Consider the following 55,523-nt stretch of genomic DNA (forward strand, 5'->3'; position numbering starts at 1 on the left):
GCCTCGGGCCTGCTGGCCTTCGGCTACCTCTACGCCATCAGCATCAAGAACGTGCCGCTGGCCATCTGCATGTCGCTCTTGATGTGGGGCGTGGTCTACCAGGGCTACAACGCGGTGTTCCCTTCGTTCTACCCCGAGCTGTTCCCCACCCGCACCCGGGTGTCGGCCATGGCCATCTCGCAGAACGTGGGCACCGCCATCACCGCCATGCTGCCGGCGCTCTTCACCTTCGTCGCGCCCCCGGGCTCGGCGAACATCTGGATCAAGGTCGGTGCCATCGCCTTCGGCATCACCGTCATCGCCGCCTTGGCCGCCCTGAGCGCCCGAGAGACCTTCCGCGTGCCCATGAACGAACTCGGCAAGCCCGACGCGCGTCCGCTGAACAAGGCCGACTACGATCGGCTGCGCGAAGAGGCCCTGGCCGCGCGCCCGGCACGCAGCGGCCATGCCGCGGCCTGATTTCCTTCCCCCGTTGACTTCTTCTTCCCTCGCCCATGATTTCCGGCAAGACCACGCTCATCGCCCACCTCGGCTACCCCACCGAGACGTTCAAGGCGCCGATGATCTACAACCCCTGGTTCGAGCAGCAGGGCATCGACGCCGTGGTCGTGCCCATGGGCGTGAAGGGCGAGGACTATGCGGCCTCGCTGCCGCAGATCATGCGCTTCACGAACATCCGCGGCGCACTCGTGACCATGCCGCACAAGATCAGCACGCTGGGCCTGGTTCATGAGGCCACGCCCACGGCCCGGATCGCCGGCGCCTGCAACGCGATCCTCAAGCGCGCCGACGGCACGCTGCTGGGCGACATGTTCGACGGCGCGGGCTTCGTGCGCGGCGTGCAGCGCAAGGGCCGCAGCCTTGCCGGCGCGCGCGTGCTGGTGTCGGGCTCGGGCGGCGTGGGCTCGGCCATCGCCGCGTCCATGGCCGCTGCGGGCGCGGCGGAGCTGATGCTCTTCGACGCGAACCCGGCCGCGGCCGACGCGCTGGCCGGCCGGCTGCGTGAGCATTACCCGCAGCTCGAGGTGCGCACCGGCTCCCGGGACCCGGCGGGCTGGGACGTGATCGTCAACGCCACGCCGCTGGGCATGAAGGAGGGCGACCCGCTGCCCTTCGACATCGACCGCATCGCGCCCACGACCTTCGTCGGCGAGGTGGTGATGAAGGCCGAGCACACGCCGCTGCTGAAGGCGGCGCTGGCGCGCGGCTGCCCCGTGCAGGTGGGCACCGACATGCTGTTCGAGCAGATCCCCGCCTACCTGGAGTTCTTCGGCTTCGGCACCACCACGGCCGAGGCCCTGCGTGCCGTCGCCCGACTGCAATACTGAGGACCGTTCGCACCCCGTTGCGCGGGCCAAAGCCGCCGGCCTCGATTTCGCCAACCCCAAGAGAAGAAGGAGACAAGCCATGAGAAGACTGTTCATCGCCGCGATGGTGGCCGCCACCGCGCTGGGCGCCACCGGCCTGGCCGCCGCCCAGGTCAAGGAGCGCACGATCAAGTTCGCGTTCCAGAACCAGACCGGCCATCCGCAGGCGCAGGGCGCGCAGAAATTCGCCGAACTGGTGGCCCAGAAATCGGGCCACAAGCTGAACGTGAAGCTCTTCCCCGGCGGCACGCTGGGCGGCGACCTGCAGACCGTATCGGCGCTGCAGGGCGGCACGGTGGAGATGACGGTGCTCAACGCCGGCATCCTGGCCGCGCAGGTCAAGGAGTTCGCAGTCTACGACTTCCCCTTCCTCTTCGGCAATGCGAAGGAGGCCGACGCCGTGACCGACGGCGCCTTCGGCAAGAAGCTGCTGGCCAAGCTCGAAGACAAGCAGATGCATGGCCTGGGCTACTGGGACCTGGGCTTTCGCAACCTCACCAACAGCCGCCGCCCCGTCGCCAAGGCCGAGGACATCGCGGGCCTGAAGGTGCGCGTGATCCAGTCGCCCATCTACATCGACCTGTTCGCCGCGCTGGGCGCCAACGCCACGCCGCTGCCCTTCCCCGAGCTGTACCCGGCGCTGGAGCAGCGCGTGGTGGACGGCCAGGAGAACCCGAACACGGTGATCCTGTCCTCGCGCTTCGCCGAAGTGCAGAAGCACCTGACCGAGACGCGCCACATCTACAACCCGCAGGCGCTGATCATCAGCAAGAAGTTCTGGGACCAGCTCTCGGCCGACGAGAAGAAGATCGTGAGCGAGGCCGCGGCCGAGGCCACCGCCTTCCAGCGCGGCGTGTCGCGCGGCGCCGCCGACTCGGCGCTGGCCGAGCTGAAGAAGGCCGGCATCACCGTCACCGAACTGCCGCCGGCCGAGTTGGCCAAGCTGCGCGAGAAGGTCAAGCCCGTGATCGACAAGTACACGGCCAGCGTGGGCGAAGCCACGGTCAAGGAACTGATGGCCGAGATCGCGAAGGCGCGCCAGTAGTGCGCACAATGAAGGGGGCGGCGCCTGGCGTGCCGCGCTTCGAGGCCCCGTGATCCACCGGTTCCTTCTTTCGTTCCCGCCGCAGCTGCGCGCGTTGCCGCGCGGGCGTCCTGCCTGGCCTCGTCTGCGGCGCCTGTCCCTGCCGGCTCGCGCGCCATGAGTGGCACGCCGCTTGCGAAGAATGGCGCCGTGCACAAGCCGCTGCCCTTCGCGCTGCTGTTGCCGCTGCTGCTGGCCGCGCAGCCGGTGGCCACCGACAGCTACCTGCCCGCCCTCCCGGCCATTGCCCGCGCGCTGGGCTCGGCCAGCGCCAGCCTCACCGTCTTCGTGCTGGCCTTCGGCATCGCGCAGCTGCTGTGCGGGCCACTGGCCGATCGCTGGGGGCGCCGGCCGCTGCTGCTGATGGGGCTGGCCTGCTACGTGCTGGCCGGGCTGGGCAGCGCGGTGTCCTTCCATGTGCCCATGCTCGTGGCCTGCCGCGCCCTGCAGGGGGCGGCCATGGCCGCCGTGCTGGTGTGCGCGCGCGCGGCCGTGCGCGACCTGTATGCGCCGCAGGACGGCCTGCACGTGATGGCGCGCGGGCTCACGGGCCTGGGCATCGTCGCGCTGATGGCGCCGCTGCTGGGCGCCTGGGTGGTGCAGCTGGCCGGCTGGCGCTGGGTGATGGTGGCCATGGCCGCCTATGCAGCCGTGCTGTGGGCGCTGTGCTGGCGCGGCTTCGCCGAGACCTTGCCGCGCGACGGTGCGCGCGCGGGCCCGGCCGGCAGCGTGCGCAAGGTCTTCGCCAGCCGCAGCTTCCGCCTCTGGGCCTCGGTGGCGGCCAGCACCTATGCCGGCATCTTCTGCTTCCTGCTGCTCTCGCCCATGGTCTACATCGAGTACCTGGGCCTGTCGCCCACGCTGTACGGCTGGATTCCGGCCGGTGGTTCGCTGGTCTACATCGGCAGCACGATCGCGTGCCGGCGGTTGCTGCGCCGCTGGGGGCCGCTGCGCACGGTGCGCATCGGGGCGTCGCTCAGCCTGGCCGGCCCCTGCATCCAGGCCCTGGGGTGCCTGCTGGCCCCGCGGGCGGCGTGGCCGCTGCTGCTGGGCCACGCGGTCTACGTGCTGGGCCATGGCATCCACCAGCCCTGCGGCCAGGCCGGTGCGGTGGCCGACCTGCCGCAGCAGGCCGGCCGCGCCGTGTCCTGGTCGGGCTTCGGCATGATGGCGGCCGCTTTCTGCGTGGGCCAGGTGGCGGCCCAGTTCGTCGATCCGCAGCTCAGCGCCGGGGCTTGGCCCATGGTGCTGCCCATGCTGGGTGCGGGCGCCCTGCTGATGGTGCTTGCGTGGTGGGGCCTGCCGCGGCTGTACCGCGCGCGCTGACCCGGCGCATCCGGCGCAGCAGGCGTGCGAGTTCGCCTGGCGCCGGGTCCGCGTCCGCTCAGGCCGCGAAGTTTTCCGTGTCCACCTCGCCCGTGGCCTGCGGCGCGTAGCGCGGGCCGACCACGTTGTGCTGGCCGATCAGCGTCTCCAGCCGCGCCATCTGCGCGGGCGTCAAGGCCACGTCGGCCGCGCCCAGGTCTTCGTGCAGGTGGTCCAGCTGCGTGGTGCCGGGGATGGGCACGATGTGCGGTGCCTTGTGCAGCAGCCAGGCCAGCGCCAGTTGCGCGGGCGTGCAGCCCACCTCGCCAGCCAGCGCCACGAAGGGCGGCAGCAGCTGGAGGTTGGCGGCGTAGTTGTCGGGCGCGAAGCGCGGCATCGGTCGGCGGATGTCCTTGGCGTCGAGCGCGCCCACGTCCTGCAGCGTGCCGGTCAGGAAGGCGCGCGCCAGCGGGCTGAAGGCGACGAAGGCGGCACCGATCTCGCGGCAGGCATCGAGCACGGCGATCTCGGGGTTGCGCGTCCACAGCGAGTATTCGGTCTGCACGGCCGCGATGGGATGCACCGCATGCGCCTGGCGGAGCGTGGCGGCCGAGACTTCCGACAGGCCGATGGCCTGCACCTTGCCTGCGCGCACCAGGTCGGCCATGGCGCCCACGCTGTCCTCGATCGGCACCTGCTTGTCCCAGCGGTGCAGGTAGTACAGGTCGATCACTTCGGTCTTCAGGCGGCGCAGGCTGTCCTCGCAGCTCTTGCGCAGCGAATCGGGGCGGCCGTCGATCACGCGGCGCAGCACGCCGTCTTCACCGCGCACGCCGCCCAGCCCGCCCTTGCTGGCCAGGGTGAAGCGGCTGCGGTGCGGGGCCAGCACGCGGCCGACCAGTTCCTCATTCGCGCCGAAGCCGTACAGCGCGGCCGTGTCGAAGAGCGTCACGCCGGCGTCGAGTGCGGCCAGCAGCACGCGCTCGGCCTGTTCGGCGGAGGGCGGCACGCCGTAGGCGTGGCTCAGGTTCATGCAGCCCAGGCCGATGGCCGAGACTTCAAAGTGGGCGATGCGTCGTGTTTGCATGGGCCAAGCTTAGTCGGGGTTCAAAGGACGCGAGAGGCGCTCGGATTCTTTGCCCGGCCAGATGCCGCCAGGCCGGCGTGCCATAGCCCGCCACGAGGTCGTGACCGAGGGCTTGCCAGGCCGGGTCCCGCGCGTCCAGGCCCAGCGCTTCGATGAAAGGCGCCTGCACGATGAAGCACTGGCGCCGGTAGGGCAGCACAAAGCCCTGGCGTTGCGGCGCAAACACCGCCCGGGCTTCGTCATGGCGCGCGAACCAGAGGTGCAGCAGCAGGCCGGTCTTCGGCGCATGCCAGAAGTTGCCCATGTCGTCGGTGGGCGCGGCCAAGCCGCCGAGCACCTGGCGCGCCTGGTCCCAGTGTGCGAAGCCGACCTCGCGCGCGGCGGCGTGCAGGTGGTCACGCAGCGTCAAGGCGCCGGCCGTGCCTTCGCGGCGCGCGCGGTTCAGGCGCACGCGCGCGCGCACCTTGAGTTCGTCGAGCGGATCCGGGGCCGTCATCGCGATCGCGCTCCCGCGTTGACGCGGGTCGCTCCTTGCGCCAGGGCTTGCCACTGCGCGCGCAGGGCCTCCCATGCCGTGCGATCCAGGCCGGCCGCGGCGCAGACCTGGCGGCAGACCGCGCCAACGGTCTGTGCCGCTTCGGCGTGCAGGCGGCGCCCGACGGGCCGCAGTTGCACCGTGCCGCTGTCGCGCGCGAGCAGGCCGGTCTTGTGCAGCGGCATGAGTTGGCGCACCAGCGCCGAGGGGCCCACGTGCAGGGCCGCAGCCAACTGCGCCGTGGGCAGGCCGCCGGGCGGCGCATCGACCAGCACGCCGAGCAGCCGGAAGTCGTTCAGGGCCAAGCCGTGCCACCTGCCCAGTCGTTCATCGAGCAGCGCTTGCAGGCCGGCATGGGCGTGGGCCAGGCCCAGTCCCAGATGCAGGGCTTCTGCCTCCTCGGTGCCGCTCATGCTGCACCGCCCTGAGGCCCCGGTGTCGCCGCGTCCGTGGGCTGCAGCTCGGCCTGCCACAGTGCCAGCAGCGTGGCCAGTTCCGCGTCGTAGTCGAAGGCCGGATCGTCGCGCTCCTTCACGCGGTCGATCACCTCCAGCCGGAAGGCGTCGGCGCCGTGCGTGTTCCAGGCCTGTTGCAGGGCGCGGTCGCGGTGCGCGCCGCGCACGAGTTCGAAGCGCAGGCGGTTGAGCGAGCCTTCGGCATTGCGGCTGCTGCCCAGGCGCAGCAAGCCGGCCGCGTCGCAGCGCACGGCATACACGCCCATGGGCGGAAAGGCCTGCTTGTATTGGCGCGTGAGTTCGCGGCGCGCGTGCGGAGAAAGGGAAAAGTACATGGCAGCACTCCAGGGGTTCGTCACCGAGCCGGTCCCGCGCGTGGCCCGGACGAAGACCGCAGTCTGTCCATGGAAGAAGTCATGACGAGGGTGAGCGCCTCTTGTGCGGGAAGGGCGCCCCTCCGCGCCCGTCGCAAATATTACCCGGGTTAATTATGGAATGCAATGGCTATGAAAAAAGCCGCCGGCTCGTGGCGAGCGGGCGGCCTGTTCAGGGGCGGGCGGGGCCTCAGCCGTTGAGCTGCTGCTCCAGCTGGTGCAGCACCTGGTAGCAGGGCAGTACCTGGGCCACGCTGGCGTTGGGCTCGCGGCCTTCCTTGATGGCGGCGAAGAACTCGCGGTCCTGCAGCTCGATGCCGTTCATCGACACGTCGACCTTGGACACGTCGATCTTCTCCTCCTTGCCGTTGACCAGGTCGTCGTAGCGCGCGATGTAGGTCGCCGTATCGCCGATGTAGCGGAAGAAGGTGCCCAGCGGGCCGTCGTTGTTGAAGGACAGCGACAGCGTGCAGATCGCACCGTTGGCGGCCTTGAGCTGGATGCTCATGTCCATGGCGATGCCCAGCTCCTTGTGGATCGGGCCCTGGATCGCATTGGCCTTCACGATCGGGCTGCCGGCCTGGTAGGCGAACAGGTCCACGGTGTGGGCGGCGTGGTGCCACAGCAGGTGGTCGGTCCAGCTGCGCGGCTGGCCCAGCGCGTTCATGTTCGTGCGGCGGAAGAAGTAGGTCTGCACGTCCATCTGCTGGATGTTGAATTCGCCAGCCTGGATCTTCTTGTGCACGTACTGGTGGCTGGGGTTGAAGCGGCGGGTGTGGCCGCACATGGCGACCAGGCCGGTCTTCTTCTGCAGCGCCACGACTTCCTCGCCGTCCTTGAGCACGTCGCACAGCGGGATCTCGACCTGCACGTGCTTGCCGGCTTCCAGGCAGGCCTTGGCCTGCGCGGCGTGCATTTGCGTGGGCGTGCACAGGATGACCGCGTCCACTTCCTTGAGCGCGAGGCTTTCGCTCAGCTCGGTGGTGACATGGCCGATGCCGTACTTTTCGGCCACTTCCCGGGTCTTGGCCAGGTCGCGGCTGATCAGCGAGACGACTTCGACGCCGTCGATGTTCCGGATGCCGTCCAGGTGCTTGATGCCGAAGGCGCCGGCGCCGGCCAGGGCTACTTTGATGGTCATGGGTGGGTCCTTTCGCGTTCAGGGTTTCTGTGGGATGCGGGCGCTGCGCTCAGCGGGGCTCCTCGAGGATCAGGTGCCCCACGGCCGTGTTGGAGGCGGGCACGTGGAAGAAGCGGTGCGCCACCTTCGGCGCCGGGCCGGCGCCGTTCACGTCGGCCATTGCGCCGCGCGCGATCAGCCACATCACCAGCTCGATGCCTTCGCTGCCCGCTTCGCGCACGTATTCGATGTGCGGCACCTTCGCCAGCTCGGCCGGCTCGGCGATCAGGCGGTCGAGGAACCGGTTGTCCCAGTCGGCGTTGATCAGCCCGGCGCGCGGGCCCTGCAACTGGTGGCTCATGCCGCCCGTGCCCCAGATGTGCACGTTCAGGTCCTCGTCGAAGCTCTCCACGGCCTTGCGGATCGCGCGGCCCAGGTTGAAGCAGCGCTGGCCGCTGGGCACCGGGTACTGCACCACGTTCACCGCGAACGGGATCACGGGGCAGGGCCAGGCGCCTTCCTTCGGGTCCTTCTCGCCGCACATCAGCGACAGCGGCACCGTCAGGCCGTGGTCCACGTCCATCTTGTTGACGATGGTGAGATCGAAGTCCTGCTGGATCACGCTCTGCGCGATGTGGCTGGCCAGTTCGGGGTGGCCCACCACCTTGGGCACGGGGCGCGGGCCCCAGCCTTCGTCGGCCGGCTGGTACTCGGCGGCGGTGCCGATGGCGAAGGTCGGGATCATGTCCAGGCTGAAGGCCGTGGCATGGTCGTTGAACACCAGGAAGATGACGTCGGGCTTGTTGTCCTTCATCCACTGCTTGGAGAAGTCGTAGCCCGCGAACAGCGGCTTCCAGTAGTCTTCCTGGGTCTTGCCCAGGTCCATGGCCGCGCCGATGGCGGGAACGTGCGAGGTGTAGACGGAGGCGGTGATGCGAGCCATGTCAGTGGTCCTTGTGTGAGCGGTGCGCCGCGCCCTGCGGCTGGTTCTGGGCCTGTGCGTTGCCGTGCTCGCCCACGTAGCGGTTGCCTTCGACCGAGCGGCCGCCGTTGATCATCATGTCGCGGTACTCCTGCTCGGTCATGCCGGTCATGGAGCCGGCCATCTGCTGGAAGCTGCGCCCGTCGGTGGCGCCGAGCTTGGCCAGGAAGTAGATGTTGCCGCCCGTGCGCATGCACCAGTTGAGGTCGCGCGCCAGCACGGCCTGCTTCTGCTCCTCGGTCATGGGCCATTCGTCGAGGTAGGCACGTTCGTCGGCCTTGAAGCGCTCGCGGTTCTCGGCCTTCATGAGGCTCATGCAGAACTGGTTGAGCCAGTAGCCTTTGCGGCTCTGCTCGGCGTCGAAGATGATCGTGCCGGGCACGTCGAGGTAGGGTTTTTCAAGGGCCATGGCGGACCTCTCTGGAAGGGTGAAGGGGGAGGAGCGGGTCAGAGTCGGGGAATCTTCGCGGCCGCGATCACCTCGCTCCAGCGCCGGATGTCGCCGGCCAGGCGCTCGCGCAACTGCTGCGGGCTGCTGCCCTGCGCCGTGAGGTTCAGCGCCTGCAGCTGCTGCCTGACCTCCGGCAGCGCGACGGCCTGCTGCACCTCGCGGCTCAGGCGCTCGACGATGGCCGGCGGCGTCTTCGCGGGCACGGCCAGGCCGTTCCAGGAACTGACGTCGAAATCCTTCAGCGAACCGCCGCTTTCGCGCACGGTGGGCACCTGCGGCAGCTCGGGCGCACGCGCGGGGCCCATCACGGCCAGCGCACGCAGGGCGTTGCCCTGGATGTTGCTCATCAGCGGGCCGAGGATGTCGACCATCGCGTCGATCTCGCCGCCGCGCACCGCGGTGATGACGGGCGGCGTGCCGTTGAAGGGCACGGTCTGCGCATCGATGCCGGCGCGCAGCTTGAACAGCTCGGCCGCCAGGTGTTGCGTGGTGCCGATCTGCGGCGTGCCGATGTTGAGCTTGCCCGGATTGGCACGCGCCCAGGCCAGCAGCTCGGCCAGGGTCTTGAAGCGGCTGGTGGCCGACACGGCGATGGCCAGGTCGAAATGCGCAAGCATCGAGACCGGCGCGAAGTCGGCCAGCGCATCGAAGGGCTGGCGCGCGAACAGCGCCGCGCTCACGGCCGTGCCGCTGGAGATGAGCAGCAGCGTGTGGCCATCGGCCTCGGCGCGCGCCACCTGCTCGCCGGCCACCACGCCACCCGCGCTGGGCTTGTTCTCGATCACCACCGGCTGGCCCAGCGCGCCCGCGAGCTTCTGGCCCACCGCGCGCGCCGTCAGGTCGGCGCCGCCGCCGGCCGCGTTGGGCACGACGATGCGCAGCGGGCGCGAGGGGAAGGCCGGCTGGGCCTGCGCCAGGCGCGCGGCGCCGCCGGCCGCGGCGAGCGAGGCCAGGTTCAGCAGGAAGCGGCGCTTGGTGGGCATGTCGGATCTCCTTGAAAGTGGGCAGGAAAGGCCGGTGCGCGGGCTCAGCGCTGCTCCTCGGGCCAGTACAGGCGCATCGGGTTGTCGACCAGCAGCTTGCGCTGCAGTTCCGCGGTCGGCGCGATGTGCGGGATGAAGTCCACCAGCAGGCCGTCGTCGGGCATGTGGTCCTTCAGGTTGGGATGCGGCCAGTCGGTGCCCCACAGCACGCGGTCGGGGAACTGCTCGACGATGCGGCGCGCGAACGGCACCACGTCCTGGTAGGCGTTCTGCTCGCCGTTCAGGGCCTTGGGCCCGGCCACCGACAGGCGCTCGGGGCAGCTGACCTTGCTCCACACGTTGGTGTGCTCGCGCATGAACTTCTCGAACAGCGCGAACTCGGGCCCGTCCACGGGCTTGCTGACATCGGGCCGGCCCATGTGGTCCACCACCACCGTGGTCGGCAGCGCCGTGAAGAAGTCCCACAGCTCGGGCAGGTCCACCGCCTCGAAGTAGATGACCACGTGCCAGCCCAGCTGGGCGATGCGGCCCGCGATCTCCATCAGCTCGTCCTTGGGCGTGAAGTCCACCAGGCGCTTGACGAAGTTGAAGCGCACGCCGCGCACGCCCGCGGCGTGGAGCTGCTGCAGCTCCTCGTCGGTCACGCTGCGCTTGACGGTGGCCACGCCGCGCGCCTTGCCGCCCGAGGACAGGCAGGCATCGACCATGGCGCGGTTGTCGGCGCCATGGCAGGTGGCCTGCACGATGACGTTGCGCGCGAAGCCCAGGTGATCGCGCAGCGCGAACAGCTGCGCCTTGCTCGCGTCGCAGGGCGTGTACTTGCGCTCGGGCGCGAAGGGGAACTCGTCGCCCGGGCCGAACACATGGCAATGCGCGTCCACGGCGCCCGCGGGCAGCTGGAACCTGGGTTTGGAAGGGCCGGCGTACCAATCCAGCCAGCCGGGGGTCTTGGTGAAAGTGCTCATGGGTTCAGTCGTGCGAAAGGGGGAAGCGAAAAACCAGGTGGCGAGCGCAGCGAGGCCCTCAGGGCACCCGAGGAACTGGCGCTGCCAGGCCTCTGGGTGCGCCCCCTTCGGGAACCGGAAGGGGGAGCCGCGAAGCGGCTCGGGGGTTGCCTCTCAATCCAATGCGATGTTGGCCTTGCGGATCACGTCGCCGAAGCGCTGGCTCTCGCTCTTCACGAAGGCGTTGAACTCAGCGTGCGTGGCGGGGAAGGGCTCGTAGCCGAAGACCTTGTACTTCTCCAGCATTTCGTTGGAGGCCAGCGCGGCCTGCACGTCGGTGCGGATCTTGTTCTTCACGGCCTCGGGCAGGCCCGGCGGCACGGCCAGCGCGTTCCAGCCGATCACCTCGAAGTTGGCCGGGCCGCCCGATTCCGCCACCGTGGGCACTTCGGGAAAGTGCGGCGACCGCTTGGGCGCGGCCACGGCCAGCAGGCGCAGGCGGTTGGCGCGGTACATCGGCCCGGCGGTGCCGGCGCTGCCCAGCGCGAACTGCAGCTCGCCCGTGGACACCGAGGTGTAGAGCTGCGTGGTCTCCTTGAAGATCACGTGTTCCATCTGCGTGCCGGTCACGCTTTCGAACAGTTCCGAGCCCAGGTGCACCGGGTTGCCCACCGACCACGAGCCGTAGTTCAGCTTGCCGGGATTGGCCTTGGCGTCGGCAATGATGTCACCCACGCTCTTGTACTTGCTGTTCGTGCCCACCGTGAAGAAGAAGTAGGTGCGAAACAGCGGCAGCAGCGTGTCGAAGTCCTTCACCGGGTCGTAGGGCAGCTTCTTGAACAGGGCCGGATAGGCGGCCAGATGCACGTTGTCCAGGATCAGGATGTCGGTGCCATCCTTGGCGCCGCGCTTCCAGGCGTCGATGGCGATGAAGCCGTTGCCGCCGGGGCGGTTGTCCACCGTCACGGGCTGGCCCCAGGCGCGGCTCAGGTGGTCGGCGATCACGCGGGCCGTGCCGTCGGGTGCGCCGCCCACCGGGAAGGGCGTGATGATGCGCACGGGCTTGCCGGGGAAATTCGCGGCCTGTGCCTGTGCCGCCAGGGGCAGCGACAGGGCCAGCGTGGCGCCGGTCAGCGCCATCAGGGCGCGGCGGGTGGTCTTCTGTTGCATGTCAATGTCTCCTCGTTGCGTCGGTGGATGGGAATCGGAACACGGCACTCAATCGATACTCAGTCGATGTACTTGAGCCCGGCCGCGGCCAGCGGCTCGCGCATCTTGTACATGTCCAGGCCCAGCACGCCGCTGGCGAGCTTGGCGCGCTTCTCGCCTTCGAAGGACTCGCGCTTGCGCGCGGCTTCCAGCGTGGCGGCGGCGCGCGCGGCGGGCACGCAGACCACGCCGTCGTCGTCGGCCACGATCACGTCGCCGGGCGTGACCAGCATGCCCGCGCACACGACCGGGATGTTCACCGAACCCAGCGTGGCCTTGATGGTGCCCTTGCTGGAAATCGCCTTGCTCCACACGGGGAAGTTCATCTCCTGCAGCGTCTTCACGTCGCGCACGCCGGCATCGATGACCAGCGCGCGCGCGCCGCGGGCCTGGAAGCTGGTGGCCAGCAGGTCGCCGAAGTAGCCGTCGGTGCATTCGGCCGTCACGGCCGCCACCACGATGTCGCCGGGCTGGATCTGCTCCGCAGCCACGTGCATCATCCAGTTGTCGCCGGGCTGCAGCAGCACGGTCACGGCGGTGCCGCTCACCTGCTGGCCGGGGTAGATGGGGCGCATGTAAGGCTTGAGCAGGCCCACGCGGCCCATGGCCTCATGCACCGTGGCCGAGCCGAGCGCGGCCAGGCCGTCGGCGGCTTCGCGGTCTGCGCGCTGGATGTTTCTGTAGACAACGCCGAGTTCGTACATCTGTTCTCTCCGGGTGATGAGACTTACAGGCCCTTGGCCTTCAGGCGCGCGTCCAGGCGCGGGAACACGCGGCGCACGTTGCCTTCGTAGATCTGGTGCTTGTCCTCGGCACTCAGGATCTTCGACGCCTCGATGTAGCGCTTGGTGTCGTCGTAGTAGTGGCCGGTGGTGGGATCGATGCCGCGCACCGCGCCGATCATCTCGGACGCGAACAGCACGTTCCTGACCGGGATCACGGTGTTGAGCAGGTCGATGCCGGGCTGGTGGTACACGCAGGTGTCGAAGAACACGTTGTTCAGCAGGTGCGTGTCGAGCAGCGGCTTCTTCATCTCCTGCGCCAGGCCGCGGAAGCGCCCCCAGTGGTAGGGCACCGCGCCACCGCCGTGCGGGATCAGGAACTTCAAGGTCGGGAAGTCCTTGAACAGATCGCCCTGGATCAGCTGCATGAAGGCCGTGGTGTCGGCGTTCAGGTAGTGCGCGCCCGTGGTGTGGAAGCAGGCGTTGCAGCTCGTGCTCACGTGGATCATGGCCGGCAGGTCGTACTCGGCCATCTTTTCGTAGATGGGGTACCAGTGCTTGTCGGTCAGCGGCGGGCTGGTCCAGTGGCCGCCCGAGGGGTCCGGGTTCAGGTTGATGCCCACGGCGCCGTATTCCTTGACGCACTTCTCCAGCTCGGGGATGCAGGTGGCCGGATCGACACCCGGCGACTGCGGCAGCATGGCCACGGGCACGAAGTGGTCGGGGAACAGCGTGGAGACGCGGTAGCACAGCTCGTTGCAGATCGCGGCCCAGGTGCTGGAGACCTCGAAGTCGCCGATGTGGTGGGCCATGAAGCTGGCGCGCGGGCTGAACAGCGTGATGTCGCTGCCGCGCTCCTTCATCAGGCGCAGCTGGTTGCTCTCGATGGACTCGCGCAGCTCGTCGTCGCTGATCTTCAGGTCGGCGGCCTTCGGCATGACGGCCGGGTCCTGGATGCCGGCGATCTGCTGGTTGCGCCAGTTCTCCAGGGCTTTCGGAGCGGTGGTGTAGTGACCGTGGCAGTCGATGATGAGACTCATGGGGGGCTCCTCGGATGGGGTGGGCGATGGGGGCGATGGACGGGCAGGGGCCGGCGTCAGGCCGGTGCCATGCCCTGGCGGCGCTTGGCTTCGGCCGCTTCGGGCGAAGCCATGAAGGCCAGAAGGCGGCGCACCGCCTCGGCGTTCGGCGAGCCGGCGACCACGCCGGCTGAAAAGACGGTGTCGATCTGCACCGGCGCGGGCAGCGGGCCGACGATGTCGATGCCTTCAACGTGGATCAGTTCGCTGAGCTGCTGGAAGCCCAGCGCGACCTGGCCCTGGGCGATCAGCGCGCCCACGGGCACGCCGGGCGGCGCCTGCACGGTGCGCGCCTTCACGGCCTCGGCAATGCCCCAGCGCTCGAACAGCTTTTGCAGCGCCACGCCGCTCGGGCCGGTGGAGTAGCCGAGGGTCGGCGCGGCCAGCACGGCGGCGCGCAGCGCGTTTTCGGTGCCGATGTCGGGCGGTGCGGCGCCCCGGGGCACGGCCACGGCCGTGCTGGACAGCACCAGGTCCACCTTGCTGCCGGCGGCCACGCGGCCGGCAGCCAGCAGCTTGTCGATGGCGTCCGAGGCCAGGAAGACCACGTCGAAGGCTTCCTCGCCGGTCTGCACGCGCCTGGCGGCGTCGACGCCCCCGACGGATTCGATGTGCAGCGGCTCGCCGCCGCGGGCCTGCCAGTCCGCGGCCAGTTCGGCCAGCACCTGGCGCGTGGCCATGGACGAGATGCCTTGAAGGGGGGGGGTCATGCGCGCTGTCTCCGGAGCCGCCGCGGCCGGTGCCGGGGCGCTGTGTGTGCCCGCGCATTCTGCGCAGCGCACAGGGGCGCGCAAAGCGGGTCCGCCGGCTAGCAGTTAGAACAAAATGGCATAGCAGGTGATATGGTTGCGGCTCAATGCAATAGCTCGGCCGGGCCGGATGGACCTCAAGCAGCTGGAATACTTCGTGCGCGTGGCCGAACTGGGCAGCTTCACGCGCGCCTCGCAGGCGCTGGACGTGGCGCAGCCCGCGCTGTCGCGCCAGGTGCGCCTGCTCGAGGTGGAGCTGCGCCAGAACCTGCTGGTGCGCAACGGCCGCGGCGTGACGCTGACCGACGCCGGCGCGCTGCTGCTGCAGCATGGCCGCGGCATCCTGCACCAGGTGGCGCGCGCGCAGGAGGAACTGGCCGGCGCGCGCGACGGCCTGGCCGGCCGCGTGGCGCTGGGGCTGCCGCCCAGCGTGGCGCGCGCCCTGGCAGTGCCGCTGATGCGCGCCTTCCGCCAGCGCATGCCGCAGGCGCAGCTGTCGATCACCGAAGGCCTGTCGCTGGCCATGCAGGAGGCGCTGGGCGCCGGCCGGCTGGACATCGCGGTGCTCTACAACGCGCGCCCCGTGGCGGGGCTGGACATCGAGCCGCTGATGGAAGAGGAACTGGTGCTGGTGCAGGCGCGCCCGCCGGGGCTGGCCGAAGACCCGCCGCTGCCGCTGCCGCTGGCCGGGCTGGCCGGGCTGCCACTGATCATCCCGAGCCGGCCCAACGCCATCCGCATGCAGGTGGAGTCGGAATTGGCCGCGCTGGGCCTGCGCCCGCAGGTGGCGCTGGAAATCGATGGCGTGCCCGCCATCCTGGAGCTGGTGGCCGAAGGCCTGGGCAGCGCCGTGCTCACGCGCCACGCGGTGAGCAGCGCCGCGCGGCCCTCGGCCTTTTCCGTTCGCGCCATCGGCGAGCCCGGCCTGCGCGTGCGCGCCTGGGTGGCCACCAGCGCCCTGCGGCCGGCCACGCGCACCCAGCAGGCGGCGCTGGCCCTGCTGCGCGCCACGGTGGCGGGGCCGGGGCGCGCGCAGCATTGAGCGGGCCCGCCCGGGTGCGCGGCGATCGACCGCGGTCCGGCCGCCCGATCCGCGCGCAGGGTGTGCCGACCCGTTTGGCGTTTCCGCGCAGCGCACAGCCGATCCGCGACGCAGCAGCGCGGTCCCGGTTTTCCGTAATGGCCCCGCAGGCGAGGCTGATTTACGATTGTTGCAAATCATGCATCACGCAGCGCGTGGGCCCGTCCATTCGGCACGAAGTCGTCCCGGCCATGACACAGATCCTGATCATTGATGACGACCCGGCCCTGCGACTGCGGCTGCAGCACATCGTCGAGCGCGTGTACGGCCCGGGCCTGTGCTGCGTGGCGGACTCGCTGGCCGCTGCGCGCGGGCTGCTGAGCCTGCAGGCCTTCGACCTGGCGCTCCTTGACGTGGGCCTGCCCGATGGCAACGGCGTGACCCTTCTGCCCTGGGTCCGCGAGCGGGTGCCGGCGCTGGAAGTCGTGATCGTTTCCAGCCTCGGGGACGATGCCACCGTGCTGCAGGCCATTCGCGCGGGCGCCGTCGGCTACCTCCTGAAGAACGGGGACGACATGGAGCTGGAGCTGTCCCTGCGCAGCCTTCAGCGCGGCGGCGCGCCCATCGATCCCGTGATTGCGCGGCGGATCCTGTTGCAGCTGAGCGCGGCCGCTTCGCCCGCGTCGGCCGAGGGGGACCCGCTGCCCGGCGCGGCATCTGCGGCGGCCCCCGAACTGACGGAGCGCGAGCTGGAGGTGCTGAAGCTGGTCGCCCAGGGTTACAGCAATCGGGAAATCTCCGAAAGCCTGGGCGTGACGATCAACACCATCGAGGCCCATGCGAAGAAGATCTTTCGCAAGCTGGAGGTGCGTTCCCGCAGCGCGGCCGTTCACAGCGCCACGCAGAAGGGATGGTTGGGTTAGCCGGGCCGGGGCGCACGGTGGCGCAGGTCCTGGCCGGCCTCGGGCGCGTCTGGCTGCTGGCGCTGTGCTGGCTGGCATGCGGGGGCGCGGATGCCGCCGCGGCAGGGGCGCAACCCGGCGCCGTGGTGTTCGAGCAGATGGAGGCGGCGAGGGCGGACTGGGATTCCGCCCGCCCTCCGCAGGACGGCTGGGTGCCGGTGGCGCTCCCGGATCTCTGGCACGAGCGCTGGCCGCGCTTCGAGGGGGTGGTGTGGTACCGGCTGCGCTGGCAGCAGGAGGCCGCTTCGGAGCCCCTTTCGCTGATGATCGATGCCGTGTCGATGGCCGGCGCCATCTACGTGAATGGCGCGCTGCTGGCGCGGGACCACCATCTGGTGGAGCCCTTGTCACGCTCCTGGAACCGTTCCCGCCACTGGCTGCTGCCCGCCGACCTGCTCAGGACCGGGACGAACGAGATCTGGCTGCGCGTCTCGGGCATGGCCGTCCACCACGCAGGGCTGGGGCCGGTTCGCCTGAGCCGGTCGCCCGCGGAGGCCGCAAGGTACGAGCGCGACGAAACCATGCGACGTGCGCTGCTCATCCTCGGCGTGGGCGTCGCCCTGGCGACGGCCGTGGTCTTCGGCGTCATCTGGCTGCTCAGGCCCAAGGAAAGGCTGTACGGCTGCTTTGCGCTGTTCTCGCTGCTGCGCCTGCCGGCGGCCTACAACTACATCGCCACCGAGGCCTGGCCGTATGCCAGTACGGCAGCGTTTCAGTTCGCCATCCTGGCCTCGCTGGTGGCCAGCGCCACCTGCTTTCTGATCTTCGCCCTGCTGTTCGGCGGCTATGCGGCCCGTCGCAGCAAATGCCTGGCCGTGGCGCTGTGCGTGCTCGTCATCGGGGCCATGGCCCTGCAGGCCCCCGGGCTGGGCGCGGTGGGCCGCATCGCGGTCGTCCTCGCCGGGGGCTTCTTTCTCTGGGGCTCGGGGGTGGTGATCTGGCATGCCGTCCGTACCCGGCGGGCGGCGGCCGTGGCTTTCGCGTTGTGCCTGCTGCTTCCCATGGCTGCCGCCGCGCGCGACGTCCTGGTGTTCAACCGTGTCCTGCAAAGCAACACCTACGTCTTTCCCGCCGCCTCCAGCCTCCTGTTGATCGGCATCGCCTGCGTGCTTGCGCTGCACCTGGTGCATGGCATGCGCGTGGTGGAGAACTTCAACGCCGAACTGCGCGAGCGCGTGGACGAAGCCAAGGCCCGGCTGGCGCAAGCGCTGCGCAGCCAGCACCGCGCCGAGCTGGAGCAGGCGCGGCTCAACGAGCGGCTCAGCCTGGTGCGCGACCTGCACGACGGCCTGGGCATGAGCCTGAGCAGCCACATCCATGCGCTGCAGGGCAGGCCGGGGGGCAGTGACCGCGCGGCGCTATGGACGCTCAGGGACATCAACAACGATCTTCGCCTGCTGATCGAGGGGGCGTCGCTGGACGACACGGACGTGCTCATGGAGCGTCTTGCGCCCCTGCGCCATCGAAGCACGCGCCTGCTCGATGCGGCGGGCATCCATTGCAGCTGGGAGCTGATGGGCCTTCAGGGGCTGCGCATGGGCGCGCGGCGCAGCCTGGATCTGCTGCGCCTGCTGCAGGAGGCCCTGACCAATGTGCTCAAGCACAGCACGGCCACGCGCGTGGTCGTGCGCGTGGAGGCGGCCGATGGAAAGATGAGCCTGTCCGTGACGGACAACGGCCGCGGGATGGGAACGGTCGGCGACGCCGTCCAGCCCGCAGAAACCGTGGGCATGGGCCTGGCCAGCATGCACGCGCGTGCGCAGCGTCTGGGCGGCGCACTGCGCATCCAGTCCGGCGCGCAGGGCACGGCCCTCACGCTTCAGATTCCTGTTTCAGGTTGAGCGCAGCCGCACCCGCCTCTTCCCTGCGAGGCGCGGAAAGCGCCCCCTTGCCAAGTGGGATCGCGCTGACGGAATTCCGTAATTGAAGGCGTGCCGGTCCGCACCTAAGCTTCCCGGCGAATTTGGATGGGAGCCCATCGGGGACGTGGACGGCGCCGCCGGCCCCCGCAGGCCATGGCGGCGCAAGGCGGGCGGACACCTCTGCCGTCCAGGGCGTCGGCGGCCCTTCGGCCTTGCCGCCGACGCACTCATGCCAGGTTCGCGCCTTGCGAGGACGGATGGCCCCGCTCGCATGCCTCTCCTCCATTTCGCCGCGACGTGAACGATGAACAGAATCTACCGAGTGATCTTCAACAGCACGCTGGGCCTTTGGCAGGCCGTGAGCGAAAGCGCGCGCGGACGCGGCAAGACCTCGTCCAGCCGCACGCGGGTCCATGGCGGCGCCGGCTGGCTGGCCGCGGCGGCCGTGGCTGCGCCCTTCTTCTCCGGTGCCTGGGCCCAGCAGCGCGTCGAGGTGGATGCCGTCGAGCAGGACGTCTGGGTCACGCCCGATCTGCAGAACGCCGGCGCGAAGGTCCAGGTCACGAACCCGGTGCCGCTGCCGTGGGGCTTCGCGGACCACGCGCTGCTGGTGGGCGACACGGGGCCGGGGCGCCTGCGGATCAGCGGCGGCGCCACCGTGGGCAGCGCCTTCGGCGCGATCGGGTACGCGGCAGGTGCCCAGGGCCATGTGAGCGTCTCGGGGGCGGGGTCGCGCTGGACCACCACCTCCCGCCTGATGGTGGGCTACCAGGGCCAGGGTGAGCTGCGCATCGAGGACGGGGCCCAGGTGGAGGCGGGCGCGGCGCATGTCGCCTATGAACAGGCCGGGGCCGGCGCGAGCGAAGGCAAGCTGACCGTGCGCGGACGGGACTCGCTGTTGCGCATCACGCAGGAAGACCTGGAAGTGGGCGTTCGCGGCAAGGGCGAGCTCCAGGTGCTGGACGGGGGGACGGTCGAGAACAGCGAGCGGTACACCATCGTGGGCGGAGGCTATGGCATCCAGGCCGAAGGCGCGTCCAAGGCGCATGGCGTGCTGACCGTGGACGGCGAAGGCTCCCTGTTGTCGGGCACCTCCATCCTCGTGGGCGCTGCGGGCAAGGGCGAGCTCATGATCTCTGGTGGCGGCGAAGTGCGCAGCACCCAGGGCGTGGCCGTGGGGACCGCCGGGGAGGGCATCCTCACGGTCGACGGCAACGGCTCGACGCTGAACGCCGCAGGGCAGAGCCTGCTCATCGGGAGTCTCTCCGAAGGAACCACGGCCCAGATGCGCGTGGCGCAAGGCGCGCGTGTGCTGAGCGGGCCGTCTTCCGTGAGCGCGCAGGCCGGTGGCACGGCGGCCGTGACGCTGACGGGCGCGGGCGCCTCGTGGAACACGCAGGGGCAGGTGCTTTCCGTGGCAGCGGCGGGCGGCCGCAGCGAGCTGCACATCGAAGCCGGGGCCCGGCTGGAGACGGGATTGAGCGCGGTCAGTGCCAACGGCGGTACGGCCGCGGTGTCTGTGTCGGGCAAGGGGTCCCAGTGGACCGTGGCATCCGGGGCGGATCCGGCCTATCTGTGGCTGCAGGCCGCGGGCGGGGGCGACACGTCGCTGACCATCCAGAACGGGGGCGAGGTGCACGCGCCGCTGGTGCTCATGAGCGGCGGGGACGCGGGGGATCGGGTGAGCCTGAACCTGCTGGGCTCGCCGCAGGCGGGACGGGGTGTTCTGCAGACCGATCTGCTTGCCAGGGGGCCGCAATCCGTCACGCTGAACCTCGACGGCGGCGTGCTGCGCGCGAGCGCGGATTCGGCCACGGTCCCGCCCAGCCAGCCCGGCGAGCCGGACCGCCGCTCCTTCCTGGCCGGCTTCGACGCCGTCACGCTGGGCGACCAGGGCGTGGTGTTCGACACCAACGGCCACGACATCGCAGTCGGCACGGCGTTCGGCTCGGCGGCCACGCAAAGCAACGGCCTGATCAAGGAAGGCGTCGGGACGCTGACGCTGACCAGCGCCAGCAGCTACACCGGCGGCACGGTCGTCGGCCGGGGCACGCTGGCGCTCAGCGGCAGTGGCGCGCTGTCGGCCACAGGCCGCATGAGCCTCGCGGGGCCGAGCGCTACGTTCGCCATCGACGCCGCAGACGCCGACCAGACCGTGGGAGCGTTGTCAGGGGGCATCGGCAGCCAGGTGGTGCTCGGCGCGCGCACGCTGACCTTCGGCGACGCGAGCAGCCAGATCTTCGCGGGCGTCATCAGCGGCACGGGCGGCATCGTCAAGCAGGGCACCGGCACGGCCACGCTGACGGGCGCCAACACTTATACGGGCCCCACCACGGTGGGCATGGGCACCCTGGCCGTCCACGGTTCGGTGGCCGGCGATGTCCAGGTCAACGGAGGCACGCTGGCCGGCGCGGGCCGCATCGGCGGCCATGTGGCGGTGGCGAGCGGCGGCACCCTGTCGCCGGGCAGCGGCCCGGCCACGCTGACCATCGACGGCGATCTCACCCTCGGCGCCGGTTCGGTGAGCAGGTTCGATCTGGGCCAGCCCGGGGTGGCGGGCGGCGACAGCAATGACTGGGTGCGCGTGGGGGGCCACCTCACGCTGGGCGGCGCCTTGCAGGCCACGGCGGCGTCGGCCGGCTGGTACCGCCTGTTCGATTACGGAACGGGCCAGGTCGCGGGCCAGTTCGATGCGGGCACGTCGAGCGTGCGCATCGGGGATGATCCCGCGGCCAGCTACCAGATCACGAGCACGCCAGCGGCGCAAGGCGTTCCGGGGCAGGTCAATCTCTCGGTGCAGGGCGCGGGCCAGACGATCCAGTTCTGGAACGGCGGCAACAGCGCCGATCCGCCGGCATGGGTGGGCGGCAGCGGCAGCTGGGAAACGGGCGCGGTCAACTGGCTCGACCGGCAGGCCGGCGGGCCCGATCCCGACCTGACCCATTCGGCAGGCTGGCGCAACTCGGTCGCGGTGTTCGGCGGCGCGCGCGGCGACGTGAACGTGCACGGGAAGCTGCCCTTCGACACGCTGCAGTTCGTGACCGACGGCTACACGATCGCCGCCGCACCCGGCGCAGGGGGCGCGCTGGTCATCGCGCCCGCGCCCGATTCCGCCGCGGCGCCGGCCGGCACGGTCAGCACCGGGCCGGGCGTGCAAGCCACGCTGTCGGTGCCGCTCATCGACAGCCCGGGCGCCAGCAACGGCTTGATCGCCACAGGCGGCGGCACGCTCACCCTTGCCGGCGCCAGCAGCTATTCGGGCGGAACCACGGCCCGGGGCGGGGGCACGCTGGTGGCCGCCGGCACCGGGGCGCTGGGCACGGGCCTGGTCACGGCCGATGACGCCACGCTGCGCGTGACAGGCGGCGTGGCGCTCGGCAACGCCGTGCGGCTGCACAACGGCGCCACGCTGGACAACGCGGGCACGCTGAGCAGAGCGGACAACGCCGTCGCCGGATGGAACGGCGCGACCCACGTCGTCAACCGGGACGGCGGGCAAATCCGTGCCAGCGGCGGCAACAGCAAGGCGGTCGACCTGATGGGCGCCGGCAGCAGCGTGAACAACCGCGGGGGCGCCACCCTGCAGGGCGACAACATCGGTGTCTTCCTGGATGCGGGCGGGGCCGTGGGCAACGACGGTCCGGGCAGTGTCATCCAGGGCGGTGTGGACGGCGGCAGCGTGGGCGTGGGCGTGGCGTCCTCCGTCGGCGGCGCGCTCGCCGTCGACAACACCCGCGGCGCGCGCATCACGGGGGCAGGCGGCGGCATCTTCGCCAGCGCAGGTGCCACGGTGACCAACGAAGGTGCCGGCAGCATCATCGAAGGGCTGGCCAGCCACGGCGTCTACCTCGGCGGCGCCGACTCCGGGGTCGACAACCGGGCCGGTGCCGCCATTCGCGGCGTGGTCTCCGGGGTGGCGGTGCTGAGGGGGGGCACCGTGAACAACGATGCGGCCCACATCGCGGCCACGGGTGCCGCAGGCAGCGGCGTGCTCTTCGACTTCGTGCCCGGCACGCTCCACAACCGCAACGGCGCATCCATCCAGGGCACGGCGCAGGGCGTGTGGCTGCAGGCCGGCGGCAGCGTGACCAACGAGGCGGGCGCCTCCATCGCGGCCACGGATGCGGGCGGCGCGAGCGTCCTGTCCGGCGGCGCCACCACCTTGCGCAATGCCGGCACGCTGAGCGGCCATGTGCAGCTGGCCGAGGGAGCGCAGCAGGCCGTCACGCTGCAAAGCGGCGGCCGCATCGAGGGCGACCTGGCCATGGGCAGCCACGCCGCCTCCACGCTCACGCTGGAGGCGGCTGCGAGCGCCCGCCAGCTGCAGTCCGACGCGGTGACCGGCCGCACGCGCCTCGCGGGCATGCTGGTCAAGCAGGGCGCCGGCACCTGGGTGCTGGACCGCGACCTGGAAGCGGCCAGCACGCGCATCGACGCGGGCACGCTGCAACTGGGCGCAGGCGGCACCGCAGGCCAGGCCGGTGCGGGTGCCGTGGACATCGCCCGGGACGCGCGCCTGGCCGTGGACCGCAGCGACGCGATCACGCTGGCCGGCGACCTCAGCGGAGGAGGCGCGGTGTGGCAACTGGGCAGCGGCGTGACCACGCTCACCGGCCACAACAGCCATGGCGGCGGCACCTTCGTCAAGCGGGGCACGCTGTCCGTGGGCAGCAGCACGGCCCTGGGCACGGGCACGCTGAACCTGGACGACGGCACGACGCTGGGCTTTGCCGCCGGCGACCTCGTGATCGCGAACCCCATCTTCATGATGGGCACGAACGATCCGACCTTCGACACCGCCACCTTCACCGCCACGCTCTCGGGCGGCATCATCGGCACCGCGGACCTGACCAAGACCGGCGCCGGCACGCTCGTCCTGGGCGCCGCGAACAACAGCTACACGGGCTCCACCGTGGTGGCCGAAGGCACGCTGCGCGCCGGCACCGCGGGCGCGTTCGCCCCCGCCAGCGCCGTCACCGTGGCCGCCGGCGCCACGCTGGATACGGGGGGTTTCCACCAGGCCGTGCGCAGCCTCACGAACGCGGGCACCGTCAACTTGCTGAGCACCGCGCCCGGCAGCACCCTGACGGTGAATGGCGACTACGTGGGCAACAACGGCCTGCTGCGCCTGGGCACGGCGCTGGGCACCAGCGCCAGCGTGACGGACAGGCTGGTGGTCAACGGCAGCGCCAGCGGCACGACCCGCGTGAGCGTGACCAACCTGGGCGGCCTGGGCGGCCGGACCAGCGGCGACGGCATCGAGATCGTCAGCACCACGGGCGGCATCGCCAGTGGCGCTTTCACGCTGGCCCATGCCGTGTCCGCGGGCGCCTACGACTACCGGCTGACCACGACCGCGGATGCCGCGTATCTGAGCAGCAGCACCTCCACGCCGCCGCCGCCACCGCCACCGCCGCCACCGCCACCGCCACCGCCACCGCCACCGCCACCGCCGCCACCACCTGCGCCGCCTGCGCCGCCGGCTCCGGCCCCGCAGCCCCCGCGCCTGCGCCGGAACCACCCGCGCCAGCCCCGCAGCCCCCGCACCGGCGCCGGAACCGCCCGCGCCTGCGCCGCAACCGCCGGCACCGGCCCCCAGCCGCCCGCGCCACAGCCGCCCGCCCCCGCGCCGGAGCCGCCACCGCCCGCGCCACCTGCACCGCCGGCCCCGCGCCCGCCCCGCTCCCGCGCTCTCGCTGCCGATGTACCGCGCCGAGGCCTCGCTGTACGCGGCGCTGCCCGGTCAGCTGCGCGAAAGCGACCTGGCGATGGTGGGCAACCTGCACCAGCGCATGGGCGACGACGCGGCCGGCGCCGGCGTCCCCGCGGCCTCGGCCGGCCACCGCCAGGCCTGGGGCCGCGTCGTGAGCGTCGACCGCGACATCCGCCAGGCCGGCACCGTCAGCCCGCACAGCAGCGGCCGCCTGAGCGGCTTCCAGGCCGGCACCGACCTGTGGGCGAACCCGCAATGGCGCGCCGGCGTCTACGTGGGCCAGCTGGAAGGCGATGTGCGCGTGTCGGGCTTTGCCCGCGGCATGCAGAACTACGCCAGCGGCGCCAACGACCTGCGCAGCCAGTACCTGGGCGCCTATGCCACCTGGGCCAGCGACGCGGGCCTGTACGTCGACGGCGTGCTGCAGGCCGGCCGCCACCGCTACAGCGTGCACCCCACGGCCGCCTTCGCCGGCTCGGGCAAGGGCGACAGCCTGCTGGCGTCCGTCGAGCTGGGCCGGGCCTTCGCCATCGCGCCGCGCTGGGTGGTCGAGCCGCAGCTGCAGCTGGTGCACCAGCGCATCCGCCTGGACGATGGCGCCATCGCCGGCGCCCAGGTCCGGCAGGACAGCCCCAGCGGCTGGACCATGCGCGCCGGCCTGCGGGTCCGGGGCGAGTTCCAGGCCGGCGCCGGCACGGTGCAGCCCTATGCGCGGCTGAACGTGTACCGGCGCAGCAGCGGCACGGACACCGCCCGCTTCATCGGCCCGGCCGCGTTCACGGACATCGCCACCGCGACGGGCGGCACCCGCAGCGAGCTGGCCCTGGGCGCCACCTGGCAGCCGAGCCCGCGCACCAGCGTGTACGGCGAGCTGGGCAAGCTCTGGGCTTCGGGCGGTGACGCGCGCATCCAGAGCGGCGTCAATGCCAGCGTGGGCGTGAAGCTGCGCTGGTGAGGCGGCCCCGGGGCCAGCACGCGGGGCCAGAACCCGGCAAACGGGCCTTGCTGCGCGCTAGGGTCTGCCGGCGGGCCAGCCCTCGCCATCGGGCGTGAGCAGGTGCCAGAGGGGGCCGGGCAGCTGCGAGAAGCTCTGCACGAAGCGGGCGGCCTCGCGGCCTTCGCCCTGCACGTCGCGGATCACGATGGCCGCGATGCGGTCCGGATGTTCGCGCGCCACCTGGGCATAGATCTCGGGATCGGCCTCGCCCGAATCGCCCACCAGCAGGAAGCGCCGTTGCGGAAAGTCGGCCAGCAACTGCGCGATCACGCCCAGCTTGTGCGCACGCGAGACGCCGCTGCCCGGGATCAGCGTGGTCCAGCGCGTGCTTTCGCGCAGGTGCAGGCTGCCGGCCGGGAAGGCCTCGTCACGCAGGAAATCCTCCAGCGCGGGCGCGAGCTGGAACGGGCTGGCCGAGAGGTAGTGGAAGCGCGTGCCCTCGGCCTGCGCCAGGCGGCGGAAATGCGCGGCCAGGCCGGGCGCGGCCTGGAAGGGCCGCACGAAGGTGTTGAGCAGCATCTCGCGCCGGTCATGCACCTGCGTGATCTTGACCGTGTCGTCGATGTCCGAGATCACCGACAGCCCCTGTTCGGGCACCAGCAGCGCATGGCCCAGGAAGCGTCGCGTGTCGCCTTCGCTCAGCCGGGCGTGGAAGGGCAGGGTGCGCACGTCGGGGGCCAGCGCGCCCGCATCCACCCCCACGCGCGCCTGGCTGCGGCCGGCGGCATCGGTGGCGGGCAGGGCATGCACCTCGCGCAGGGGCGCCTCGAAGGCCACGTCGATGACCTTGCCGCGCTCCGAATCGGTGAGGAAGAGCGCGCAGCGCGCGTCGAAGCGCGCACGGTCTTCGGCCGAAAGCGCGGCGCGGTCCAGCCCCAGGTAGCGCGCGAACAGCGCCTGCACGCCGCGGCGGCGCTCGCGTTCGTAGACCCAGGCGTGGATCTCGGCCTCGACCCGTTGCGCGTCCAGCCAGCGCGCGACGGCGGGCACGAACATCACCTGCTCGTCGCGCCGCAGTGCCCGTGCGCGGGCCCAGGCTGGCCAGGCCATCAGGCCGGGCGCCAGCAGCGCCGCCCGCTGCAGCAGCTGGCGGCGCGTGGCGGGCGCACGGTCCTCAGACCCCACGCTCGTAGGTGACGAAGGCGAAGGGCAGGCCGCTGGCCGCCACATGCGCCTCGCGCGCGGTCTCGCGCCAGGCCGGGCCCAGCGTGGGCGCGAAGGCATCGCCCTCGAAGTCCCTGGCGATCTCGGTCACGACGGCGCGCTGGGCCAGGGGCTCGGCTTCGGCATAGACCTGCGCGCCGCCGATGACCCAGAGCTCGGGCACGTCGCCCGCCAGCGCGAAGGCCTCGGCCAGGCTGCCCGCGCGTTGCGCACCTTCGGCCCGCCAATCGGCCTGCCGCGTGACCACGATGTTGGTGCGCCCTGGCAGCGGCCGGAAGCGCGGCGGCAGCGAATCCCAGCTCTTGCGGCCCATCACCACGGGCGCGCCCAGCGTCTGGCGCTTGAAATGCGCCAGGTCTTCGGGCAGGTGCCAGGGCAGCGCGTTGTTCACGCCGATCACGCCATTGGCGGCACGCGCGTAGATGAGGTTGATGCGGGGTGCCATGCCTGCCTGCCGCTCGTCACACCGCCACCGGCGCCTTGATGGCCGGATGCGGGTCGTAGCCCTCGAACTCGAAGTCCTCGTACTGGTAGTCGAAGATGGAATCGGGCCGGCGCTTGATCCTAAGCGTGGGGTAGGGCCGCGGTTCGCGCGACAGCTGCAGCGCCACCTGCTCGGCGTGGTTGCTGTAGATGTGGCAGTCGCCGCCGGTCCAGATGAAGTCGCCCACCTGCAGGTCGCACTGCTGCGCGATCATGTGCGTGAGCAGCGCGTAGCTGGCGATGTTGAAGGGCACGCCCAGGAAGATGTCGGCGCTGCGCTGGTAGAGCTGGCAGCTGAGCCGACCCTCGGCCACGTAGAACTGGAAGAAGGCGTGGCAGGGCATCAGCGCCATCTTGTCCAGCTCGGCCACGTTCCAGGCGCTCACGATGATGCGGCGCGAATCGGGGTTGGTCTTGAGCGTCTGGATCACCTGCGCGATCTGGTCGATGTGGCCGCCGTCGGGCGTGGGCCAGCTGCGCCACTGCACGCCGTACACCGGGCCCAGGTCGCCGTCCTCGCGCGCCCACTCGTCCCAGATGGTCACGCCGCGCTCGCGCAGCCAGTTGTTGTCGGACGAGCCCGCCAGGAACCACAGCAGCTCGTGGATCACGGACTTGACGTGCACCTTCTTGGTCGTGACCAGCGGAAAGCCCTCGTTCAGGTCGAAGCGCATCTGGTGGCCGAACACGCTCTTGGTGCCGGTGCCCGTGCGGTCGGCCTTGAACACGCCGTGCGTGTCCACGTGGCGCATGAAGTCCTCGTACTGATGGCGGATGGGAGCGGTGTCGGAGCGGGTCATGGCAGGGCCTGGAAATCTCCGGGGATTCTAGGAGGGGGCTTTGCCCGGTCGTCCGGCCTGCATGGCCACCGGGCAATCGGGCGATCGGGCGGGGCTCCCATGGTCCAATGCCGGCCCATGCCTTCTTTGTGCGCGCCGCCCGTGCCCCGCTTCGAATGCCGCAGCGCCTGCGCCGCCTGCTGCATCGCGCCCTCGATCAGCTCGCCGATTCCCGGCATGCCCCAGGGCAAGCCGGCGGGCGTGCCTTGCGTGCAGCTGGACGAGCAGCTGCGCTGCCGCCTCTTCGGCCGGCCGGAGCGCCCGGCGGTCTGCGGCGGGCTGCAGCCGTCGCCGGAAATGTGCGGCAGCGACCGGGCGCAGGCCCTGCAGCGGCTGGCCTGGCTGGAAGCGCAGACGGCGCCCGCGCCGTGATCATGGACACAAGTCCATGCGGCGCGACCGGCCTGCGAACTCATCCCGATTGCGCTCCAACGCGACCCCTGCGAGACCTTGAACACGTTCTCAAGGCGCGAAGGCCTTGCGCACTTCGGCGATGAAGGCGCGCGCGAGCGCCGAGGGCGGCTCGTTGGCGGGGCGCAGCACCTGCACCGGGTGCGTGGGCGCGGCGCGCAAGGGGCGATGGCTGAGCTTCTGGCCATTCCAGGCGCGGGCCGTGAGCGCGTCCACGATGGCCACGCCCGCGCCGCAGGCGGCGAGCGAGCAGGCCACCTGCCCGGAACGCACCTCGATCTGCGCATGGGGCTGCAGCCCCTTGTCCTGCCAGTGCCGCGCGATCAGCTGGCCCTGCGGCGTGTCGGGGCTGAAGGCGATCAGGCGCTCGTCCCGCAGCTCCTGGAGCGTGATGCGCTTGCGCGCGGCCAGCGCGTGGTCGGGCCGGAAGACGCAGGCGAAGGACCAGTGCCCCACCCCCTGCGCGCTCAGCAGCGGATGATCGACCGGCAGGGTGGAGACGGCGATGTCCGCCTCGTGGCGCACCAGCTGCGCCACCATTTCGCGCACCAGCTGCGTTTCCATGTAGATGCGTGCGGTGGGAAAGCGGGCCGTCAGGGCCGAGATGGCCTGGGGCACCACTTCGAGCGCCGTGCTGGGGCTGGCCAGCACGCGCAGCGACAGGCCGGCGCCGCTCTTGAGGTCCTGCGCGCGGCGCTCGATGCGCTGCACGCCCTGGTAGACCAGGTCCACCTCCGAGTACAGCGACTGCGCCTCCGGCGTGGGGCGCAGCCTGCCGGGCGTGCGCTCGAAAAGCTGCAGGCCCAGCTGCAGCTCGATGTGGCCCAGCATGCGGCTGATGCCGGGCTGGGAGACATGGAGCAGGCGGGCGGCATCGGTCACCGAGCCCGTGAGCATCACGGCCCGGAACACCTCGATCTGCCGAAGATTCATCGCACGGCCTCCTGGGAAAGCGGATAACGCGATGTTATGGCCCGGGCAAGCCATGGTATTGGCGGATATGGCCGGCCTGCGGGAGCATTGCGCGCTGCCACAGACGGAGACACCCATGACCCTCGCCCTTCCTCGCCGCCGCGTGCTGGCGGGCCTGGCGGCCTGCGCCGCCGCTTTCTCCACCCGCGGCTTCGCGGCCAGCGGCTGGCCCACCAAGGCCGTTCGCATCATCGTGCCCTTCGCGCCCGGCGGCGGAGCCGATTCATCGGCCCGGCTGCTGGCCGACCTGTTCGCGCCTGCGCTGGGCCAGGGCGTGATCGTGGAGAACAAGCCGGGCGCGGGCAGCGCCATCGGCGTGGCCGCCGCGGCCGCGGCCAAGGACGGCCACACGCTGCTGATGGCCAGCAACAGCATGGTCATCAACCCCTCGCTCAACCCGCAGCTGGGCTCCGACCCGGCGCGGGACTTCGACGCCATCGGCATGGTGTCGGCCCAGCCGCTGGTGCTGGTGGTGCCCGCGGGCGCACCCGCCAAGTCCTTCCAGGACCTGGTCGCCCAGGCCAAGGCCCAGCCCGGCATGACGGCCGGCAACAGCGGCAACGGCACGCTGGCCCACATCGCGTCGGAGATCTTTGCCGGCCAGGTGGGCACGCAGATCACGCCGGTCGCCTACAAGGGCGAAAGCGCGCTGCTGCCCGAGATGATCAGCGGGCTGGTGGACTTCGGTTTCCTCAACCTGCCCAGCGTGGCGCCGCACCTCCAGTCGGGCCGGCTGCGTGCGCTGGCCGTCTCTTCGCCGCAGGAAGTGCCGGAGCTGCCGGGCGTGCCCACGGTGCGCGCACTGGGCTTCGCGGCGCTCGAAGTGCAGGGATGGGCCGCGCTGCTCGCTCCCAGGGGCACGATCCCGGCGCAAGGGCTGGCGCGGCTCGAAAGCCTGCTGGCGCAGGCGCTGCAGTCGCAAGCCGCCAGGAGCCGCTTCGCGCTGCTCAACGTGTCGCCCTTCATCCTCTCGCGCAGCGCGACCACGCAGTTCCTGCAGCAGGAGACGGCGCGCTACGCGGTCGTCATCCAGGCCCGCGGCATCAAGGCCGGCTGACGATGACGACCGCCGCCGCCTCCCTCGCTCCGGCCATGGCGCAAGACGCGCCGGCCCCCCAGGTGCTCGGCGCCGACGTGCTCGTGTGCGGGGCCGGCGTGGCCGGCACCATGGCGGCCGTGGCCGCTGCGCGCGCCGGTGCGCGTGTGCTGCTGCTGGAGCGCTACGGCTTCCTGGGCGGCAACGCCACCGCCGGCGCCGTGGCGCAGTTCAACAGCTGGCAGACGGCCAACGGCCGGCGCGTGGTGGCCGGGCTGGCGCAGGAAGTGGTGGACCGGCTGCGCATCTACGGCGCGGCCGCGGCGCACGAGACCTTCGTGATGTCCACCGGCCACCGCATGGACCGCGTCGAATATGCGCCCGAGGTGCTCAAGCTGGTGCTGGACGACATGGTCAGCGACGCCGGCGTGCAACCCCTGCTGCACGCCAGCCTGCTGGACGTGCAGCGCGAGGGCGCGCGCGTGACGCAGGTGCGCGCACTGACCAAGAGCGGCATCGTGGCCGTGCGGCCGCGCATGCTCGTCGACGCGTCCGGCGACATGGATGCGCTGCGCAAGGCCGGCGCATCCTTCCTGTCGCTGGAAGCGGGCGAGGCGCTGCAGCCGGCCACGATGATGTTCCGCTTCGGGCCCATCGATTTCGCCGCCCTCGAAGCGGCCGACATCGGTGCGCTGGCCCGCCGCGGCTACGAGGAGGGCGCCCTGGCCCGCGCGGCGCTGCACGTGGCGCGCGCCCCCTTCTCGCAGGACGGCTGGTTCAACGTGAGCCGCCTCGCCGTCGACGCCACCGATGCGATGGCGCTGGGCCGTGCCGAGATCGAGGGCCGCCGGCAGGCCTGGTGCGCGGCCAAGTTCCTGCGCCACGCCGTGCCGGGCTGCGCGCAAGGGCGGCTGCAGGCCTTCGGCACGCAGGTGGGCGTGCGCGAGACGCGGCGCGTGCGGGGCGAGCATGTGCTCACGGCCGAGGAACTGCTGGCGCCCGTGGCTTTCGACGATGCCATCGCGGCGGGCGCCTATCCGATCGACATCCATCCGGCCGCGGGCGGCGAACTCGAGTACTCGGCGCTGGGCGACGACCATGCCTACCAGATCCCCTACCGCAGCCTGTGCCCCGCGGGCCTGGACAACGTGCTCGCCGCGGGCCGCGGCATCTCGGCGTCGCACAAGGCGCTGGCGGCCATCCGCGTCATGACCATCTCGATGGCCGTCGGGCAGGCCGCCGGCGTGGCGGCCGCGCAGGCGGCTGCGCAGGGCGAGCGGGCCGCCGCGCGTGCGGTGTCGGTGCAGCGCCTGCGCGCCGCCCTGCTGGACGCGGGCGCTTGCCTGGCCTGAAGCGGGCTTGGGCCGGCGCCGGCACTCGCGCATTCAGCCCGGCTCTTCGCGCGCCGCCCCGGCCCGCGGCCGCCGCGCAGCCAGCACATAGTGCCCCTCGGCCACGCGCAGCAGCACGCCTGCGCGCAGCGCGGCCTGCAACGTGCGCGCGCTCAGGTGGTGCAGCGCGCCATCGGGCGTCGCATAGCGCCGTGGCGCCACCTCCCGCAACTCGCCGCCGTCGCGCAGCATCTGCGTGATGCGTTCGCGCACGGGCAGCGCACGCAGCGCGGCGGCGGCCGCGCTTTGCCGCAGGGTGGAGCGGGGCAGGACAGGGCGACGCATGTCCCCTGTCTAGGACCGGCGCCGGGCGCGCCGCGTGGGCGAACGGCGCATGGCGCTGTCGTCATCGCCCGGCCCTGGCGCACGCCGATGCGATCCGCCGCCGCGGCGGCGTCGTAGGCGCGGGGCGCTCGCGGCTGCACTGACGGCGGCATGGCGGCGCGTCCTGCATGGCGGGCCCGGCACCCTGCCTACGGTGGACGTTCACTTCAACCCCAAAGGAGATCGACATGAGTGACGACAAGAAGGCCACGGGCGTGGGTGCGGCCGTCGGCGGCGTGGCGGGCGGCGTGGCCGGCGGCGCGGCAGCCGGTGCGGCCGTGGGCGGCATGACCGGCCCGGTCGGCGCGGCCGTGGGCGCGGCGGCGGGCGCGGTCATGGGCGCCATGGCCGGCAAGGGCATGGCGAACGTGGACCCGGCCGCGGAGGATTCCTACTGGCGCGACAACTTCTCCAGCCGCCCCTACGCCAGCGGCGCCAGCTATGACGACTACGGTCCGGCCTACAGCCACGGCGTGAACGCATATGCCAGGTACCAGGGGCAGGGCCGCAGCTTCGAGGACCTCGATGCGGACCTGGCGCAGGACTGGACGAACACCCGGGGCCGCTCCACGCTGGACTGGGAACGCGCGCGGCCGGCTTCGCGCGACGCGTGGCAGCGCCTGAGCGACCGCGTCGAGCGCGCCGTGCCCGGCGATTCGGACCGGGACGGGCTGTAGCTCTGCAGCGCGCGCCCCTCGCGGGCGCGCCACCGGGCTCAGTGCGGGCGCGTCGCTCCGGCGCGCAGCACGCGGCCCGGGTTCAGCAGGCCCTGCGGGTCCAGCGCGCCCTTGATGGCGCGCATCAGGCCCAGCGCCACCGGCGACTTGTGCTTTTCCAGCTTGTGGACCTTCAACTCGCCGATGCCGTGCTCGGCCGAGAAGGAGCCGCCGAACTTCTCCACCTGGTCGTAGACCAGCGTGTTCACGGCCTCCTCCCGGTCGCGCAGGAAGGCCTTGGGGTCGCCGCCCACGGGCACCTGCACGTTGTAGTGCAGGTTGCCGTCGCCCAGGTGGCCGAAGTTGACCAGGCGCACGCCCGGGAAGGTGCGCTGCAGCAGCGCGTCGGTCTCGGCGCAGAAGGCCGGGATGCGCGACACGGGCACCGAGATGTCGTGCTTGATGTTCAGCCCTTCCTCGGCCTGCGCCATCGAAATGCTTTCGCGGATGTGCCACAGCTCGCGGGCCTGCGCCAGGCTTTCGGCCACCACGGCATCGCTCACGCAGCCGGCTTCGAAGGCGGTTTCCAGCAGCGCCTCGAAGCGGCCGCGCGCGTGCTCCTCGGACTCGCTGTCGGAGTTCTCCAGCAGCACGCAGTAAGGCACCTCTTCGTTGTCGATGAAGGGCACACGCAGTTGCGGCATGTGCTTGGCCACCAAGCTCAGCGCGAAGCGGCCCATGACCTCGAAGCCCGTGAGGCCGGAGCCCAGGTGCTGGTGCGCCAGGCCCAGCAGCTCGACGGCCGCGTCGAAGCTGGGCACGGCGGCCCACGCGGTGAGCTGCGCGGCCGGCTTGGGGTAGAGCTTGAGCGTGGCGGCGGTGATGACGCCCAGCGTGCCCTCGCTGCCCACGAACAGGTCGCGCAGGTCGTAGCCGGTGTTGTCCTTGCGCAGGCCCGACAGGCCCGACCACACCTCGCCCTGCGCGGTGACCACTTCCAGGCCCAGGCACAGCTCGCGCGTGTTGCCGTAGCGCACCACCTGCGTGCCGCCCGCATTGGTGGCCAGGTTGCCGCCGATGGTGCAGCTGCCTTCGGCCGCCAGGCTCAGCGGGAACAGCAGGCCGGCCTGGTCCGCGGCTTCCTGCACCACTTGCAGCACGCAGCCGGCTTCGACGGTCATGGTGAGGTTGGCGGCGTCGATCTCGCGGATGGCATTGAGCCGCGTGAGGCTCAGCACCACCTGGCGGCCGCTGCCATCGGGGATGGCGCCCACGGCCATGCTGGTGTTGCCGCCCTGCGGCACCAGCGCGGCGCCCGCGGCGGCGCAGGCCTGGACCACGGCCGCCACTTCGGCCGTGCTGCCGGGGCGCACCACCGCCAGCGCCTTGCCGCGCGCACGCTTGCGCCAGTCCTGTTCATAGGCCGTGAGGTCCCCCTCGGTCAGCACGTGGGCGGGGCCGACGATGGCGGTGAGCGAAGCAAGAAGGTCGGTGAGGGCAGCGGGGGTCATGGTGGGCACGCAGGGCGTTGAAGCAGCGGCAGCAAACGGATGGAAGCAGGAGACGCGCGGGGCGCCGCAGCGCTGGACGCGCGGCGCGAAAGAAAAAGAACGAAAGGGCGCTTCGCCGATGGCCCAAGGTTAAGCCCTGGCGTTGTGCTTGCCAATCCTGATAATTCGAAGAGTTATGTTCAGTTGGTCGAACAAAGTCAGCATGCGGCAGCTGCGCGCCTTCGAGGCCGTGGCGCGGCACGGCGCCTTTGCGCCGGCCGCGCGCGAGCTGTTCATCACGCAATCGGCACTCTCGGGCCTGGTCAAGCAGCTGGAGGAGGCGGCCGGCGTGCGGCTGCTGGAGCGCACCACGCGCACCAGCGGGCTCACCCAGGCCGGCGCCCTGCTGCTCGAAGACGTGCGGCAGGCGCTGGGCTCGCTGGACCACGGCCTGCGGCGTATGGACGAGCTGGCCTCGTTGCGCGAGGGCCTGCTCACGCTCGCGGCGGCGCCGTCGGTGCTGGCCTCGGTGGTGCTGCCCTGCCTGCCGGCCCTGCGCGCGGCGCACCCCGGCATCCGCGTGGTGCTGCGCGAGGAAAGCGGCGGCGTGATCGTGCGCTGCGTGCGCGAGGGCGAGGTGGACTTCGGCGTGGGCGGCTGGCATCCGCAGGCGCAGCATCTGGAAGTGCTGCCGCTCTTCAACGACCGCCTGGGCGTGGTCGCGCCCGCTGGCCATGCCCTGCTGCGCAAGCGCCGGCTGGTGGCCGCCGACCTGGCGGCGCAGGTGTTCGTCGGGCTCACGGGCGACACGGCGATCAGTGAACTGATCGGCGCCGAAGCCCGGCTGCCGCCGGCCGTGCGTGAGCCCGCGCTGCAGGTGTCGAACCCGCCGCTGATGCAGCAGGCGATCCGCGCCGGCCTGGGCCTGGGGCTGGTGCCTGCGCTGGTGGCGCAGAGCCCGGGCTTCGAGGGCCTGGGATTCAAGCCGCTGGCTGAACCGGCGCTGGCGCGGCGTATCGTGGTGCTGCGCAACCCGCGCCGCTCGCTCTCGGCCGCGGCGGCGCTGTACCAGGAGGCGATCGTGCAGCAGGCGCGCCGCGTGGCGCAGCGGCCGGGGCTGGCGCCGGCCGCCCTCAGCGGCTGAGCCGCGCCGCGCGCAGCCGCAGCCGCACGTGCGCCGCACAGGCCACGAAGAGCAGCAGGCACAGCAGGATCTCGGCGCCCGCCAGCCAGCGGCTGATGGCCAGCGTGTCGCTCCAGGCGCGCACCACGCCTTCGGTGAAGTAGACCCACACCAGCAGGCTCACCCAGCGGTAGGTGTACATGCGGTGCTTGAGCAGCCCGGCCAGCGGAACCGTGAGCGGCAGCACCTTGAGCGCGAGCCACGAGCCGCCGGGCCGCAGCGGCGCCAGCCACAGCTCCCACGCCAGGCCCAGCACGATCAGCCCCAGCAGGCTGCCCACGGCCAGCCAGCGCGTGGCGTCGACGACGGGAGGGGGGCGGTTCGTGGCAGCGTTCACGTGGGAAAGAGCACAGAAGGTGCGAGGCGGATGGCCGCACGGCGCGACGGGGGGCGGGTGCCTGCAAGGCGGGTGGCATGATACCCAGCATGGATCGCCAGCAACTCTGGAAGGACCTCGGCCGTTTTCCGTGGCGCAGCACGGCGCAGGTGCTGGGCGAGCGCTTCCGCGAGGACCGGCTGGGCCTCACGGCCAGCAGCCTCACCTTCACCACCACCATGGCCCTGGTGCCCTTCTTCACCGTTGCGCTGGCGCTGTTCACGGTCTTTCCCATCTTCGCCGACCTGCAGCGGGGCCTGGAGCGCTGGCTGGTACAGAGCCTGATCCCGCCCGACATCGCGCGCCAGGTGCTGGGCTACCTCACGCAGTTCGCCGGGGCCGCCAGCAAGCTGGGCGTGGCCGGCCTGGTGGTGCTGCTGGCCACCGCCATCGCGCTGATCCTCACCATCGACAAGACGCTCAACAACATCTGGCGCGTGCCGGCGCCGCGGCCTTTCGGGCAGCGCGTGCTGATCTACTGGGCCGTGCTCACGCTGGGCCCGCTGCTGCTGGCGGCCAGCCTGTCGACCACGGCCTGGGTGTTCGCCGCCTCCCGCGGCGTGGTGGGCGAGGGCGGCCTGCTGCGCCTGCCCTTCAACACGCTGGAACTGCTGTTGCTGGCCGGGGGCGTCGCGGCGCTCTACCACTACGTGCCCAACACGCGCGTGCGCTGGTCGCACGCCTGGGCTGGCGGGCTCTTCGTCGCCCTGGCCATCGAAGTGGCCAAGCGCGTGCTCGGTCTGTACCTGAGCTCGGTGCCTACCTATTCGGTGATGTACGGTGCGTTCGCCACCGTGCCCATCCTGCTCATCTGGATCTACGTGGCCTGGGTCATCGTGCTGCTCGGCGCGGTGATCGCCGCCTACCTGCCCAGCCTGCTGAGCGGCGTGGCGCGGCCCGGCGGCGCGCCCGGCTGGCACATGCAACTGGCCGTGGAAGTGCTGCAGCAGCTGGCGGCCTCGCGCGCGCAGCCCCGGCGCGGGCTTTCGGCGCCCGCACTCGCGCGCCGCCTGCGCGTGGACCTGCTGCAGCTGGCGCCGGCGCTCAAGGCCCTGGCGGCGCTCGACTGGGTGGCCGAAGTCGTGGAGGGTCGACCGGGCGAGGCGGCGCGCCAGGTGCTGCTGGTCGAGCCGGCCAGCACCCCGCTGGAACCGCTGGTGCGCGCGCTGATGCTGCCGCGCGAACCATCGGTGGAAGCGCTGTGGCAGGGCGGTCCGCTGGCTGGGCTGACGCTGGCGGACGTGCTGCGCCACGAAGAAACGCCGCCGGCCTGAGACGCGGGAGCCCGCTGGCGTTGCGGTCAACAGAGATGGCCGTGCGGACGGACAACGGCCGCCGCCGCTGTCGACTGTCCAGCCAGGCCGCTTCGAACGGGCAGCGGCTGTCTGGCCACTCGGCTATCTTTCATCCTTCCTTCTGATCATCATCGACACCATGAAACTGGTTTTCATCCATGGCCCGGTCGCGTCCGGCAAGCTCACCGTGGCACGGGAGCTCGGCCGCATGACAGGCTACGCGGTCTTTCACAACCACCTGGTCGTCGACGCGGTGGCCGCCGTGTTCCCCTTCGGGTCCGAGCCGTTCGTGCGACTGCGCGAAAAGATCTGGCTCGACATGATGTCCGAGGCTGCGCTGGCCGGACGATCGCTCATCTTCACCTTTGCGCCTGAATCCACCGTGACCGAAGGCTTTCCCGCTCGCGTCGCGCAGAGCGTCGGCCGCGCAGGCGGCATGACCCACTTTGTGAAGTTGACCGTTCCCGCCGCCGAACAGGAAAAGCGCCTCACGGCCCCGAGCCGGTCGGAGTTCGGAAAGCTGCAGTCCGTCGATCTGTTGCGCGAGCTGCGCTCGATGTTCGAAGCGGCCGAGCGAGCCATGCCGGTCGGGGACGTGGAAATCGACACGTCCACGCATGCGCCGGCAGACGCCGCGCGTGCCATCGTCAAGGCCCTGGGGCTTCCCGTGCTGTCGCCGGTAGGTCCGCCTGGGCGAGGCTGATTGCTGTGGCGCGCTGCGTGCCTGCAGCCGATGCCTGCTCCGTGGACGGCGCGAACCACGAGACGGCTTGCCTGCGATGCGGGTTTCGGTCGCTACGCAGCAGCCGTGCGACCACGCGTGAATCCCGTGTGCTTTCGCACATCGAGCCCGCCAAGAAAAAAGGCCAAGACAGTTCGCAGGGAACAATCTTGGCCTTCTGAGTCACCCATGCAGCTGTTGCTGCCTTGGTTGTCCAATCTGGCTCCCCGACCTGGGCTCGAACCAGGGACCTACGGATTAACAGTCCGGCGCTCTACCGACTGAGCTATCGGGGATTGGATGTCGGTGTCATCAAAAAGCCCGCGTGGATCGCTCCAACGGGCTTCTTGCGGGCTGCGGGCAATGATCAGCTCGCAGCACTTCTTGTTTGGCTCCCCGACCTGGGCTCGAACCAGGGACCTACGGATTAACAGTCCGGCGCTCTACCGACTGAGCTATCGGGGAATGAGCCCGCTAGTATAGCCGGTTTTCGGCAGGGCCTGAGGGATTCGCGCCACAGGGGCCCAAAAATTGGAGCGCCGCGGCGTCGCGCCACCCGGGCGGGCGTCATGCCGGCACCGCCCGCCGGTAGCCCTTCAGCCTGCGGCGCCCTGCAGGGCTGCCATCAGCGCACGGGCCGCGCCTTCGGGATCGTCGGCGCCCACGATGGCGCGCACCACCGCAATGCTGCCCACGCCGGCCGCCAGCGCGTCCGGCAGCCGCTGCATGTCGATGCCCCCGATGGCCACCAGCGGGTAGCCCTGCATGAGCCGCGCATAGTCGTGCAGGCGCGCCAGCCCCTGCGGGGCCGTGGCCATCTTCTTGAGCGTGGTGGGAAAGACGGCGCCCAGTGCGAGGTAGCTCGGGCTCACGGCATCGGCGCGCACCATCTCGGCATAGCCATGCGTGCTCACGCCCAGGCGCAGGCCCGATTGGCGCAACTGCTGCACTTCGCCGGGTGTCAGCGCGTCCAGATCTTCCTGGCCCAGGTGCACGCCGTAGGCACCGGCCTCGATGGCCAGTTGCCAGTGGTCGTTGATGAAGAGCAGGGCGTCGGTGCCGCGCACGGCTTCGACGGCGGAGCGCACTTCGCGCGCGATGGCCCGGCTGTCCTCGGACTTGAAGCGCAGCTGCACCGTGGGCACGCCCGCGCGCGCCATGCGGCCCACCCAGGCGGCATCGGGCAGCACGGCATACAGGCCCAGGGCGGTGGGGCAGGGCGGGAAGGCGTCGGCGCGCGCGGCGGGCGGGAAGGCGCCCAGGCCGAAGTCGCGCGGGTCGGCGGGCCACTGCACGGCGTCGAAGCGGCCCAGGCGCTCGCTCTGTGCCTGCCAGGCGCGCGCCAGGCATTCGCTGTCGATGGCGATGAAGCCCAGCTGCGCGCAGGCTTCGCGCGCGCCGCGGTAGACGGGCGCATCGCTGCTGAAACCGTCGAAGGCGGCGGCGGGATGGCCGTCGAAGCGCGCGGCGTGCGCGGCCACGATGGCGCGGGCGATGTCGCAGGCCTTGTCTTGCGTCATGACCGTTACCCCGCGTGGTGCCAGAAAGGCGTGCCCAGCACGGGCGTGCTGGGCTGGGCGCTGTCCTGCGCCTGCATGGCGCCGGCCTGACGCGCGGCGCGGCCGGCCTGCACCGCATCGGCAAAGGCGCCGGCCATGGCGACCGGGTCCTGCGCCAGTGCCACGGCGGTGTTCAGCAGCACGCCGTCGTAGCCCCATTCCATGACCTGGCAGGCATGCGAGGGCAGGCCCAGGCCGGCATCGACGAGCAGGGGCACGTCCAGCCGCTCGCGCAGCACCTGCAGCGCATAGGGGTTGACCGGGCCGCGGCCCGTGCCGATGGGCGCGGCCCAGGGCATCACGGCCTGGCAGCCCACGTCGACCAGGCGCTGGCACAGCACCAGGTCTTCGGTGCAGTAGGGCAGCACCTGGAAGCCGTCGCGGATCAGCCGGTCGGCCGCTTCCACCAGGTTCAGGGTGTCGGGCTGCAGCGTGTAGTCGTCGCCGATCAGCTCCAGCTTGATCCAGGGCGTGTCGAACAGCTCCCGGGCCATCTGCGCGGTGGTGATCGCTTCCTGGATGCCGTGGCAGCCGGCCGTGTTGGGCAGTACCGGCACCTGCAGGCGGCGCAGCAGCTCCCAGAAGCCCTGGCCGCCTTCCTGTTCGGTGTTCGCGCTGCCGATGCCGGCGCCCTGGCGCCGCACCGAGGCCGTGAGCATGGCCGGGCGCGCGCGCTTCACGGCGGCTTCGAGCACGTCGGGCGAGGGGTAGCGCGCCGTGCCCAGCAGCAGGCGGCTTTCGAAGCGCTGGCCGTACAGGACCAGGGCGTCGTCGTCGGGGGTCGTGTTCATGGGTGTGAGTTCCTCGTCAGGGGCGGCCGTCTGAAGGTGCTGATGCACCTGCCGGGGCCGCAAGTCTGGTGCCAGGGCAATGCGTCGGGTGCTCGCCTGTCAACCCCCGGTCACGGGGCGGATGATCTCGACTTCGTCGCCTTCCTGCAGCACGTGCGCGGCATGCTGGCTGCGTGGCACGAAGCTGCGGTTGACGGCAGCGGCATAGGGCGGCTGCGCGGCCAGCAGCGCCACGGCGTCGGCCACCGTGGCGCCCTCGGCGATCTCGCGCCGCTCGCCGTTGATCTGGATGTTCATGCGGTGAGGATGTGCAGGTTGAATTGTTCGGATCGGGGCGTCGGGCCGGCGGCGGGCGCGGCCAGCTGCTCCATGGTCGCGTCCAGCATGGCGGGCGCGATCATGAAGCCGTGGCGGTACAGGCCGTTGACCTGCAGCACGCGCGGCGCCAGCCAGCGCAGCGCCGGCAGGTTGTCGGGCAGCGTGGGCCGGCACTGCGTGGCGATCTCGAGGATGCGTGCCTCCGCGAAGCCCGGGTGCACGGCATAGGCCGCGCTCAGCAGCTCCAGCGTGGAGCGCACGCTGGGCGGCGACAGGTCGTCGCTCTCGATCTCGGTGGCGCCGATCACGAACAGGTGCTCGGGCTTGGGCGCGATGTAGATCGGGTAGCGCGGATGCACCAGGCGCGTGGGCCGCGTGAGCGTGACCTCGGGCGCATGCACGCGCGCCACTTCGCCCCGCACGCCGCGCAGCGCATGGCCCGCCGGCCAGTGCGCACGCGCGCCCAGGCCGCGGCAGTCGATGAGGCGCTCGCCCTCGGCCGGCGGCGCGAAGTCCTCGGGCGCGCGCGGGCTGTGCCAGTACAGCCGCACTTTCGGTTGCGCTTCCAGCGCCTGCTGCAGCGCAGCCAGCAGTGCGCGGTTGTCCAGCTGGCCTTCGCCGGGCAGCAGCACGCCGCGGGCAAAGCGGCGCTCCAGCGCGGGCTCCAGCGCCGTCACGGCCTCCCCATGAAGCGCCTGCATGGCGGGCAGCGTGGGCTCGGCGGCCTGCGTGCGGGCCAGGGTCTGCGTGAAGCGCGCGGCCTCGGTCGCGTCCTGCCGGTGCCACAGCAGCAGCGTGCCTTCGCGCTGGAAGAACACGGGCGCGGGCAGTGGCGCGATCAGCTCGGGCCAGCGCGTGAGGCCGTACTGGCCCATGCGCACCACAGGCAGCGGGGCGATGGCCGATTCGGCCAGCGGCGCCAGCATGGCGGCGGCCACGCGCGCGGCGGCGCCCTGGGCCTCGGGGCCCTGGGCTTCGAACAGCTCCACATGGCAGCCCGCGCGCGCCAGCTGCAGCGCGAGCAGGCGCCCGATGAGGCCGCCGCCGAGGATGCGTGCGGTGTGGAAGGGAAGCGAAGGGGAGCTCAACATGACGGCTTCATGGCGTGGCCGATAATTTTCCGGCCATGACAACGACAACTCAGCGCTACGTGCGCGTTCTCTCGGTGGCCGGCTCCGACAGCGGAGGCGGCGCCGGCATCCAGGCCGACCTCAAGACCTTTGCCGCCCTGGGCTGCTACGGCATGACGGCCATCACGGCGCTCACGGCGCAGAACACGCAGGGCGTGCGCGGCATCCATGCGGTGCCGCCCGATTTCCTGCGCGCGCAGCTGCAGGCCGTGATCGAGGACATCGGCGTCGACGCAGTGAAGCTGGGCATGCTGCATGCGCCCGAGGTGGTGGGTGTGGTGGCGGACGCGATCGCGCAGTACCGGCTCGACCGCGTGGTGCTGGACCCGGTGATGGTCGCCACCAGCGGCGACCGCCTGATCGCCGAAGAGACCGTGCAGGAGCTGGTGCGCGAGCTCTTTCCGCGCGTGGCGCTGATCACGCCGAACCTGGACGAAGCCGCGCTGCTTGTGGGCCACCCCATCGCCGATGCCGACGCGCTGGACGGCGCGGCCGACGAACTGCTGGCGCTGGGCGCGCGCGCCGTGCTGCTCAAGGGTGGCCACCTGCCCGGCGACGAGGTGGTGGACCTGCTGGCCACGGCCGACGGCCAGCGCCAGCGCTTCAGCGCGCCGCGCATCCACAGCCGGAACCTGCACGGCACGGGCTGCACGCTGTCCTCGGCCATCGCCTGCGGGCTGGCGCAGGGCCTGGCGCTGGCGCCGGCCGTGGAGCAGGCGCGGGCCTACATCCGTGGCGCCATGCAGGCCGGCGCGCAGGTGCAGATCGGCCAGGGCCACGGGCCGCTCAACCATGGCTTTGCACCGGTGCCAGCGATCCAGCTCCCGTCTGTGGCCTAGCCCCGCGCGTCAGCCGCGCCAGCACGAAGGTCAGCGCCAGGGTCGGCAGGGCCGACCCGAATTGCGGCGCCCATTGCGCGAGCGCGTGGTAGGTGGCGATGCCCAGCAGCCACAGCGCTGCGGCGCGCCACACCACGCGCCGATCCATGGCCACGGCGGTGCCTGAACCCAGCCGGCCCAGGATCACGCCGTACAGCGGCACGAAGACCGAGCTGAGCATCAGCAGGAAGGGCTCCAGGGTGTGCATGGGCAGCACCATCGCGAGCGCGATGCACACCGCGGCCAGCAGCAGGCCCCAGTGCCGCACGCTCCAGCGCGGGCGCAGGCTGTGGGCCGAGACCGAACCCGAATACACGTCGCCATAGGCGTTGTCCAGTTCGTCGATCAGGATCAGGCCCAGCGCGATCAGCCCGCCCTGCGCCACCAGCAGCGCTGTGACCAGCGAGGTGCCGGGCTCGGCCGTGCTGACCACCATCACGCCCAGCGCATAGCACCAGATGTTGGCCAGGGCGTAGCCCAGCCAGGTGCCGGCGAAGGCGCCGCCGATGCGCCCGGGCTGGGCGCGCCGGCCGTGGCGCGCGTAGTCGGCCACCAGCGGCAGCCACGACACCGGCATGGCGATCACCAGGTCCATCGCGCTGAACAGGCCCATCTGGCCATTGCCGGGCCGGCTCCAGAAGCCGTCGAAGCCTTGCGCCGACAGCCGTGAGCCGAACTGCCACGTGAGCCACAGCAGCGAGCCCACCACCAGCGGCAGGCCGAAGCGCGCGACGAAGCGGCGCACCAGCGTGACCATCGAGCCCGTGAGCAGCGCCAGCAGCACGGCGCCCCACAGCAGCGTGCCGAAGAGCACGCCACCCCCGCCCGACAGGTCGATGCCGAAGGCCTGCTGCGCGATGGCCTGCGTGCCCTCGCGCATCACGACCAGCTCGAAGGTGGTCCAGCCGATCAACTGCACGATGTTGAGCAGCACCGGCAGCCGCGCGAAGGCGCTGCCGTAGGTGGCATGCATCAGGCCGGCGCTGGCCAGGCCGCTCTGGCAGCCCAGGCGCGCCGTCCAGGCGAGCAGGCCGGCGCCGACGAAGGAGCCGAGCAGGATCGCGATCGCCGCATCGCGCGTGCCCACGGCCGGCACCAGGTAGGCGCCGATCTGCATCACCAGCAGGCCCACGCCCAGGCTGAACCACAGCGACAGGTGATCGTGCCAGCGGAACACGCGCTCGCCGTCGGGCAACGGCGTGAGCGCCTCGTTGGCGGGGGACGAAGAGAGAGTGTGGGGCGCCATCCAGTTGCTCCAGTGCAAATGAGTGGCAGGTCGGCATCCGGTGGCGGGGCCGGGCGGCTGTCCTGGAAAAGGTGCCGCGGGGTCGGGCTGAACGGAAAGCTTCCCTGCGCGAGGATTACCTCAAGCCTTCTTCCGCAGAAGAGGGCGGGACAGGTTCAAAGGGTCTGATCTCAGCCGGGCCGCTTCTGTGTCCAGAAACAGCCCAGCACCCCTAGCGAGTCGGCAATTGTAGTGAGGCAGCGCCTGCCATGGGATGCCCCTGCGGGCCTGTCGCTGCGCGTCCGCGCCGCCCTTCATACTTGACGTCATGAGCAATGAATTCCTCCCGCCTGCCGACGTGCCGTCGAACGACGCCGATCCCTACCTCTGGCTCGAACCCATCGACGGCGAGGCCGCCATCGAATGGGCGCGGGCGCGCAATGAAGAGACCGTGGCCCGCTACGCCCAGTCTCCGCGCTTCCAGCAGATCCGGCAGGGCATCCTGGAAGTGCTGGACTCCGACGCGCGCATCCCCTACGTCTACAAGGCCGGCGCGCATGTCTACAACTTCTGGCAGGACCCGCAGCACCCCAAGGGCCTGTGGCGCCGCACCACGCTGGCGGACTACCAGCAGGCCCAACCCGCCTGGGAAACGGTGCTGGACGTGGATGCGCTGGCCGCCGCCGAGGGCGAGAACTGGGTCTGGGAGGGCGCCGACTGGCTGCACCCGGGCTATGGGCGCTGCCTGGTCTCGCTTTCGCGCGGCGGCGCCGACGCCACCGTGGTGCGCGAGTTCGACCCGGTGCGCAAGGCCTTCGTGGACGGCGGCTTCTTCGTGCCCGAAGCCAAGAACAGCGTGAGCTGGCGCGACGAGGACCATCTCTACATCGGCACCGACTTCGGCCCGGGCTCCATGACCGAGTCGAGCTACCCGCGGCTGGTGAAGCTGTGGCGGCGCGGCACCCCGCTGGCCGAGGCGGTGCGGGTCTACGAGGCGGCGGTGGAAGACCTGGCCGCCAGCGCCTGGCGCGACGCCACGCCCGGCTACGAGCGCGATTTCGTCCACCGCGCCATCGACTTCTACGACAGCGAGACCTGGCTGCGCGGCGCCGACGGTTCGCTGCGCAAGATCGACGTGCCCGACGATGCCTCCATCGACATCACGCGCGAGTGGCTGCTGATCGAGGTGCGCAGCGACTGGACCGTGGGCGCGCGGACCTACCGCGCCGGCTCCCTGCTCGCCGCGCGCTTCGACGCCTACATGGCGGGCGCGCGCGACCTCACCGTGCTGTTCGCGCCCACCGACACCAGCGCGCTGGCGGCGCATTCGTGGACGCGCCACCACCTCATCCTCAACGTGATGCACGACGTAGTGAACCGCCTGGAGGTGCTCACGCCGCCCGCCGATGGCCAAGGCGACTGGCACCGCGAGGCGCTGGGCGGCGCGCCGGCGCTGTCCACCATTTCGGCCGGCGGCATCGATGAAGACGAGAGCGACGACTACTTCCTCACTGTGAGCGGCTACCTGCAGCCCACCACGCTGTACCTGGGCACCATCGGGCAGGGCGAGCCCCGCGCCATCAAGCCCAGCCCGGCCTTCTTCGACGCGTCGAAGTACCGCGTGAGCCAGCATTTCGCGCGCTCCAAAGATGGCACGCGCGTGCCTTACTTCGAAGTGGCGGCGCGTGACCTGGAGACGAACGGCCGCAACCCCGTGCTGCAGTACGCGTACGGCGGATTCGAGGTGTCGCTGACGCCGGGCTACAGCGGTGCCATCGGTCGCGCCTGGCTGGAGCAGGGCGGCGTGTACGTGGTGGCCAACATCCGCGGCGGCGGCGAATACGGGCCCCGCTGGCACCAGGCCGCCTTGCAGAAGGATCGTTTGCGCACCTGCGAGGATTTCGCGGCCGTGTCGCGGCACCTGATCGAACGCGGCATCACCTCGCCGGCGCACCTGGGGGCCGAAGGCGGCAGCAACGGCGGCCTGCTCATGGGAAACATGCTCACGCTGTACCCCGAGCTCTACGGCGCGATCGTGAGCGAGGTGGCGCTGCTGGACATGCGCCGCTACACGCAGCTGTCGGCGGGTGCGTCCTGGATCGCGGAGTACGGCGATCCCGAGGATCCGGCGGAGTGGGACTTCATCCGCCACTTCTCGCCCTACGAGAACGCGAAGCCGGACGCCAAGTACCCGCCCGTGCTCTTCATCACCTCGACCCGCGACGACCGCGTTGGCCCGGCCCATGCGCGCAAGATGCATGCGAAGCTGGCCGCCATGGGGCACCCCAGTCACTTCTACGAGAACATGGAGGGGGGCCACAGCGCGGCATCGGACAACAGGCAGGCGGCGTATGTGGCTGCCCTTTCGTATGCGTTCTTGTGGGCGCACCTGGTGGGTTGAGCCCACACTTTGAAGGGTGCGTGAGTGCTTCACGCTGCCGTGCTGGTGGGGCGCCCACGCAGGGCGGCCCCGGGTGGGCGGCGCGGGTTCATGGCGTGGCGGTCGGCTGCGCCGACTGCGCTGCGATGCTCGTGCAGCCGGTGCACCGCAGAACTCACTGCGCGCGCCTGCGGCGCGCTCCGTTCAAACAGCTGCGGTGAGTCAGTTCACGAAGCCCGCGCGACTTCGCGCGGGCACACCGGCTGCACTGCGCTTCTCGCCGCCCCGCAAATCGCCCGCGCCGCCCACCCGGGGCCCCCCTGCGAGGACCGGTGGTGGGCGAACACAGGAGGCGAGCGGTAGCCCGCAGAGCCGTCCGCGTTGCAAATCGTGGCGAATAGCGAATAGCGAATGACGAATGGCGAATAGCGAATGACGAATGGTGTGAGCGGCGCATGTGCTCACCGCTCATGCAACACCACGCAGGCCAAGGCCCCTGGGGCAGCGCCGACCGCTTCACTTGAAGCGCCCCGGCACTGCCCCAGGGGCCTTGGCCGGACCATTGGCCACCAGCGCTGAACAGTGCAAGCGACAGGACGTTGTGCCCGTGCGCTAAGTGCTCAACCCAGCAGATCCGCCAGCGCGCGCGCCACCACCTTGGTCGCGCGGCGCAGGTCTTCCAGCTCCAGGCGCTCGTCGCTGCGCTTGGCGTGCGATTCCCGCACCGTGCGCGGGCCGGCACCGTAGATCACGCCGGGGATGCCGTTCTCCACGTACAGGCGCACGTCGGTGTACAGCGGCGTGCCCACGGCCGGAATGGCGGTGCCGAACAGTGCTTCGCCGTGCTTTTGCAGCGCCTCGACCAGCGGCTTGTTGCCGGGCAGCGGCTTCATGGCGTTGGCCAGCAGCAGGCGGCGGATGTCGACCTGCAGCGCCTTGCCGCCGCGCGGCGGCGCGAAGCTGGCAGCGGCCTTGGCGATGGTCTCGCGGATCGAGGCCTCCACCTGCGCCGGGTCTTCCTCGGGAATCATGCGGCGGTCCAGCTTGAGCACCACCTTGCCCGGAATCACGTTGGTGTTGGTGCCGCCCTGGATCAGGCCCACGTTGAGGTACGGATGCGTGATGCCCGCGACCTGCGAGCGCACCTGCAGATAGTCGTTGTTCAGCGCATACAGCGCATTGAGGATGTGCACCGCGCCCTGCAGCGCGTCGGTGCCGCTGTCGGGAATGGCGGCATGCGCCATCTCGCCCTGCACCGTCACTTCCATCTGCAGGCAGCCGTTGTGGGCCACCACCACTTCATAGCTGAAGCCGGCGGCGATCATCAGGTCGGGCTTCGTCAGACCATTCTTCAGAAGCCAGCCCGGGCCGAGCACGCCGCCGAATTCCTCGTCATAGGTGAAGTGCAGTTCGACGCCCCCCTGCTGCGGTTGGGCCACGGCTTCCAGCGCGCGCACGGCGAAGGTGAAGCTCGCGAAGTCGCTCTTGCTCACCGCGGCGGCGCGCCCGTACAGCTTGCCGTCCACGATCTGGCCGCCGTAGGGGTCGTGGGTCCAGCCTTCGCCGGGCGGCACCACGTCGCCATGGGCGTTGAGTGCGACGGTGCGACCGCCGCTGCCATAGGGTCGGCGCACGATCAGGTTGGTGATGGATTCGAGCCCGTAGTCCTTCACTTCCTGGGCCGGCACGGCATGCTTTTCGGCCTCGAAGCCGAAGGCGGCGATCAGCTCGGCCGTGCGTTCGGCGTGCGGCGCGTTGTTGCCCGGCGGCGTGTCGGTGGGCACGCGCACCATCTCCTGCAGGAAGCGCACCTCCTCGTCGAAGTGGGCGTCGATCCAGGCGTCGAGTGCGGCGTAAGTCGCAGTGGTGGTGGCGGTGGGGTTGCTCATGGCTGTGGTTCCAGGGCCAGGTTGTCCAGAAGATGCTGCAGCGCCTGCACGGCCAGCTGCATGTCGTCGCTGGTGCTCGATTCGAGCGGGTTGTGGCTGATGCCGCTGTTGAGGCCGCGCACGAAAAGCATGGCCTGCGGCATCACCTCGTGCAGCTTCATGGCGTCGTGGCCGGCGCCGCTGGGCATGCGGAAGATGGGCAGGCCCAGCGATTCGACGGCGCGCTCCCAGCGCTGCTGCCAGGCGGGCGCACTGGGCGCGGCGGCGGCGCGCATGGTTTCCTCGAGCGTGTAGCGCACGCCGCGGCGCTCGCAGATGTCCTTGAGCGCGGCCAGCACGTCGGCCACCACGGCATCGCGCTGCGCGTCCTGCGGCGCGCGGATGTCCAGGCTGAACTTGCAGTGGCCCGGCACCACGTTGATGGAGCCGCTGGGCACCTGCAGCATGCCCACGGTGGCGACCGAGTCGGGGTCGCGCGCGGCGCGCTGCTCGGCGAACAGGATCAGCTCCGCCACGGCGCAGGCGGCGTCGCGGCGGCGGTCCATGGGCGTCGTGCCGGCATGGCTGGCCATGCCGATCACTTCGCCCACGAAGCGCACGCTGCCGTTGATGGAGGTGACGATGCCCAGCGGGAGATCCAGCTCGTTGAGCACCGGGCCCTGCTCGATGTGCACCTCGACGAAGCCCAGGTATTTCGACGGATCGCGCCGGATCTTCGGGATGTCTTCCGGCTTCAGGCCCGCATGGGCCATGGCGGCGCGCATGGTGATGCCGTCGGCGTCCTGCTGGTCCAGCCAGGCGGGGTTGAAATCGCCGATGAGCGCGCCCGAGCCTAGGAAGGTGGCCTTGTAGCGCTGGCCTTCCTCCTCGGCGAAGCCCACGACCTCGAAGGCGAAGGGCAGGCGGCGGCCCTGGTCCTTGAGCGCCTTGACGCAGGCCATGGGCACGTAGATGCCCAGGCGGCCGTCGTACTTGCCGCCGTTGCGCACGGTGTCGTAGTGCGAGCCGGTGAGCAGGGTCTTGGCGTCGGGCGTCAGTCCTTCATAGCGCCCCACCACGTTGCCCACCGCGTCGATGTGCACGCTGTCGAAGCCCACCTCCTGCATGGTCTGCGCGATCTGCCGCGCCGCGGCGCGGTGCGCGTCGGTCAGGTAGGTCACGGTGAGCTGGCCCTGCTGGGCGTAGCCGGGGTCGCTGTGCACGGCCAGCGCTTCCTGCCAGTCCCACACCATCTCGCCCAGCGTGTTGGAAGCGCCGAACTTGTCGTTCAGCCGGATCTCGGCGATGCGGTGGATGTTGCGCAGCGCCTCGGCCCGTTCGAAATCCGGGTGGTGGTGCACGCGGCGTTCGAAGGTGGCGATGATCTCGGCCTTGGTCAGTCCCGTGCCGCGCGGCCCGCGCACGGCCAGGATGAAGGGAAAGCCGAAGCGCGCGTTGTAGTCGGCATTGAGCTGCTGGATGCGCGCAAATTCCTCGGGCGTGCAGTTCGTGAGGCCGGCCTTGTTCTGCTCGTTCGTCGACTCGGCCGTGAGCGATTTCGCCACCATGGCCTTGCCCGCCAGCTCGGGGTGGGCGCGGATCAGGCCCAGCTGTTCGTCGACGGTGGCCGTGGCCACCGCCCGCACCAGCGCATGCTTGAGGTGTGCGAGCGAGCGGAAGGGTCGCGCGTCCAGCGCGCGCTGCGCGATCCAGGGCGAGTGCTCGTACACGCCATCCAGCAGCGTGGTGGCTTCCTGCGGCGTGGCCGCGTTGAGCTGCTCCAGGGTCAGGGGCATCATGGTCTCCTTTCAGGCCGTGTAGGGGTGCACCTGCTTCCAATGCCGCGCGATGTCCACGCGGCGGCACACCCACACCCGGTCGTGCGACTGGATGTGGTCCAGGAAGCGCTGCAGCGCGGTGATGCGGCCGGGCCGGCCCAGCAGGCGGCAGTGCATGCCGATGCTCATCATCTTGGGCCGGTCCAGGCCGGCCGGGTCGCCTTCGGCGTACAGGGCGTCGAAGCTGTCCTTCATGTACTGGAAGAAGGGGTCGGCGTGCGAATAGCCCTGCGGCAGCGCGAAGCGCATGTCGTTGCAGTCCAGCGTGTAGGGCACGATCAGCTGCGGCACCACGCTGCCATCGGTCCTGCGCACCTGCATCCAGAAGGGCAGGTCGTCGCCGTAATAGTCGCTGTCGTACTCGAAGCCGCCGTAGTCGGCCACCAGGCGACGCGTGCGCGGGCTGTCGCGGCCGGTGTACCAGCCCAGCGCGCGCTGGCCCGTGAGTTGCTCGATGGCCTCCATACCGAGGCGCATATGTTCGCGCTCGGTCGCTTCGTCGATGCTCTGGTAATGAATCCAGCGCCAGCCATGGCAGGCGATCTCGTGCCCCAGCTGCGTGAACGCGGCCGTCAGCTCGGGGTAGCGCTGCAACGCCATGCCCACCCCGAACACCGTCAGCGGCAGCCCGCGCTTCTCGAATTCGCGCAGGATGCGCCACACGCCGGCGCGCGAACCGTATTCGTAGATGCCGTCCATGCTCACATGGCGGTCCGGGAAGCTGGCGGGGTTGAACATCTCCGACAGGAACTGCTCGGAGCCTGCGTCGCCGTGCAGCACGTGGTTCTCGCCGCCTTCCTCGTAGTTCAGCACGAACTGCACCGCCACGCGTGCGCCGCCGGGCCAGCGGGCGTGCGGCACGTCGCGGCCGTAGCCGGCCAGGTCGCGGGGATAGGGCTGGGTGCTGTCGTAAACGTGGGCCATGGTGCGGTGAGTGGACGGAATGGCGGAAGGCAGGAAGGGCAGGGCGGGCGCCGGCGGCTGTCAGGACAGCGCGAGCGCGATGTCGCTGGTGGGCACCTGGCGGTCGAAGGTCAGGTTGGCTTCCACGTGCAGCAGGTGCTCGGTCATCAGGCGCACGGCGCGCTCCTCGTCGCGGGCGGCCAGCGCCTTCACGATGTCGGCATGCTCGTCGTTGGAATGGGCGGCTTCGCTGGCGCTCTGGTACATCAGCGTGATGAGGGCGCAGCGCGAGATCAGCTCGCCCAGCATCTGCGCGAGCACCTGGTTGCCCATCAGCTCGGCCATGCGCACGTGGAAGTCGCCCAGCAGCTCGGTGCGCTCGGACACGTCCTCGCCCGCCACGGCGGCCTTTTCCTGCGCCACGTGCTCGCGCAGGGCCTTCAGGCGCGCGGGCGTCACGCTGCGCACGAACTCGCGCGTCATGCCGGCCTCGAGCATGCGGCGCACGGCGAAGACCTGGCGTGCCTCGTCGACCGAAGGCGTGGCCACGAAGGCGCCGCGCGCGGGTTCGAGCCGGATCAGCCGGTTCTGCGACAGCTGGAACAGTGCTTGCCTCACCAGCGTGCGCGACACGCCGAAGTGGTCCGCCAGCTTCTGCTCGGCCAGCTTGGCGCCGGGTTGCAGGCGATGCTCCACGATGGCCCGGGTCAGGGCCTGGACGATCGCGTGGGTGGACGTGGACTCCATGAAATCATGATAGTGCGCGCCCCGCGTTTTGTATACACTTTTGTGGACGATGTGCCGAAGCCCTTGCGGCGCACGCGCCCCACACGCATGAAGGAGATTTGCCATGGGACTGAGCACCCACGTGCTGGACACGATGCATGGAACGCCCGCCGCCGGAATGGCCGTGGCGCTCTACACCACCACGGCAGAGGGGCAGGCCACGCTGGTGCGGCGCTTCACGCTCAACGCCGACGGCCGCAGCGACGGCCCGCTGTACGACAACGATTCGCTGCGTGTGGGCACGTACCGGCTGGTGTTCGACGTGGCGGGCTACTTCAAGGGGCGCGGCGTGGCGCTGCCCGAGCCCAACTTCCTGAACCAGGTGGCGCTGGACTTCGGCGTGGCGCACACCGATCAGCACTACCACGTGCCGCTGCTGGTGAGCCCGTGGAGCTATTCCACCTACCGCGGCTCCTGAAGGCGCGCGGGCCCTGCTGCGGCCGGGGCCGGCGCGGGCCCCGGGGGCAGGACCTGAGCGCCTGCACGCGCGGCCGGCCGTGCCGCGCCTGCCGCCTATTGCTGCAGTTGCCCTTCGCTGAGCGTGTCGAGCTGGAAGCGGCCGCTCTTGTCCCACAGCCAGGTGTCGGTCCACACCACCTCGCCCAGGCGCGCCGGCACGGGGTAGGGCGCGGCCGCCAGCGCGGCGCGTTCGATGCCGGCAATGGCGTCGGGCGCGTGCTGCGGTGCGCGCAGCCAGTGCAGCGAGCGCACCTGGCCCTTCGCGTCAAGATGCACCTGAAGGGTGCCGACGGCATAGAGCAGCGGGGGCAGCTGGCCCGCGTAGATCCGCGCGCGGTTCAGCCGGTACACATGCTGGGCCGCGTCGCGCTTGTAGTCGCGCGCGGTGCGCGCCTGCGAGGCCGCCGAAGCGCCACCGCCGGAAGCGGCGGGCACCGACACGTCCGACAACTGGCCCGGCACGCGGCCGGCCGGGGTGCCGCAGCCCAGCAAGGCGAGGGCGCTGGCGCAGGCCGCTGCCAGCGAGCCGGATCGAAGCAAAGAGGCAAGGCGAGTCATGGCGCCGGTTATACCCGCGCGGCCACGGCGGGCCTGCGGAGGCATTTCACATGAGCCGCCTCGACGACGTGCTCGCGCGCCTGGCGCAGGAAGACGGCGTGCTGATCCGCGTACTGCGCACCGAAGGCTCGGCGCCGCGCGAAGCCGGCACGTGGATGATCGCCTGGGCCGACGCGCTCAGCGGCACCATCGGCGGTGGCCAGCTCGAGTTCCAGGCCATTGCCGCCGCGCGCGCGCTGCTGCGCGGCGAGGCCGGTGCGCCCCAGCCCGACGCCCCCGTGCGCTACCCGCTGGGCCCCAGCCTGGGGCAGTGCTGCGGCGGCGTGGTGCATCTGGCCTACCGCCGCGTGGGCGCGGCCGACGTGCCGGCGCTGCGCGCGTCGCTGAGCGCCGCGCTGACGCCCGTGGCGCTGTTCGGCGGCGGCCATGTGGGGGCCGCGCTGGCCCGCCTGCTGGCCGGCTTGCCCTACGGCGTGCGCTGGATCGACAGCCGCGACGGCGTCTTCCCGGCCGCGCTGCCCGCGCAGGTGCAGACCGAGCACAGCGAGCCGGTGCAGGATGCCGTGGCGGATCTGGCGCCGGGCTCGCACGTGCTGATCATGAGCTTCAGCCATGCCGAGGACCTGGACATCGTGATCGCCTGCCTGCGCCGCCTGCGCGAGAAGGACGACCTCCCGTACGTGGGCCTGATCGGCAGCAAGACCAAGTGGGCCACCTTCCGCCACCGGCTGCAAGCGCGCGGCTTCACCGAGGATGAACTGGCTCGCATCACCTGTCCGATCGGCATTCCCGGCATCACGGGCAAGGAGCCCGAGGTGATCGCCGTGGCGGTGGCGGCACAGTTGTTGCTGCACCGCTCGCAGAGTGAGGGTTAACCGCAGGTCGGGCGGCCGCATCGCCGCTTGGTGAGCGACCGCGAACTGTATACACTCTGGTCCACAAAATGCCGCAGCGGAGCGATAGGCGTCCCCACGACGCTGGCGTTCGCGGCCGATTCTGCTTACAGCGCCCGCGGTGGTGAGCAGGCCCCATGAACCTTGGTCTGACCATGGACAGCTACCTTCTCGACTGGGCCAACCTGCTGCTGCGCTGGGTGCACGTCATCACCGCCATCGCATGGATCGGCGCCTCCTTCTACTTCGTGATGCTGGACTCCAGCCTGGAGAAACCCCAGGACCAGGAGTCGCTCGACAAGGGCGTGGGCGGTGAGCTCTGGGCCGTGCACGGCGGCGGCTTCTACAACAGCCAGAAATACCTGCTCTCGCCCAAGAAGCTGCCCGAGCACCTGCACTGGTCCTACTGGGAAAGCTACTCCACCTGGCTCTCGGGCTTCGCGCTGTTCACGGTCTCGTACCTCTGGAACGCCAGCAGCTACCTGATCGACAAGAGCAAGATGGACTGGCAGCCCGGCGCCGCGATCGCGGTGGCCCTGGCCTTCTTCGTCGTGTTCTGGATGGTGTACGACGGCATCTGCCAGGTCTTCGGGCGCCGCAAGAACGGCGACACCATCGTCGGCGTGCTGGTCGCGCTGACGGTGGCCTTCGCCGCCTGGCTGGCCTGCCAGTGGTTCGCGGGCCGTGCGGCCTTCCTGCTGGTGGGCGCGATGATGGCCACGGCCATGAGCGCCAACGTGTTCTTCTGGATCATCCCGGGCCAGCGCAAGAACGTGAAGGCGCTGCGCGAGGGCCGGCCGGTCGACCCGGTGCACGGCATCCGCGGCAAGCAGCGCAGCGTGCACAACACCTACTTCACGCTGCCGGTGCTGTTCGCGATGCTGAGCAACCACTACAGCTTCACCTACATGCACGAGCACAACTGGATCGTGCTGCTGCTGATCATGCTGGCCGGCGCCGGCATCCGCCAGTTCTTCGTGTTGCGCCACCGCTGGAAGCTGGGCCAAGTGCGCAACCCCATCGGCTATGCGCTGATCGGCGTCGCGGTGCTGGGCCTCACCATCCTGTGGATGAAGCCCGCCCCTGTGGCGGCGCCGGCCGCGGGCGCCGCCGCCGTCCCGCCGGTGGCCTTCGCCGACGTGAAGAAAGTGCTGGAGCAGCGCTGCTACATGTGCCATGGCGAAGCCGTGCAGCAAAAGAGCGTGCGCGTGGACCAGCCCGAGCAGGTAGCCCGCCATGCGCAGGGCATCTACCAGCAGGTCACGACGAAGGTCATGCCGCTGGGCAATGCCACGCAGATGACCGAGGACGAGCGGGCCCTGATTGCGCGCTGGTTCAAGGAAGGCGCGAAGACGCAGTAGGCGCGCGTCCTTCCCGCCGGCGCGCGGCGCGCGGCGCGCGCAGCACGGCGAGCGACCGGGACCGCGCAGCCGGTCCGCCGCGCGCGGGGGGCTGGAGCCGCCACGGCCATGCCGCCGAGGGCGCCGTGGCGCCACGACGCGCCGGCGGCCTGCCACGAACGCCGGCGCAAGGCCGGACCCCGCGCGGTCGCAGCCACAATAGCCGGTGGAGACTTTTCCCAAATGACCGCATCCTCGCTGCCTTCCTCCGCGCCCGATCCGCGCACCGCCCCCCAAGCCTTCCTCGAACACCTCTACCGCGTCGCGGTGCAGCGCGCGCTGCCGCTGGCCAACATGGGGGCGCACCTGCCGCCGCCGCCCCCGGGCCGCACCCTGGTGCTGGGCGCCGGCAAGGCCGGCGGCGCCATGGCCCAGGCGCTCGAGGCGCTGTGGCCGGCCGGTGCGCCGCTCGAAGGGCTGGTGGTCACGCGCTACGGCCATGTGCCGCCGCGGCCCGAAGGCCTGCCCATGCGCATCGAGGTGGTGGAGGCCGCCCATCCCGTGCCCGACGCGGCCGGCCTGCGCGCCGCCGAGCGCATGCTCGCGCTGACCGAAGGCCTGACGGCCGACGACCTGGTGCTGTGCCTGGTCTCGGGCGGCGGCTCGGCGCTTCTCACCTTGCCCGCCGAGGGCCTGACGCTGGAGGACAAGCAGCGCATCAACAGGCAACTGCTCGAATCGGGCGCACACATCGGCGAGATGAACTGCGTGCGCAAGCACCTCTCGCGCATCAAGGGCGGCCGGCTGGCCGCCGCCTGCGCGCCGGCGAAAGTGTTCACGCTCACGATCAGCGACGTGCCCGGCGACGACCCGGCCGTGATCGCCAGCGGCCCCACGGTGCCCGACGCCACCACCTGCGCCGACGCGCTGGCCATCCTGGAGCGCTACCGCATCGAGGTGCCGGCCGCCGTGCGCGCGCGGCTGCAAAGCGGCGCACTTGAGACGCCCAAGCCGGGCGATGCCGTGTTCCGGGGCCATGAGGTGCGGCTGATCGCCACGCCGCAGCAGTCGCTGGAGGCGGCGGCCGAAGCGGCCCGCGCGGCGGGCGTCACACCGCACATCCTCAGCGACGAGATCGAGGGCGAGTCGCGCGAGGTGGGCAAGGTGCATGGCGCGCTGGCGCGGGCCGTGGCGCAGCGCGGCCAGCCCTTCGCGCGGCCCTGCGTGATCCTCTCGGGCGGCGAAACCACCGTCA

General features: G+C 71.0%; 51 protein-coding genes, 2 tRNA genes and 1 pseudogene (2 of these 54 only partly in view). 22 read left to right on the forward strand and 32 right to left on the reverse strand.

Features of this window, described 5'->3' with window-relative positions; genetic code table 11:
• The 4 genes from LG388_RS03155 to LG388_RS03170 form a co-directional block, all read left to right on the forward strand.
• A protein-coding gene (locus LG388_RS03155; RefSeq protein ID WP_225781378.1) for an MFS transporter crosses the window boundary here: on the forward strand, positions 1–459 show its 3' end. Its footprint begins 957 nt before the window's first position; 459 of the gene's 1,416 nt are visible here — the last part of the coding sequence; its start codon lies beyond the left edge, outside the window; its stop codon occupies positions 457–459.
• 35 nt (positions 460–494) lie between these two features.
• A complete protein-coding gene (locus tag LG388_RS03160) occupies positions 495–1,328 on the forward strand; it encodes a shikimate dehydrogenase (protein ID WP_225781379.1) in 834 nt (277 codons plus the stop codon).
• 79 nt (positions 1,329–1,407) lie between these two features.
• Positions 1,408–2,412 carry a TRAP transporter substrate-binding protein gene (locus LG388_RS03165; RefSeq protein WP_225781380.1) on the forward strand — a complete coding sequence of 335 codons (1,005 nt, stop codon included), beginning with the start codon at positions 1,408–1,410 and terminating at the stop codon, positions 2,410–2,412.
• 156 nt (positions 2,413–2,568) lie between these two features.
• Positions 2,569–3,777, forward strand: a complete 1,209-nt coding sequence (locus tag LG388_RS03170; RefSeq protein WP_370630089.1) for an MFS transporter — start codon at positions 2,569–2,571, stop codon at positions 3,775–3,777.
• Between the two features lie 58 nt (positions 3,778–3,835).
• On the opposite strand, the gene LG388_RS03175 is transcribed toward LG388_RS03170, so the two are convergent.
• The 13 genes from LG388_RS03175 to LG388_RS03235 all read right to left on the reverse strand — a co-directional run bounded on the left by LG388_RS03175 (position 3,836) and on the right by LG388_RS03235 (position 14,407).
• Entirely contained in the window at positions 3,836–4,843 is a 1,008-nt protein-coding gene (locus LG388_RS03175; RefSeq protein ID WP_225781382.1) for an aldo/keto reductase, read from the reverse strand.
• Positions 4,815–5,339: a hypothetical protein gene (locus LG388_RS03180; protein WP_225781383.1), complete on the reverse strand. Its 525-nt coding sequence runs from the start codon at positions 5,337–5,339 to the stop codon at positions 4,815–4,817. Before LG388_RS03180 ends, LG388_RS03175 begins: the two co-directional genes overlap by 29 nt.
• Entirely contained in the window at positions 5,336–5,791 is a 456-nt protein-coding gene (locus LG388_RS03185) for a hypothetical protein (RefSeq protein ID WP_225781384.1), read from the reverse strand. Before LG388_RS03185 ends, LG388_RS03180 begins: the two co-directional genes overlap by 4 nt.
• A complete protein-coding gene (locus LG388_RS03190) occupies positions 5,788–6,168 on the reverse strand; it encodes a GIY-YIG nuclease family protein (RefSeq protein ID WP_225781385.1) in 381 nt (126 codons plus the stop codon). The genes LG388_RS03185 and LG388_RS03190 overlap by 4 nt, the downstream gene beginning before the upstream one ends.
• A 229-nt stretch (positions 6,169–6,397) precedes the next feature.
• Positions 6,398–7,348, reverse strand: coding sequence for a Gfo/Idh/MocA family oxidoreductase (locus tag LG388_RS03195; protein WP_225781386.1), 951 nt, complete (start codon positions 7,346–7,348; stop codon positions 6,398–6,400).
• A gap of 49 nt (positions 7,349–7,397) precedes the next feature.
• Positions 7,398–8,270: a class III extradiol dioxygenase subunit beta gene (locus tag LG388_RS03200; protein WP_225781387.1), complete on the reverse strand. Its 873-nt coding sequence runs from the start codon at positions 8,268–8,270 to the stop codon at positions 7,398–7,400.
• Position 8,271: 1 nt separating this feature from the next.
• Positions 8,272–8,718: a protocatechuate 4,5-dioxygenase subunit alpha gene (gene ligA / locus LG388_RS03205; protein WP_225781388.1), complete on the reverse strand. Its 447-nt coding sequence runs from the start codon at positions 8,716–8,718 to the stop codon at positions 8,272–8,274.
• A 38-nt stretch (positions 8,719–8,756) separates the two neighbouring features.
• Positions 8,757–9,743, reverse strand: coding sequence for a tripartite tricarboxylate transporter substrate binding protein (locus LG388_RS03210; protein WP_225781389.1), 987 nt, complete (start codon positions 9,741–9,743; stop codon positions 8,757–8,759).
• 44 nt (positions 9,744–9,787) lie between these two features.
• Positions 9,788–10,708 (reverse strand): amidohydrolase family protein, encoded by a 921-nt coding sequence (locus LG388_RS03215; RefSeq protein WP_225781390.1) that lies wholly within the window; start codon positions 10,706–10,708, stop codon positions 9,788–9,790.
• 153 nt (positions 10,709–10,861) lie between these two features.
• Complete coding sequence (locus LG388_RS03220) at positions 10,862–11,857, reverse strand: Bug family tripartite tricarboxylate transporter substrate binding protein (protein ID WP_370630090.1); 996 nt, start codon at positions 11,855–11,857, stop codon at positions 10,862–10,864.
• Positions 11,858–11,916: 59 nt separating this feature from the next.
• Positions 11,917–12,600: a 4-carboxy-4-hydroxy-2-oxoadipate aldolase/oxaloacetate decarboxylase gene (gene ligK / locus LG388_RS03225; protein WP_225781391.1), complete on the reverse strand. Its 684-nt coding sequence runs from the start codon at positions 12,598–12,600 to the stop codon at positions 11,917–11,919.
• 23 nt (positions 12,601–12,623) lie between these two features.
• Positions 12,624–13,658 (reverse strand): amidohydrolase family protein, encoded by a 1,035-nt coding sequence (locus LG388_RS03230; RefSeq protein WP_225781392.1) that lies wholly within the window; start codon positions 13,656–13,658, stop codon positions 12,624–12,626.
• 56 nt (positions 13,659–13,714) lie between these two features.
• Positions 13,715–14,407, reverse strand: coding sequence for a substrate-binding domain-containing protein (locus tag LG388_RS03235; RefSeq protein WP_225781393.1), 693 nt, complete (start codon positions 14,405–14,407; stop codon positions 13,715–13,717).
• Between the two features lie 169 nt (positions 14,408–14,576).
• Here LG388_RS03235 and LG388_RS03240 point away from each other — a divergent pair, with 169 nt between their 5' ends.
• The 5 genes and pseudogenes from LG388_RS03240 (at position 14,577) to LG388_RS03260 (ending at position 24,959) form a co-directional block, all read left to right on the forward strand.
• A complete protein-coding gene (locus tag LG388_RS03240) occupies positions 14,577–15,488 on the forward strand; it encodes a LysR substrate-binding domain-containing protein (RefSeq protein WP_225781394.1) in 912 nt (303 codons plus the stop codon).
• A gap of 230 nt (positions 15,489–15,718) precedes the next feature.
• Positions 15,719–16,390 carry a response regulator transcription factor gene (locus LG388_RS03245; protein ID WP_225781395.1) on the forward strand — a complete coding sequence of 224 codons (672 nt, stop codon included), beginning with the start codon at positions 15,719–15,721 and terminating at the stop codon, positions 16,388–16,390.
• Positions 16,378–18,270 (forward strand): ATP-binding protein, encoded by a 1,893-nt coding sequence (locus LG388_RS03250; protein WP_225781396.1) that lies wholly within the window; start codon positions 16,378–16,380, stop codon positions 18,268–18,270. The genes LG388_RS03245 and LG388_RS03250 overlap by 13 nt, the downstream gene beginning before the upstream one ends.
• Before the next feature lie 325 nt (positions 18,271–18,595).
• Positions 18,596–23,746: pseudogene (locus tag LG388_RS03255) on the forward strand (autotransporter-associated beta strand repeat-containing protein); the annotation flags it as partial.
• Positions 23,747–23,762: 16 nt separating this feature from the next.
• On the forward strand, positions 23,763–24,959 hold the full coding sequence (locus LG388_RS03260; RefSeq protein WP_225781809.1) for an autotransporter domain-containing protein: 1,197 nt from the start codon (positions 23,763–23,765) through the stop codon (positions 24,957–24,959).
• A gap of 57 nt (positions 24,960–25,016) precedes the next feature.
• Here LG388_RS03260 and LG388_RS03265 read toward each other — a convergent pair whose 3' ends face one another.
• From LG388_RS03265 to LG388_RS03275, 3 genes are read right to left on the reverse strand one after another with little or no spacing between them, the layout of a single operon-like run.
• Complete coding sequence (locus tag LG388_RS03265) at positions 25,017–26,126, reverse strand: App1 family protein (protein ID WP_225781397.1); 1,110 nt, start codon at positions 26,124–26,126, stop codon at positions 25,017–25,019.
• A complete protein-coding gene (locus LG388_RS03270) occupies positions 26,116–26,610 on the reverse strand; it encodes a dihydrofolate reductase (RefSeq protein WP_225781398.1) in 495 nt (164 codons plus the stop codon). The genes LG388_RS03265 and LG388_RS03270 overlap by 11 nt, the downstream gene beginning before the upstream one ends.
• A gap of 16 nt (positions 26,611–26,626) precedes the next feature.
• The gene (locus LG388_RS03275) at positions 26,627–27,448 is read right to left on the reverse strand and encodes a thymidylate synthase (protein ID WP_225781399.1); all 822 of its coding nucleotides are present in this window, start codon (positions 27,446–27,448) and stop codon (positions 26,627–26,629) included.
• A 117-nt stretch (positions 27,449–27,565) separates the two neighbouring features.
• Between LG388_RS03275 and LG388_RS03280 the strand changes: the two genes are divergently transcribed.
• Positions 27,566–27,859 (forward strand): YkgJ family cysteine cluster protein, encoded by a 294-nt coding sequence (locus LG388_RS03280; protein WP_225781400.1) that lies wholly within the window; start codon positions 27,566–27,568, stop codon positions 27,857–27,859.
• 90 nt (positions 27,860–27,949) lie between these two features.
• Here LG388_RS03280 and LG388_RS03285 read toward each other — a convergent pair whose 3' ends face one another.
• On the reverse strand, positions 27,950–28,831 hold the full coding sequence (locus tag LG388_RS03285; RefSeq protein WP_225781401.1) for a LysR substrate-binding domain-containing protein: 882 nt from the start codon (positions 28,829–28,831) through the stop codon (positions 27,950–27,952).
• Between the two features lie 115 nt (positions 28,832–28,946).
• Here LG388_RS03285 and LG388_RS03290 point away from each other — a divergent pair, with 115 nt between their 5' ends.
• A complete protein-coding gene (locus LG388_RS03290; protein ID WP_225781402.1) occupies positions 28,947–29,927 on the forward strand; it encodes a tripartite tricarboxylate transporter substrate binding protein in 981 nt (326 codons plus the stop codon).
• 2 nt (positions 29,928–29,929) lie between these two features.
• Positions 29,930–31,258, forward strand: a complete 1,329-nt coding sequence (locus LG388_RS03295; protein WP_225781403.1) for an FAD-dependent oxidoreductase — start codon at positions 29,930–29,932, stop codon at positions 31,256–31,258.
• 33 nt (positions 31,259–31,291) lie between these two features.
• Here LG388_RS03295 and LG388_RS03300 read toward each other — a convergent pair whose 3' ends face one another.
• Positions 31,292–31,582, reverse strand: a complete 291-nt coding sequence (locus LG388_RS03300; protein WP_225781404.1) for a hypothetical protein — start codon at positions 31,580–31,582, stop codon at positions 31,292–31,294.
• 227 nt (positions 31,583–31,809) lie between these two features.
• On the opposite strand from LG388_RS03300, the gene LG388_RS03305 reads away from it, so the two are divergent.
• Positions 31,810–32,298: a hypothetical protein gene (locus LG388_RS03305; RefSeq protein ID WP_225781405.1), complete on the forward strand. Its 489-nt coding sequence runs from the start codon at positions 31,810–31,812 to the stop codon at positions 32,296–32,298.
• A 38-nt stretch (positions 32,299–32,336) separates the two neighbouring features.
• Here the strand turns inward: LG388_RS03305 and LG388_RS03310 are convergent, their stop codons facing one another.
• Positions 32,337–33,788 (reverse strand): FAD-binding oxidoreductase, encoded by a 1,452-nt coding sequence (locus LG388_RS03310; RefSeq protein ID WP_225781406.1) that lies wholly within the window; start codon positions 33,786–33,788, stop codon positions 32,337–32,339.
• A gap of 202 nt (positions 33,789–33,990) precedes the next feature.
• Here LG388_RS03310 and LG388_RS03315 point away from each other — a divergent pair, with 202 nt between their 5' ends.
• Positions 33,991–34,911, forward strand: a complete 921-nt coding sequence (locus tag LG388_RS03315; protein ID WP_225781407.1) for a LysR family transcriptional regulator — start codon at positions 33,991–33,993, stop codon at positions 34,909–34,911.
• Here the strand turns inward: LG388_RS03315 and LG388_RS03320 are convergent.
• A complete protein-coding gene (locus LG388_RS03320) occupies positions 34,901–35,287 on the reverse strand; it encodes a DUF2069 domain-containing protein (RefSeq protein WP_225781408.1) in 387 nt (128 codons plus the stop codon). The two genes, LG388_RS03315 and LG388_RS03320, sit on opposite strands and share 11 nt — an antisense overlap.
• A 77-nt stretch (positions 35,288–35,364) precedes the next feature.
• Between LG388_RS03320 and LG388_RS03325 the strand changes: the two genes are divergently transcribed.
• Entirely contained in the window at positions 35,365–36,600 is a 1,236-nt protein-coding gene (locus tag LG388_RS03325) for a YihY family inner membrane protein (protein ID WP_225781409.1), read from the forward strand.
• A 160-nt stretch (positions 36,601–36,760) separates the two neighbouring features.
• Entirely contained in the window at positions 36,761–37,324 is a 564-nt protein-coding gene (locus LG388_RS03330) for an AAA family ATPase (RefSeq protein ID WP_225781410.1), read from the forward strand.
• A 238-nt stretch (positions 37,325–37,562) separates the two neighbouring features.
• On the opposite strand, the gene LG388_RS03335 is transcribed toward LG388_RS03330, so the two are convergent.
• The 6 genes from LG388_RS03335 to LG388_RS03360 all read right to left on the reverse strand — a co-directional run bounded on the left by LG388_RS03335 (position 37,563) and on the right by LG388_RS03360 (position 41,101).
• Positions 37,563–37,638 (reverse strand) — tRNA-Asn (locus LG388_RS03335).
• Between the two features lie 93 nt (positions 37,639–37,731).
• A tRNA-Asn gene (locus LG388_RS03340) sits at positions 37,732–37,807 on the reverse strand.
• A 131-nt stretch (positions 37,808–37,938) separates the two neighbouring features.
• Positions 37,939–38,862, reverse strand: a complete 924-nt coding sequence (thiE, locus tag LG388_RS03345) for a thiamine phosphate synthase (RefSeq protein ID WP_225781411.1) — start codon at positions 38,860–38,862, stop codon at positions 37,939–37,941.
• 5 nt (positions 38,863–38,867) lie between these two features.
• Positions 38,868–39,692: a thiazole synthase gene (locus LG388_RS03350; protein ID WP_225781412.1), complete on the reverse strand. Its 825-nt coding sequence runs from the start codon at positions 39,690–39,692 to the stop codon at positions 38,868–38,870.
• 99 nt (positions 39,693–39,791) lie between these two features.
• Positions 39,792–39,989: a sulfur carrier protein ThiS gene (gene thiS / locus LG388_RS03355; RefSeq protein ID WP_225781413.1), complete on the reverse strand. Its 198-nt coding sequence runs from the start codon at positions 39,987–39,989 to the stop codon at positions 39,792–39,794.
• A complete protein-coding gene (locus tag LG388_RS03360; protein ID WP_225781414.1) occupies positions 39,986–41,101 on the reverse strand; it encodes an FAD-dependent oxidoreductase in 1,116 nt (371 codons plus the stop codon). Before LG388_RS03360 ends, thiS begins: the two co-directional genes overlap by 4 nt.
• A gap of 35 nt (positions 41,102–41,136) precedes the next feature.
• Between LG388_RS03360 and thiD the strand changes: the two genes are divergently transcribed.
• Positions 41,137–41,979, forward strand: coding sequence for a bifunctional hydroxymethylpyrimidine kinase/phosphomethylpyrimidine kinase (gene thiD / locus LG388_RS03365; protein ID WP_225781415.1), 843 nt, complete (start codon positions 41,137–41,139; stop codon positions 41,977–41,979).
• Here thiD and LG388_RS03370 read toward each other — a convergent pair.
• A complete protein-coding gene (locus LG388_RS03370; protein ID WP_225781416.1) occupies positions 41,927–43,264 on the reverse strand; it encodes a cytosine permease in 1,338 nt (445 codons plus the stop codon). The two genes, thiD and LG388_RS03370, sit on opposite strands and share 53 nt — an antisense overlap.
• Before the next feature lie 307 nt (positions 43,265–43,571).
• Here LG388_RS03370 and LG388_RS03375 point away from each other — a divergent pair, with 307 nt between their 5' ends.
• Positions 43,572–45,644: a prolyl oligopeptidase family protein gene (locus LG388_RS03375; protein ID WP_225781417.1), complete on the forward strand. Its 2,073-nt coding sequence runs from the start codon at positions 43,572–43,574 to the stop codon at positions 45,642–45,644.
• Positions 45,645–46,243: 599 nt separating this feature from the next.
• On the opposite strand, the gene LG388_RS03380 is transcribed toward LG388_RS03375, so the two are convergent.
• The 4 genes from LG388_RS03380 to LG388_RS03395 are packed head-to-tail and all read right to left on the reverse strand — an operon-like array spanning position 46,244 to position 50,979.
• Positions 46,244–47,512, reverse strand: coding sequence for an ArgE/DapE family deacylase (locus tag LG388_RS03380; RefSeq protein ID WP_225781418.1), 1,269 nt, complete (start codon positions 47,510–47,512; stop codon positions 46,244–46,246).
• Positions 47,509–49,287 carry a 2-oxo-4-hydroxy-4-carboxy-5-ureidoimidazoline decarboxylase gene (gene uraD / locus LG388_RS03385; protein WP_225781419.1) on the reverse strand — a complete coding sequence of 593 codons (1,779 nt, stop codon included), beginning with the start codon at positions 49,285–49,287 and terminating at the stop codon, positions 47,509–47,511. The genes LG388_RS03380 and uraD overlap by 4 nt, the downstream gene beginning before the upstream one ends.
• Positions 49,288–49,299: 12 nt before the next feature.
• Positions 49,300–50,253 carry an allantoinase PuuE gene (gene puuE, locus LG388_RS03390; protein WP_225781420.1) on the reverse strand — a complete coding sequence of 318 codons (954 nt, stop codon included), beginning with the start codon at positions 50,251–50,253 and terminating at the stop codon, positions 49,300–49,302.
• Positions 50,254–50,313: 60 nt separating this feature from the next.
• Positions 50,314–50,979, reverse strand: coding sequence for a GntR family transcriptional regulator (locus tag LG388_RS03395; protein ID WP_225781421.1), 666 nt, complete (start codon positions 50,977–50,979; stop codon positions 50,314–50,316).
• 103 nt (positions 50,980–51,082) lie between these two features.
• Between LG388_RS03395 and uraH the strand changes: the two genes are divergently transcribed.
• Complete coding sequence (gene uraH / locus LG388_RS03400) at positions 51,083–51,436, forward strand: hydroxyisourate hydrolase (RefSeq protein WP_225781422.1); 354 nt, start codon at positions 51,083–51,085, stop codon at positions 51,434–51,436.
• 95 nt (positions 51,437–51,531) lie between these two features.
• Here uraH and LG388_RS03405 read toward each other — a convergent pair whose 3' ends face one another.
• A complete protein-coding gene (locus tag LG388_RS03405) occupies positions 51,532–52,035 on the reverse strand; it encodes a hypothetical protein (protein ID WP_225781423.1) in 504 nt (167 codons plus the stop codon).
• A 50-nt stretch (positions 52,036–52,085) separates the two neighbouring features.
• Here LG388_RS03405 and xdhC point away from each other — a divergent pair, with 50 nt between their 5' ends.
• The 3 genes from xdhC to LG388_RS03420 form a co-directional block, all read left to right on the forward strand.
• Entirely contained in the window at positions 52,086–52,910 is an 825-nt protein-coding gene (xdhC, locus tag LG388_RS03410) for a xanthine dehydrogenase accessory protein XdhC (protein WP_225781424.1), read from the forward strand.
• A gap of 173 nt (positions 52,911–53,083) precedes the next feature.
• The gene (locus LG388_RS03415) at positions 53,084–54,289 is read left to right on the forward strand and encodes a urate hydroxylase PuuD (RefSeq protein ID WP_225781425.1); all 1,206 of its coding nucleotides are present in this window, start codon (positions 53,084–53,086) and stop codon (positions 54,287–54,289) included.
• 222 nt (positions 54,290–54,511) lie between these two features.
• A protein-coding gene (locus LG388_RS03420) for a glycerate kinase (protein WP_225781426.1) crosses the window boundary here: on the forward strand, positions 54,512–55,523 show its 5' portion. Its footprint extends 326 nt past the window's final position; only the first 1,012 of its 1,338 coding nucleotides appear in the window; it begins with the start codon at positions 54,512–54,514; its stop codon lies beyond the right edge, outside the window.

Source organism: Xenophilus sp. Marseille-Q4582, assembly GCF_916700565.1.
In the GTDB taxonomy this organism is placed as follows: Bacteria; Pseudomonadota; Gammaproteobacteria; order Burkholderiales; family Burkholderiaceae_C; genus Xenophilus.

Bases quoted from the DNA above. Each gene is read 5' to 3' on its own strand.
- LG388_RS03160 (WP_225781379.1), top strand. From the start codon at position 495: ATGATTTCCGGCAAGACCACGCTCATCGCCCACCTCGGCTACCCCACC.
- LG388_RS03165 (WP_225781380.1), top strand. From the start codon at position 1,408: ATGAGAAGACTGTTCATCGCCGCGATGGTGGCCGCCACCGCGCTGGGC.
- LG388_RS03170 (WP_370630089.1), top strand. From the start codon at position 2,569: ATGAGTGGCACGCCGCTTGCGAAGAATGGCGCCGTGCACAAGCCGCTG.
- LG388_RS03175 (WP_225781382.1), bottom strand. From the start codon at position 4,843: ATGCAAACACGACGCATCGCCCACTTTGAAGTCTCGGCCATCGGCCTG.
- LG388_RS03180 (WP_225781383.1), bottom strand. From the start codon at position 5,339: ATGACGGCCCCGGATCCGCTCGACGAACTCAAGGTGCGCGCGCGCGTG.
- LG388_RS03185 (WP_225781384.1), bottom strand. From the start codon at position 5,791: ATGAGCGGCACCGAGGAGGCAGAAGCCCTGCATCTGGGACTGGGCCTG.
- LG388_RS03190 (WP_225781385.1), bottom strand. From the start codon at position 6,168: ATGTACTTTTCCCTTTCTCCGCACGCGCGCCGCGAACTCACGCGCCAA.
- LG388_RS03195 (WP_225781386.1), bottom strand. From the start codon at position 7,348: ATGACCATCAAAGTAGCCCTGGCCGGCGCCGGCGCCTTCGGCATCAAG.
- LG388_RS03200 (WP_225781387.1), bottom strand. From the start codon at position 8,270: ATGGCTCGCATCACCGCCTCCGTCTACACCTCGCACGTTCCCGCCATC.
- ligA (WP_225781388.1), bottom strand. From the start codon at position 8,718: ATGGCCCTTGAAAAACCCTACCTCGACGTGCCCGGCACGATCATCTTC.
- LG388_RS03210 (WP_225781389.1), bottom strand. From the start codon at position 9,743: ATGCCCACCAAGCGCCGCTTCCTGCTGAACCTGGCCTCGCTCGCCGCG.
- LG388_RS03215 (WP_225781390.1), bottom strand. From the start codon at position 10,708: ATGAGCACTTTCACCAAGACCCCCGGCTGGCTGGATTGGTACGCCGGC.
- LG388_RS03220 (WP_370630090.1), bottom strand. From the start codon at position 11,857: ATGCAACAGAAGACCACCCGCCGCGCCCTGATGGCGCTGACCGGCGCC.
- ligK (WP_225781391.1), bottom strand. From the start codon at position 12,600: ATGTACGAACTCGGCGTTGTCTACAGAAACATCCAGCGCGCAGACCGC.
- LG388_RS03230 (WP_225781392.1), bottom strand. From the start codon at position 13,658: ATGAGTCTCATCATCGACTGCCACGGTCACTACACCACCGCTCCGAAA.
- LG388_RS03235 (WP_225781393.1), bottom strand. From the start codon at position 14,407: ATGACCCCCCCCCTTCAAGGCATCTCGTCCATGGCCACGCGCCAGGTG.
- LG388_RS03240 (WP_225781394.1), top strand. From the start codon at position 14,577: ATGGACCTCAAGCAGCTGGAATACTTCGTGCGCGTGGCCGAACTGGGC.
- LG388_RS03245 (WP_225781395.1), top strand. From the start codon at position 15,719: ATGACACAGATCCTGATCATTGATGACGACCCGGCCCTGCGACTGCGG.
- LG388_RS03250 (WP_225781396.1), top strand. From the start codon at position 16,378: ATGGTTGGGTTAGCCGGGCCGGGGCGCACGGTGGCGCAGGTCCTGGCC.
- LG388_RS03270 (WP_225781398.1), bottom strand. From the start codon at position 26,610: ATGGCACCCCGCATCAACCTCATCTACGCGCGTGCCGCCAATGGCGTG.
- LG388_RS03275 (WP_225781399.1), bottom strand. From the start codon at position 27,448: ATGACCCGCTCCGACACCGCTCCCATCCGCCATCAGTACGAGGACTTC.
- LG388_RS03280 (WP_225781400.1), top strand. From the start codon at position 27,566: ATGCCTTCTTTGTGCGCGCCGCCCGTGCCCCGCTTCGAATGCCGCAGC.
- LG388_RS03285 (WP_225781401.1), bottom strand. From the start codon at position 28,831: ATGAATCTTCGGCAGATCGAGGTGTTCCGGGCCGTGATGCTCACGGGC.
- LG388_RS03290 (WP_225781402.1), top strand. From the start codon at position 28,947: ATGACCCTCGCCCTTCCTCGCCGCCGCGTGCTGGCGGGCCTGGCGGCC.
- LG388_RS03295 (WP_225781403.1), top strand. From the start codon at position 29,930: ATGACGACCGCCGCCGCCTCCCTCGCTCCGGCCATGGCGCAAGACGCG.
- LG388_RS03300 (WP_225781404.1), bottom strand. From the start codon at position 31,582: ATGCGTCGCCCTGTCCTGCCCCGCTCCACCCTGCGGCAAAGCGCGGCC.
- LG388_RS03305 (WP_225781405.1), top strand. From the start codon at position 31,810: ATGAGTGACGACAAGAAGGCCACGGGCGTGGGTGCGGCCGTCGGCGGC.
- LG388_RS03310 (WP_225781406.1), bottom strand. From the start codon at position 33,788: ATGACCCCCGCTGCCCTCACCGACCTTCTTGCTTCGCTCACCGCCATC.
- LG388_RS03315 (WP_225781407.1), top strand. From the start codon at position 33,991: ATGCGGCAGCTGCGCGCCTTCGAGGCCGTGGCGCGGCACGGCGCCTTT.
- LG388_RS03325 (WP_225781409.1), top strand. From the start codon at position 35,365: ATGATACCCAGCATGGATCGCCAGCAACTCTGGAAGGACCTCGGCCGT.
- LG388_RS03330 (WP_225781410.1), top strand. From the start codon at position 36,761: ATGAAACTGGTTTTCATCCATGGCCCGGTCGCGTCCGGCAAGCTCACC.
- thiE (WP_225781411.1), bottom strand. From the start codon at position 38,862: ATGACGCAAGACAAGGCCTGCGACATCGCCCGCGCCATCGTGGCCGCG.
- LG388_RS03350 (WP_225781412.1), bottom strand. From the start codon at position 39,692: ATGAACACGACCCCCGACGACGACGCCCTGGTCCTGTACGGCCAGCGC.
- thiS (WP_225781413.1), bottom strand. From the start codon at position 39,989: ATGAACATCCAGATCAACGGCGAGCGGCGCGAGATCGCCGAGGGCGCC.
- LG388_RS03360 (WP_225781414.1), bottom strand. From the start codon at position 41,101: ATGTTGAGCTCCCCTTCGCTTCCCTTCCACACCGCACGCATCCTCGGC.
- thiD (WP_225781415.1), top strand. From the start codon at position 41,137: ATGACAACGACAACTCAGCGCTACGTGCGCGTTCTCTCGGTGGCCGGC.
- LG388_RS03370 (WP_225781416.1), bottom strand. From the start codon at position 43,264: ATGGCGCCCCACACTCTCTCTTCGTCCCCCGCCAACGAGGCGCTCACG.
- LG388_RS03375 (WP_225781417.1), top strand. From the start codon at position 43,572: ATGAGCAATGAATTCCTCCCGCCTGCCGACGTGCCGTCGAACGACGCC.
- LG388_RS03380 (WP_225781418.1), bottom strand. From the start codon at position 47,512: ATGAGCAACCCCACCGCCACCACCACTGCGACTTACGCCGCACTCGAC.
- uraD (WP_225781419.1), bottom strand. From the start codon at position 49,287: ATGCCCCTGACCCTGGAGCAGCTCAACGCGGCCACGCCGCAGGAAGCC.
- puuE (WP_225781420.1), bottom strand. From the start codon at position 50,253: ATGGCCCACGTTTACGACAGCACCCAGCCCTATCCCCGCGACCTGGCC.
- LG388_RS03395 (WP_225781421.1), bottom strand. From the start codon at position 50,979: ATGGAGTCCACGTCCACCCACGCGATCGTCCAGGCCCTGACCCGGGCC.
- uraH (WP_225781422.1), top strand. From the start codon at position 51,083: ATGGGACTGAGCACCCACGTGCTGGACACGATGCATGGAACGCCCGCC.
- LG388_RS03405 (WP_225781423.1), bottom strand. From the start codon at position 52,035: ATGACTCGCCTTGCCTCTTTGCTTCGATCCGGCTCGCTGGCAGCGGCC.
- xdhC (WP_225781424.1), top strand. From the start codon at position 52,086: ATGAGCCGCCTCGACGACGTGCTCGCGCGCCTGGCGCAGGAAGACGGC.
- LG388_RS03415 (WP_225781425.1), top strand. From the start codon at position 53,084: ATGGACAGCTACCTTCTCGACTGGGCCAACCTGCTGCTGCGCTGGGTG.